This window comes from Pseudomonas akapageensis (assembly GCF_011355085.1).
Lineage (GTDB): Bacteria > Pseudomonadota > Gammaproteobacteria > Pseudomonadales > Pseudomonadaceae > Aquipseudomonas > Aquipseudomonas akapageensis.
Map to the genome: position 1 here is coordinate 1 of NZ_VXCP01000013.1, position 56,573 is coordinate 56,573.

Here is a 56,573-nt window from a genome sequence, read left to right on the forward strand (position 1 = left end):
CCATACAAGCTGGCTTGCCAGCGATGGCCTCACAACAAACCGAACAGGCATAAAAAAAGGCGTCCCGAAGGACGCCTTTTTTGTCGAGTCTGAAGCCATTGTCTTCAGTCTCTGATTTTCTACCCCACATACAGCCAGGGCGAAAATGGTCGGGGTAAGGGGATTCGAACTCCTGACATCCTGCTCCCAAAGCAGGCGCGCTACCGGACTGCGCTATACCCCGGTAAAAAAAAGGCACCAATAAAGGCGCCTTCCGTGGTCAGGCGCTAGTGGCGCCTGTCCTTTTAAGATTCAACTCCGGCGAACCTGAGTCAAAAATGGTGGGTCGTGTGGGACTCGAACCTACGACCAATTGGTTAAAAGCCAACTGCTCTACCAACTGAGCTAACGACCCAAAAATGGTCGGGGTAAGGGGATTCGAACTCCTGACATCCTGCTCCCAAAGCAGGCGCGCTACCGGACTGCGCTATACCCCGGTTTGAAATTTGGCTCCGCGACCAGGACTCGAACCTGGGACCCAATGATTAACAGTCATTTGCTCTACCGACTGAGCTATCGCGGAACTATCAATTTCAATTTACTGCAAGCTTCAAACACTGTATCGCTACCGCGTTGAACTCTTCGACTTCCTGCATCGCTGCGTTCATGTCTCTGAGGCGCGCTATTCTACAATTTTTAAAACCCTTGTCAACACCTAAATCGCTTTCAACTCGCTGAATTTGCAACTTTTTTTCAGATCCCCGTTGAAGCCTGGCGATCTGCGGTGTGACATACAGCGGGGCGCACTTTACAAGCACTCGCAGAAAAATGCAAAGGGAAAAAACCCCTGAAATAAAAAAAAGGCCTCGAAAATCGAGGCCTTAGGTTCAACAGCGGTTTGCTCAGGCAAACACGATCTCGTCGTCCGCCACGTTGGCGGTGATGGTGGTGCCTGGCAGGAAGCGCCCGGACAGGATCAACTGCGCCAACGGGTTTTCGATCCAGCGCTGAATGGCACGTTTGAGTGGCCGCGCACCATAGACCGGGTCGTAACCCACGGCGATCAGTTTTTCCAGCGCCTCGTCGCTCAGCTCCAGGCTCAGGTCACGTTCAGCCAGACGGCTGCGCAGGCGACCCAGCTGGATCTTGGTGATGCCGGCAATCTGGTCGCGTGCCAGCGGTTCGAAAATCACCACTTCATCGATCCGGTTGACGAACTCGGGGCGGAAGTGCGAACCCACGGCATCCATCACCGCAGCCCGTTGCGCCTCACGATCACCCACCAGCTCCTGGATCTGCACCGAGCCCAGGTTGGAGGTCATCACGATCACCGTATTGCGGAAATCCACCGTACGCCCCTGGCTGTCGGTCAGACGGCCGTCTTCAAGCACCTGCAGCAGCACGTTGAACACATCCGGGTGGGCCTTCTCGACTTCATCGAGCAGCACCACCGAGTAAGGCTTGCGCCGTACGGCTTCGGTCAGGTAGCCACCCTCCTCGTAGCCGACATACCCCGGTGGAGCACCAATGAGCCGGGCCACGGAGTGTTTCTCCATGAATTCGGACATGTCGATGCGCACCATGGCTTCTTCGGTGTCGAACAGAAATTCCGCCAGCGCCTTGCACAGCTCGGTCTTGCCGACGCCGGTAGGGCCGAGGAACATGAACGAGCCGCTTGGGCGATTCGGATCCGACAGCCCGGCGCGCGACCGGCGCACGGCGTTGGCCACGGCCACCACGGCCTCTTCCTGGCCAATCACACGCTGGTGCAGCAGGCTTTCCATCTTCAGCAGTTTTTCACGCTCGCCTTCGAGCATTTTCGCCACCGGGATGCCGGTCCATTTCGACACGACTTCGGCAATTTCCTCTTCGGTGACTTTGCTGCGCAGCAACTGGTTTTCGCTCTTGCCATGCTGGTCGACCATCTGCAGGCTGCGCTCCAGATCCGGGATCACCCCGTACTGCAGCTCGGCCATGCGGCTGAGGTCGCCCCGACGACGCGCGGCTTCGAGTTCCTGACGCGCTTGCTCGATCTTTTGCTGGATCTGCGCCGAGCCCTGCACTTCGGCTTTTTCCGAGTTCCAGACCTCTTCCAGGTCGGAATACTCACGCTCCAGCCGGGTGATTTCTTCGGTCAGCTTCTCCAGACGCTTGATCGCGGCTTCGTCGTCTTCTTTCTTCAGGGCCTGGGATTCAACCTTCAGCTGAATCAGGCGCCGTTCCAGGCGGTCGAGGACTTCCGGCTTGGAGTCGATTTCCATGCGAATGCGGCTGGCCGCTTCGTCGATCAGGTCAATGGCCTTGTCCGGCAGCTGCCGATCAGTAATGTAGCGATGGCTGAGCTTGGCCGCGGCAATGATCGCACCATCGGTGATGGCCACCTTGTGGTGGACCTCATAGCGCTCCTTCAGGCCGCGCAGGATGGCAATGGTGTCCTCTTCGCTCGGCTCATCGACCAGCACCTTCTGGAAGCGTCGCTCCAGGGCGGCATCCTTCTCTATATATTGACGGTACTCATTGAGCGTTGTGGCACCGACGCAATGCAGCTCGCCACGGGCCAGGGCCGGCTTGAGCATGTTACCTGCGTCCATGGAGCCCTCGGCCTTGCCGGCGCCGACCATGGTGTGCAGTTCGTCGATGAACAGAATGATCTGCCCTTCCTGCTTGGACAGTTCATTGAGCAACCCCTTGAGCCGCTCTTCGAATTCGCCACGGAACTTGGCACCGGCGATCAGCGCCCCCATGTCCAGGGACAGCAGGCGCTTGCCCTTGAGGCCGTCCGGCACCTCGCCATTGATGATGCGCTGGGCCAGGCCCTCGGCAATGGCGGTCTTGCCCACGCCAGGCTCACCGATCAGCACCGGGTTGTTCTTGGTCCGCCGCTGCAGGACCTGAATGGTGCGACGAATCTCGTCATCACGCCCGATGACCGGGTCGAGCTTGCCCTCTTCGGCGCGCTTGGTCAGGTCGACGGTGTATTTATCCAGGGCCTGGCGCGATTCTTCGGCGTTCGGGTCGTTGACCGCTTCGCCGCCGCGCAGGTTGTTGATGGCATTTTCCAAGGCTTTCTTGCTGACGCCCTGCCCCAGCAGCAGCTTGCTCAGCTTGCTGCTGTCGTCCATGGCGGCGAGCAGCACCAGCTCACTGGAAATGAACTGGTCACCCTTTTGCTGGGCCAGGCGATCGGCCTGGTTGAGCAGGCGCGCCAGATCCTGGGACATGTTCACGTCGCCCGTGGGATTCTGGATTTTCGGGAGTTGGTCGAGTTCTTTGCTCAACGCCTTGCGCAGGCTGTTGAGATCGAAACCCACCTGCATCAGCAGGGGCTTGATCGAACCACCCTGCTGCTCGAGCAGGGCCTGTAACAGATGCACCGGCTCGATGGCCGGGTGATCCATGCCCACCGCCAGGGATTGGGCATCGGATAACGCTAATTGCAGCTTGCTGGTCAAACGGTCTATACGCATGAGTCACCTTCCTTATGGGCAGGCCGGAGCGATGGACACACCTGATGAAGAAAAACCTGCCAGAGATACCACTCTAGATGCGGTCGATTCTGAAAGATTCAAGCTTAGCGGGATTGACGCAGGTCAGCTGGCTCGTGCGTTCAAGCGTTTTCGAGCCAGACCAGCGAGGCGAAACGCCCGGTAGGGTTGTTGCGGCGGTAGGAAAAGAAGCGCGGGTCGCTGACTGTGCACGCGCCACCGCCGTAAACGGCCGTCACGCCATGGGCCGCCAGGCGCAGGCGCGCCAGGGCATAGATATCGGCCATGAAACGTCCGGCATTGACGCTCGGGACGAAGGCCTGAATTGTCTCGGGATGTGTGGCAATAAAGGCTTCGCGCACTTCCGGGCCGACTTCGAAGGCTTGCGGACCGATGGCCGGCCCCAACCAGACCAGAATCTCCGACCCCGGCACACTCAAACTGTCAACGGTGGCCTCGAGCACACCGGCCGCCAACCCGCGCCACCCCGCATGGGCAGCTGCTACACGGGTCCCGGCGCGGTCGCAGAACAGCGCTGGCAGGCAATCGGCCGTCATCACCGTGCAGGCGATGCCGGGCGTTGCCGTCCAGCTGGCGTCGGCCTCGGCGATCTGCGCCGGATCGGCATCCGCCACCACGACTCCGTGCACCTGCTTGAGCCAGGCCGGAGCAATGGAAAATTCTGACGTCAGGCGCTGACGATTCTCGGCAACAGCTGCCGGCTCATCGCCGACATGGTCACCGAGATTGAAGCTGTCGAACGGCACCTTGCTGACGCCGCCCGCGCGAGTGGTCACGCACGCCTTGACCCCGGCTGGCGCGGGCCAGTCGGGAATCAGCAAGTCGCGCATGAGTGCACTCATCCGATAAACGCCTCGCGGTCCTGCTTGAGCAGCGACAGCAACCAGACGAAATCGTCCGGCAGTGGCGATTCCCAGCTCATGCGTTTACCGGTGGTCGGATGGTCCAGCTCCAGGAACCGGGCATGCAAAGCCTGACGCGGGAATGTCTTCAGCGCGTCGACCATGGTGGGGTTGGCTGCCGGCGGAATGCGGAAACGCCCGCCGTAAGCCTGGTCACCGACCAACGGGAAGTTGATATGGGCCATGTGCACACGGATCTGGTGGGTCCGACCGGTTTCCAGCTTGACTCGCACATGGGTGTGCGAACGGAAGCGTTCCAGCACGCGGTAGTGGCTCACCGCCTGCTTGCCGCCTTCCATCACCGCCATGCGCTGGCGCTGCTGGCCATGCCGACCGATCGGGGCATTGATCTTGCCACCGGCCGTCACTACGCCGATCACGATGCATTCATAGATGCGGCTGACCGTGCGGCTCTGCAACTGGGCGACCAGCTGCGTCTGGGCCTGGATAGTCTTGGCCACCACCATCAGACCGGTGGTGTCCTTGTCCAGGCGATGGACGATGCCGGCACGTGGAACATTGACGATGTCCGGCACGTGGTGCAGCAAGGCATTGAGCAGGGTGCCGTCGGCATGGCCGGCAGCCGGATGCACCACCAGGCCCGCAGGCTTGTTGATGACCAGGATGTCGTCGTCTTCGTAGACGATATCCAGCTCGATGTCCTGGGCCACCCACTCGCCCTGGGCTTCCTGCTCGGCGTTGAGGTCAAGTATGGCGCCACCATGAACAATGTCACGCGGGCGCAGGACGCCTCCGTCCACAGTCAGGCGGCCCTCTTTGATCCAGGCGGAAAGGCGCGAGCGTGAGTGCTCGGCGAACAATTGTGCGGCGACTTGATCGAGGCGTTGCCCGCCCAGTTCGGACGGCACCTCTGCGCGAAGTTGTATGATCTCGGACATGCTCGGACTAGGCGGCGGCGTAGCCTTTGGTTTCGGCTGCGCGCTTGTGGTTAAATACGGCGTCTTTTGCCCCGAGGGTTCCACGGGGCGCCCATCATAACAGGACGGCCTCGCCCAAGACAGCGGCCGTCATAGGGACGCAAGCCGCCATGCAAGTGAAACACCTGCTGCTGATCGCCATCCTCGGACTCACTGCTGCCTGTTCGTCGAAGGAAGTCGTCGACGAAAACCTGAGCGAGGCCGAGCTGTACCAGCAGGCGCAGGCCGACCTGGACAACCATAGTTATACCAGCGCCACGACCAAGCTCAAGGCTCTGGAATCGCGCTACCCGTTCGGCCGCTATGCCGACCAGGCGCAACTCGAGCTGATTTACGCCAACTACAAGAATGCCGAGCCAGAGGCTGCCAAGTCCGCTGCCGAGCGCTTCATTCGCCTGCATCCGCAGCACCCGAACGTCGATTACGCCTACTACCTCAAGGGCCTGGCGTCGTTTGAGCAAGACCGGGGCCTGCTGGCGCGTTTCCTGCCGCTGGACATGACCAAGCGTGACCCGGGTGCTGCCCGCGACTCCTACAACGAGTTCGCCCAGCTGACCAGCCGCTTCCCCAACAGCCGTTATGCGCCTGATGCCAAGCAGCGCATGATTTATCTGCGCAACCTGCTGGCGTCCTATGAAATTCACGTAGCCGACTACTACCTGACCCGTCAGGCCTATGTCGCAGCAGCCAACCGCGGTCGTTACGTGGTGGAAAACTTCCAGGAAACACCATCGGTCGGCGACGGCCTGGCGGTGATGACCGAAGCCTATATGCGCCTGCACCTGGATGACCTGGCGGCCACCAGCCTGGAAACCCTGAAACTGAACTACCCGAACCACCCGAGCCTGGTCGATGGCCAGTTCGTGCCTCGCGAAGAAGAAGCCGACAACCGCTCCTGGCTGTCCAAGGCGACCCTGGGCTTTATCGGCACCGAAGCACCGCTGCCACCGGGTGAAACCCGCGCCAACCAGGACGTGATCAGGCAGTACGAAGACGCCAAGGAAGCGATTCCGTCTGAATTGTTGCCTAAAGAAGGCGATGCCGCTCAAGAAGAGAATCACGAAGCTGAAGGCAACAACAGTGATCGCTCGTGGTTCAGCTACATGACGTTCGGTATTTTTGACTGATTGTCAGTGTGGCGGGAAAAAGGGAGGCCTCTGAGCCTCCCTTTTTTATTTGTGGTGTCTTTTCGGGCCTCATCGCTGGCAAGCCAGCGATAGGGCCGGCAGCCGCACCACATTACTCTGTGCTACCGCCACCACCTTGGCTAAACTGCCAGCTCTTCAATGACTAAGCTGGACGCCATGGTTCGCCTACTGTTCTGGATTGCCCTGATCGCCGCCGCCTTCTGGTTCTGGCGCAAGTTCAAATCGCCTGAGGCTCCCCGTCGGGACAATAGCCTCGACAGCCCGCTGAAGATGGTGCGCTGCGCCCAATGCGGCGTACACCTGCCAAAAGACCGGGCGATAACGCGAGGGGGCAACTGGTATTGCAGCCAGGCCCATCTGGAAAAAGGGCCCGACGAGCGGCAGCGCTAAGCCTCGATCAACCCCAGGCGCCCGCTGGGTGCGTAAGGTTTCGGGTCGATGATCGGTGCGCGCTCAAGCAGCAGGTCGGCGAACAGTTGGCACGATGCCGGCGCCAGTACCAGGCCGTTGCGATAGTGCCCGCAGTTAAGCCACAGCCCATCAAGCCCTGGCACCTGGCCGATATAAGGAATGCCCTCCGGTGAGCCCGGGCGCAAGCCTGCCCAGTGGGCAACCGGGGTGGCCTCGGCCAGGGCCGGCAGCAACTCGACGGCCGACGCCTTGAGACTTTCCAGGGCAACCTCGGTCGGCGTCTTGTCGAAACCGGCATGTTCCAGGGTACTGCCGATCAGGATGTGACCATCACGGCGCGGGATCGCATAACGGCCCTTGGCCAGGACCATGCTGGGCAAAAAGTCTTCGGCACACTTGTACAGAATCATCTGACCCTTGACCGGCTCAACCGGAAGGTCCAGCCCCAACGGACGCAGCAATTCTCCACTCCAGGCACCGGCGGTCAGCACGACACGGTCGCCCGGCACATCGCCGGTTGCAGTCTGGACACCACAGATCCGCTGGCCTTCGCGAATGAATCCGGTAACCTCGCAATGCTCCTTGAGCACGACGTTGGGCATGGCCTGCAGCGCCGCCTTGAGGGACTTCACCAGCCGCGGGTTACGCACGTTGGCAACGTCCGCCATGTAGATCGCCCGATTGAATCCAGGCCCCAGCACCGGTACCGCATCGTAGGTCGCCGACATATCCACCGCCCTCAGCGGCCGCCCCTCGCGTGCCGCCCAGGCCAGAGCCTCCTGCTCGTCTTCCAGGTCGAGCCAGTAGAGACCGGTGGTATGCACTTCGGGATCGACCCCGGTGGCGCCGAACAGACGCTCGCCCAGCTGTGGATAAAAGTCCTGGGACCAATGGGCCAGGGCGGTGACTGCCGCGCTGTAGCGCCAGGGATAGAGCGGGGAAACAATTCCGCCCCCAGCCCAGGAGGATTCCTGCCCCAGGGCACCGCGATCGAGCACGACGACGCTCTGGACGTGCGCCGCCAGGTTGAACGCAGTCAGAAGGCCAATCACGCCGCCGCCGACAATCACTACTTGCTTTGTCATCTGATGATCCAACGCCAAAAAGTAAACCGATGGCGCCAGGCGCCATGAAAAAATGCGGTCAACGCCCCCAGCAGCTTTGGACAGTGACGTCGGTGCTGATGTCAGGGTTGCTGCGCGCTCCGGTATGGGTGAGCACAAAGTCGCCACATTTATCGCCGGCCATCAACGCGCCAGTCTTGCGCACCGCGGTCAGGGTGAAGTCCTGCTCATCGCGCGTGGCGCTCAGGCTGTAATAGTCATTGCCGGCAGGCACGGGGGTGACAACCGTCTGCGTATCACTGTACTGGCCACTGCGCGAGTAATGCCGTTCCAGCTTTTGCGCGGTCTCGGCCAACAGGCCGACAATTTCCGTGCGTTGCGCTTTTTTAATGTGCTCTGTGTAACCGGGGTAAGCAATGCTGGCCAGAATGCCGATGACGGCCACGACAATCAACAACTCGATCAACGTGAAGCCCTTGTTTCTCACGGGTAGAAATAGTCGCATGAATAACCCTGTCTACATGATTTGCCGCCACATGATTCGTCGCGAACCCGTGGTTTCATTGGTGTCCTCTGAGCGGACGTCATTCTCGAGCCCGGAAGCCCCGGTATCGCCAGGTGCATCGGGAACGCCCTTTTCAATTTCGTTGGCGCCGTCGCCAGGCCTGTCGGGAACGGGTTTGTCCGGGGTTTTTCCCACCTGCGTTGCGCCGGAATTCGAGCACGAATCAATGGCCAGGTTCCCGCCTTGCACCGGCACGTTCAGGCAATGGGGCGGTTCATCGGGCGCAACTTCCTCGGCCGAGATCGCCACAGACAGCCCGAACAGCACTGCGAAGGCCAGACAATCAATATTTCGCATACACACTCTCCAGCACCGACCTTGAAGCGCCTTGCAGGCCTATGGCGGTTACCCGATACAAGGTGGCGGTTTCCCCTTGCGGCACATTGACCGCGAAGGCCGTTTTACCCAGGTTCTGGATCATGTAGAAGCCATCGCCCGCCTTCACCCAGGCCACGCCCGAGCTTGGCCCGCTACCGGCGTAGACTCCGGCTGCAGTGACCCGGGTCGACTCCGGCGGCGGCAGACAAAACCTGCAGGGGGCCAAATTGAAATGAGCGTCTTGCACAAGGTTTTCTCCGGTGCGCAGGGCTGTCTCGGCCAGCTGGAAAGACGCGTTGCGCAACTTGACGCTGCCCGCCATTTTTTCCTGCAGCGTGGCATTTTGCATGGCGGTGATGCCGATCAGGGTCAGCAGCAACAGGAAGATCAGGCTCACCACCAGGGCCATGCCCTTCTGGGCATTTTGCGTACCTTTCATGACTTCCCCTACTCAAGCCGATTGCGCAGTGACGCGACAACGTTGTAGGTCTGGTCCCTGACCCGCCCGGCGGGATCACTCAGTGTCAGGCTCAACCTGACACTGCGGATGGTCGCAGGGTCGCTCGGCGAGTCGCTGTAACGGGCCACAGCAGTGTCGGAGGGTTGATTGGCAACGCCAAAGGAGATCTTCAGGGCCGCGACGTTGTCGGTCATGACAGCCGGGCTGCCACCGGCTTGCAGCTTCAGTTGATGGTTCTCCACGGAATAGACCAGCTTGTGCACCGGTAGGGCGAACTGCCCGCTACCTGCGGCTTTGGCATCCCGATACGCATGGGCCGAAGTCCGGCAGTCGGTGACGATCGTCCAGGTCGGCCTTCCTCCCGCCAGACCCGTTCCGGCACTGATCAGGGTCAGCGTCTGCGCACTGCCATCGGCATTGCGGACAAAGGTGATGGGGTTGGCAAACTCGCGGGCGATGGAGGCATCGGCATAGGTCATGGCGTCGGTCGCCAGGCAACCGAACATGCCCACCATGCGGATTTCCTGGATCATCTTGCTCAGGGCAAAACGGGCGTCTTCCTGCAATTGCGCCGAAGCCGTCTGCGCCAGGTACGTATCCTTCGCCGCGATGAATATCCGGGTAATACCCAGGACCACGACCAGACCCAGCGCCAGCGCGACCATCATTTCCAGCAAACTGAAACCGCCCGAGCCTCGCTTCATTGCGGCACGCCTGGCGGACTGACGGCTACCCGGCTGGTCAGGCTGAAGGTCTGTAGGCCGCCGCCGGCCCGGGCGTCGTCCCAATCGATGCTGATGGTCACCTGCTGCCTGACCACTCGAATACGCCCCTCTGCCGTGCTGCCTGCGAACTGCTGGATATTGGTCTTGAAGTCATGGAGGTCCTGCAGCCTGGCGTCGTTGCCAGTAACACCCGATGGCACATCGGCAAGGGCATTGAGGTTGTAATCGGCCATGGGATTGGCGCGAATCCGGTCCATCATGTCATAGGCAATGAAACTGGCCTGGCTGCTCATCAGCGCACTGTCGGTGTATTTCAAGGCATTGAGCTGCAGCGCTGCGGCGCCCAGCAAACCAACGGCGAGGATAAACAGCGAGACCAGCACCTCGATAAGTGTCACCCCCTGCTGACGCCTTGAGTTGCTCATCAGCACGTGCTGCCCTGTACGATGCGGCCGTTGACGCATACCCCGAGCGTTCGCGTGACCGAACCCTGCACATAAGTCATGGCAACGACATTGCCCGGTTCGGCCAGCCCACCGAGGCTGTTGAAGACGATCGCCGTGACACCAGGAACAACGACCTGCGCGCCGCGAGTCATTGGCGGCACCACGCGCAGCAGGGTGCCATCGGCCAGCGTCGACACCTTCAATTCACCGGCCCACCCCTCCCCGGCAACACTTGGCATCACTCGCAGGCCCTGGCCTCGGTCCAGCGCCTCCAGGTGGGCGAAGTTCAGTGCTCGCATCAGGTTGTTCATGTCCGTATCGGCCTTGCTGCGTTGAATCATTCCATTGAATGCCGGAGTAACCAGAGCCGTCAGGATCGCAATCAACCCTACGGTTGCCAACAATTCGATCAAGGAAAAAGCGTTACAACGTTGGTGCATCAGGACTCGCTTTCGAGAAAGTTCGACTATACCCAGTCATCGGGACCGGGCTTTGCACCCAAGGGATGTGAGGTGATTGGCCGGGATGAACGCGCACGCTTCCAGGGAGGAAGCCCACATGCGACAACAAGGAATGACACTGATTCAACTTTTGGCGGTGATGGCGCTCGTCACAGTGCTCGTGCAACTGGCCACGCCGACATTTGCCGACATGACAGCCCGCCAGCACCGGCAGCTGGCCGCCGAACAACTGGCCATTGGCCTACGGACGGCACGCAGCGAAGCGATCCTGCGTCATCAGCCGGTGGTCATTCATGCGGTGGAGCAGGACTGGAGCAAGGGCTGGCGAATCACTGCCGACGCCAGCGGCCAAGGCCATGACGACAGCGACAATCCCCTGTTGATCGAGCGCCGGGAAAGCGGCCGGGTCACAGTTGTCGGCAATCAGCCCGTGAGAAACTTCGTGCGGTTCAGCGAACTGGGGGCACCACTGCATGCCAGTGGCGCGTTTCAGGCGGGCACGCTGCACATCTGCCAGGGTAACGATCCGAAGAGCCACTATCAGGTCGTGCTGGCCAAGTCCGGCAGAGTCAGCTTGCGCCAGGGCCTGGATGAACAGGCCCTGTGCGAGCGGCAGGGCCTGGATGAACAGGCCCTGTGCGAGCGGCAGGGCTCATAGCAGCGAGCGGACGCGGAGCTCCTTGGGCATGGAGAAGGTCACGTTTTCCTCGCGACCGGCCAGCTCATCGGCGCCGGTTGCGCCCCACGCCTGCAGTTGCTGGATCACGCCGCGCACCAGCACTTCCGGAGCCGAGGCGCCGGCGGTGATGCCGATACGCTCGACACCGTCGAACCAGCTGCGCTGCAGGTCTTCGGCACCGTCGATGAGGTAGGCCGGAGTCGCCATGCGCTCGGCCAGTTCACGCAGACGGTTGGAGTTGGAGCTGTTCGGGCTGCCGACCACCAGTACCACATCGCACTCGTCGGCCAGTTGCTTGACGGCGTCCTGGCGGTTCTGGGTGGCGTAGCAGATGTCGTCCTTGCGTGGCCCGCCAATGTTCGGGAAGCGCGACCGCAGGGCATCGATTACCCGGCTGGTGTCGTCCATGGACAGCGTGGTCTGGGTGACGAATGCCAGCGCGTCAGGATTCTTCACCTGCAGGTTGGCCACATCCTTTTCGTCTTCGACCAGGTAGATGGCGCCGCCATTGCTGGCGTCGTACTGGCCCATGGTGCCTTCGACTTCAGGATGGCCGGCATGGCCGATGAGGATGCATTCGCGGCCGTCGCGGCTGTAGCGCGCCACTTCGATATGCACCTTGGTGACCAGCGGGCAGGTTGCATCGAACACTTTCAGGCCGCGACCGGCAGCTTCCTGACGCACGGCCTGGGAAACCCCGTGGGCACTGAAGATGACGATGACGTCGTCCGGCACCTGATCCAGCTCTTCGACGAAGATCGCGCCACGTGCGCGCAGGTCTTCGACGACGAATTTGTTGTGCACCACTTCATGCCGCACGTAGATCGGCGGGCCGAAGACTTCCAGCGCACGGTTGACGATTTCGATCGCCCGGTCCACACCAGCGCAGAAGCCACGGGGGTTGGCGAGTTTGATTTGCATGCTGTGCCTCGTGTCTTGCGGGCAAGGAAATAATCGTTGCAACCGCTGTGCGGTTGCTCGCGATAGGGTTACAGCGCCTTGACGTCGATGATCTCGACATCGAAGGTCAGCGTCTTGCCAGCCAACGGATGGTTGAAGTCGATGGTCACTTGCGCGTCATCGAATGCCTTGACCACACCCGGCAGCTCAGTATTGGCCGCGTCGTTGAAAATCACCAGCAGCCCGTGGGAAAGCTCCATGTCCTGGAACTGACTGCGCGGGATGATCTGCACGTTTTGCGGGTTGGGCTGACCAAAGGCGTTTTCCGGCAGGATCTGCAGGTTGCGCTTGTCGCCGGCCTTGAAGCCGAACAGCGCCGCTTCGAAACCTGGCAGCAGGTTGCCATCGCCCACCTTGAACGTCGCCGGCGCCTTGTCGAAGGTGCTGTCGACAGTGTCGCCGTTCTCCAGGCGCAAAGCGAAATGCAGGGTGACTTCCGTGTTCTGGCCAATGCGTGTTTCGGCCAACAACTGATCAGTCATGAACGGCTTCTCCGGTCTTCTTGCTTTTGAACATATCCAGCGCCAGCATCACCGCACCTACCGAAATCGCACTATCGGCGATATTGAACGCCGGGAAGTACCAGCGGTTTTGCCAGTGCACCAGAATAAAATCGATCACATGACCCAACACGATGCGGTCGTACAGATTGCCCAGCGCACCACCCAGGACCAGCGCCAGCGCAACAGCCAGCCAGGTCTCGTTGCGGCCCAGGCGCTTGAGCCAGACCACCAGCACGGCACTGACCACCAGGGCGATCAGGGCAAATAACCAGCGCTGCCAGCCCGAGCTTTCGGCCAGGAAGCTGAAGGCCGCGCCGGTGTTGTAGGCCAGGGTCCAGCTGAAGTAGTCGGGAATGACCACGATCTGCTGGTACAGGCTCAGCGAACTCTCGAAATAGAACTTGCTGGCCTGGTCGATGACCAGGACCAGCATGCTCAACCAGAGCCAGCTCAGGCGCCCGAAGCGCCCGGCAGTGGCATTAGGCATAGTGACGCACCTCACCGGCACCGCTGATGTTGTCGACGCAACGACCGCAGATTTCCGGATGCTCGGGGTTCACCCCGACGTCCTCGCGGCAATGCCAGCAGCGGGCGCACTTGGCGTGGGACGACTTGACCACCTTGAGCTTGAGCCCGGCGACTTCGGTTTCCACGGCATCGGCCGGCGCCTGCACCAACGGCGCCAGGCTGGCAGTGGACGTGATCAGCACGAAACGCAGTTCGTTGCTGAGCTTGCCCAGGTCGGCGGTCAGCGCGTCATCGGCAAACAGCGTCACTTCGGCCTGCAGGTTACCGCCGATGGCCTTGGCCGCCCGCTGGTTCTCCAGTTCCTTGTTGACCGCTACCTTGACCGCCATGAGCCGCTCCCAATAGGCGCGGTCCAGCTCGAAGCCTTCCGGCAGCTCGCTCAGGCCTTCGTACCAGGTGTTGAGCATCACCGATTCGTTGCGCTCGCCCGGCAGGTACTGCCACAGCTCGTCGGCGGTGAACGCCAGGATCGGTGCGATCCAGCGAACCAGCGCTTCGGAGATGTGGAACAGCGCGGTCTGGCAGGAGCGCCGCGCGGTGCTGTTGGCACCGGTGGTGTACTGACGGTCCTTGATGATGTCCAGGTAGAAACCGCCCAGCTCCTGCACGCAGAAGTTGTGCACCTTGGAGTAGACGTTCCAGAAGCGGTATTCACCGTAGTGTTCCTGCAACTCGCGCTGCAGCAACAGGGTACGGTCCACGGCCCAACGGTCCAGCGCCAGCATTTCTTCGGCCGGGAGGATGTCGGTGGCCGGGTTGAAGCCGGTCAGGTTCGACAGCAGGAAGCGCGCGGTATTGCGGATACGTCGGTAGGCATCGGCGCTGCGCTGCAGGATCTGCTCGGAAACGGCCATTTCACCCGAATAGTCGGTAGCCGAAACCCACAGACGCATGATGTCGGCGCCCAGGGTGTCATTGACCTTTTGCGGAGCGATCACGTTGCCCAGCGACTTGGACATCTTGCGGCCGTTCTCGTCCACGGTGAAACCGTGGGTCAGCAGCTCGCGATACGGCGCGTGGTTGTCGATGGCGCAGCCGGTCAGCAAGGACGAGTGGAACCAGCCGCGGTGCTGGTCGGAACCTTCCAGGTACAAGTCGGCCCGCGGACCGGTCTCGTGGCCCATCGGGTGCGAGCCGCGCAGTACGTGCCAATGGGTGGTACCGGAGTCGAACCAGACGTCGAGGGTGTCGCTGATCTTGTCATAGTGCGCGGCGTCTTCACCGAGCAGCTCGGTAGCGTCCAGCTTGAACCAGGCTTCGATGCCTTCGACTTCGACGCGCTTGGCGACTTCTTCCATCAGCTCGACGGTGCGCGGGTGCAATTCACCGCTCTGCTTGTGCAGGAAGAACGGGATCGGCACGCCCCAGTTGCGCTGACGGGAGATGCACCAGTCAGGACGGTTGGCGATCATCGAGTGCAGGCGCGCCTGACCCCAGCCCGGGATGAAGGCGGTGTCTTCAATGGCCTTGATCGCACGCTGACGCAGGGTATCGCCGCTGGTCGGCTGCTTGTCCATGCCGACGAACCACTGCGCGGTGGCGCGATAGATCAGCGGAGTCTTGTGGCGCCAGCAGTGCATGTAGCTGTGGCTGATGGTTTCGGTGTACATCAGCGCGCCGACTTCGACCAGCTTGTCGACGATGTTCGGGTTGGCTTTCCAGATGAACTGGCCGCCGAAGAACTCCAGCGTATCGACATACACACCGTTGCTCTGCACCGGGGTCAGGATGTCGTCGTTGACCATGCCGTAGCGTTTGCAGGTGATGAAGTCGTCTTCACCGTAGGCCGGGGCCGAGTGCACCACGCCGGTACCGGCGCCCAGTTCGACGTAGTCAGCCAGGTAGACAGGCGACAGACGGTCGTAGAGCGGGTGACGGAAGTTGATCAGCTCCAGCGCCTTGCCCGGCACGGTCGCCAGTACCGAACCCTGCAGGTTGTAGCGGGTCAGGCAGGCTTCGACCAGCTCTTCGGCCAGCACCAGCAGCTTGTCGCCGACATCGACCAGGGCGTAGTTGAAGTCCGGGTGGACGTTCAGTGCCTGGTTGGCCGGGATGGTCCACGGGGTGGTGGTCCAGATCACGATCGAGGCTGGCTTGCCCAGGGCAGCCAGGCCGAAAGCAGCGGCCAGCTTGGCGTCATCGGCGACCTGGAAGGCCACGTCGATGGAAGTGGACTTCTTGTCGGCGTACTCGACCTCGGCTTCGGCCAGGGCCGAACCGCAATCGAAGCACCAGTTCACGGGCTTGAGGCCCTTGAACACGAAACCGTTCTTGACCATTTCGGCCAGGGCACGGATTTCACCGGCCTCGTTGGTGAAACTCATGGTCTTGTAGGGGTTGGACCAGTCGCCCAGCACGCCCAGACGGATGAACTCGGCCTTTTGCCCTTCGATCTGCTCGCTGGCGTAGGCACGGCAAAGCTCGCGGGTCTTGTCGGCGCCCAGGTTCTTGCCGTGGGTCACTTCGACCTTGTGCTCGATCGGCAGGCCGTGGCAGTCCCAACCCGGTACATACGGGGCATCGAAGCCCGACAGGGTCTTGGAACGGACAATCATGTCCTTGAGAATCTTGTTGACCGCATGACCGATGTGAATATTGCCGTTGGCGTACGGAGGACCATCGTGCAGGACGAATTTTGGACGATCCTTACCCATCTCGCGCAGCTTCTGGTACAGGCCAATGCTGTCCCAGCGCTGCAGAGTTTGCGGCTCGCGCTGGGGCAGGCCGGCCTTCATCGGGAAGGCGGTGTCCGGAAGATTCAGAGTGGCTTTGTAGTCGGTCATTTCAGGCTCTTGGGTTAGCGGTTGGCCGCTGCTCGGAATTAAGGGCATGGGCACGGGCGGCGGCGACATCCGCATCGATCGCCGTCTTCAGCGCCTCCAGGGAGGCGAAACGCTGCTCATCACGCAGCTTGTGGTGGAACGCCACCGTCAAACGCCGGCCATACAAATCACCGGCAAAATCCAGAAGGTGTATTTCCAGGTGGGCACTGCCATCACCTGAAACGGTCGGTCGCACGCCAATATTGGCGACGCCCGGCCACGGCTTGCCGTCGATTTCAGCACTGACCAGATAGACCCCGGTCAATGGCACGCGACGCCGCTTGAGCTGGATATTGGCCGTCGGCCAACCCAGCTGACGGGCCAGCTTCTGGCCATGCAACACCCGCCCGGCAATCCGGTACGGGCGACCCAGCAGCCGCTCGGCCAGGGCAAAGTCGGCAGCGGCCAGGGCCTTGCGGACCTCGGTACTGCTGACGCGAATGCCGTCCAGCTCGACGGTTTGCGCCGCCTCGACGGTGAAGCCCTGGACGATGCCGGCTTGCTGCAGGAAATCGAAATCGCCCAGGCGATCACAGCCAAAACGGAAATCGTCGCCGACTTCCAGGTGCTGGATACCCAGCCCGTCGACCAGGATAGTGTCGACGAACTCCGCCGCACTGAGCTTGCTCAGGCGTTGGTTGAACGCCAGGCACAGCACCCGGTCAACGCCCTCCTCGGCCAGCAGCGCGATCTTGTCGCGCAAGCGCGCCAGGCGCGCAGGCGCTGTCTCGGGAGCGAAGTATTCACGCGGTTGTGGCTCGAAAATCACCACGCAGCTGGGCACGCCCAACTCCACCGCACGCTCGCGCAGCCGCGCCAGGATAGCCTGGTGGCCACGGTGAACACCGTCAAAGTTGCCAATAGTGGCGACACAGCCCCGATGCTGGGGCCGCAGGTTGTGGAGGCCTCGAACCAGCTGCATAACGCGCTTCTTGCTCATAAAGTGGTCGATTATAACCACACACGGGCGTCGACGACAGGCAACACCGTCACCCAGTGGCACCGAAATCGGAAAACCGACGTCTGGCCCGCCTGCCGTCAGGCCTCAGTGCAGCGTTTTTCGGGCAAAATCGCGCAGGCGAAAGCCCAAAACCAGCAATGTCCCAAAATAAGCTATCACGCCGGCAACGATCACCACGCCCAGGCGCAGGAAGCGCTCAAGCATCGCTCCATGCTCCCAGGCCGGCATCAGCTGCATGACGCCTACCAGCACGGCCGACATCACCAGCACGGCCACCACCAGTTTGACCAGGAACATCGGCCAACCCGGTTGAGGCTGGAACAAATCCTGTTGGCGCAACTTCCAGTAAAGAAGCCCGGCATTGAGGCAGGCACCGACACTGATGGCCAGGGCCAGACCGGCATGCTTCAGATGACCAATGAATGCCAGATTGAGCAATTGCGTGGCAACCAGGGTGAAAATCGCGATTTTCACCGGCGTGCGGATGTTTTGCTGGGCGTAAAAACCAGGCGCCAGCACCTTGATCATGATAATGCCGAGCAGCCCCACCGAGTAGGCGATCAAGGCCCGCTGGGTCATGGCCGCATCGAAGGCGCTGAACTTGCCGTACTGGAACAGCGCGACCGTCAGCGGCTCGGAGAGAATTCCCAGTGCCAGTGAGCATGGCAACACCAGCACGAAGCACAGGCGCAGCCCCCAGTCGAGGATCCGCGAATATTCATGACGATCCTTGTTGGCATAGGTCTTGGCCAGGGTTGGCAGCAGGATGGTGCCCAGCGCCACACCGAGCACGCCCGACGGCAATTCCATGAGGCGGTCGGCGTAGTACATCCAGGAAACGGAACCGGCGACCAGGAACGAGGCAAAGATGGTGTTGATGATCAGGGAAATCTGACTCACCGACACCCCGAGTATGGCCGGCAGCATCTGCTTGAGTACGCGCCAGACCCCGGTGTCGTGCAAATTCAGGCGCGGCATCACCAGCATGCCGATCTTCTTCAGGTGCGGCAGTTGATACAACAGTTGCAGCAAACCGCCGGCCAACACCGCCCAGCCCAGCACCATGACCGGTGGATTGAAGTACGGCGTAAGAAATACGGCAAAGAAAATCATCGCGACGTTGAGCAACGTCGGCACGAAAGCCGGTACTGAAAAGCGGTTCCAGGTATTGAGGATCGCGCCGGCCAGGGATGACAGCGAAATCAGCAGGATATAAGGGAACGTTACCCGCAGCAGGTCAGTGGTCAGTTGGAATTTTTCCGGGCTGTCGACAAATCCTGGAGCGGTTACCCAGATCACCCAGGGCGCCGCCAACATCCCGATTGCCGTGACCAGCGCCAACGCCAGCGTGAGCAGACCGGCGATATAAGCCACGAAGGTGCGCGTCGCCTCCTCGCCTTGCTGGTGCTTGTACTCGGCCAGAATCGGCACGAACGCCTGGGAAAACGCCCCTTCAGCAAAGATGCGCCGTAAAAGGTTCGGCAGCTTGAAGGCGATGAAGAAGGCGTCCGTCGCCATTCCAGCACCGAAAATGCGCGCAATGATGGTGTCGCGCACAAACCCCAGAACCCGCGAAATCATGGTGATGGAGCTGACCGCGGCCAAAGACTTGAGAAGGTTCATCGAAAGAATTTTGCGCCTGTAGATAAAGAGCAGACCCGGAAGGCGCCCATGTGTGCGATACTCCGCGCCGCAACTGCAGACAGAGCCAAAACTCGCGAGTTTACAGGTCATGCGTCAGAAGGGAATCACTTCCCGGGTGAGATTGACCACTCAGCGGAACGTCTCAACCGCCCTTGACAACAGATCAACTCATCGGCATGATTCGCGGCCTATTTTGTTTGCTATTTACCAAGTCTTTCGAGGAGCTCGACGGTGGCCAACTCACCTTCCGCCAAAAAACGTGCAAAACAGGCTGAGAAGCGTCGCAGCCACAACGCCAGCCTGCGTTCCATGGTCCGTACCTACATCAAAAACGTAGTTAAGGCCATCGACGCAAAAGACGCCGCAAAAGCGCAAGCTGCTTACGTCCTGGCTGTTCCTGTTATCGACCGTATGGCCGATAAAGGCATCATCCACAAGAACAAAGCCGCTCGCCATAAAGGCCGTCTGAATGGCCACATCAAGGCTCTGAACCTTGCTGCTGCAGCCTAAGCGATACGCTTTGATGAAAAACCGACCCTAGGGTCGGTTTTTTATTGCCTGTGATTTGCGCCGTGCAGAGACACCGCGTCGCATTCATCGCTGGCAAGCCAGCTCCCACAGGATTAGATGTCGTTCACAAAATTGTGAATCAACGGAGATCCACTGTGGGAGCCGGCTTGCCAGCGATTAGGCCGCAAATACTACTACTTCGCCCAAGGCAAAATCGGGATCGCCGTCACCGCATTCTGCGGACTGCCCTCGATCACCCGATCGCTATACACCAGGTACACCAGCGTATTGCGCTTCTTGTCGAAGAAACGCACCACCTGCATGGTCTTGAATACCAGCGAGGTGCGCTCCTTGAAGACCTCCTCACCATCCTTGAGGTTATCGGCAAAGCGGATCGGACCGACCTGGCGACAGGCGATGGAGGCCTCGGCGCGGTCCTCGGCCAGGCCCAGGCCGCCTTTCACGCCGCCGGTCTTGGCCCGCGACAGGTAACAGGTCACACCCTCGACCTTGGGGTCATCGAACGCCTCGACCACGATCCGGTCGTTCGGGCCGACGAACTTGAACACCGTCGAGACCTGGCCGATTTCCTCTGCCGATGCCAGCAGTGGCAACGCCAATAATGCGCCCAGCATTCCCTTGATCATTCGCACTGCACACTCCTTTCGGCGCCAGGCGCCTTAGACCAGAATCAGATTGTCACGGTGAACCAGTTCCGGTTCAGCCATGTAACCGAGCAAGCCTTCGATCGCCTCGGAGGATTGACCGATGATCTTTTGCGCCTCAAGCGCACTGTAGTTGGCCAGGCCACGGGCAATTTCGCGACCATCCGGCGCCACGCAGACCACCATCTCGCCGCGACGGAAGCTGCCCTGTACGACCTTCACGCCAACCGGCAGCAAGCTCTTGCGTCCATCCTGCAAAGCAGTCACTGCGCCCGCATCAAGCACCAGGGTGCCACGGGTCTGCAGATGCCCGGCCAGCCATTGCTTGCGCGCCGCCAGCATGCCGCGCTCGGGCGACAGCAAGGTGCCCAGGCGCTCGCCCGCCTTGAGCCGATCAAGCACGCGCTCGATACGCCCGCCGACGATGATGGTGTGCGCTCCGGAACGCGCCGCCAACCGTGCCGCACGCAGTTTGGTCTGCATGCCGCCACGCCCCAGCGCACCACCGGTACCACCGGCGACTGCATCCAGGGAAGGATCATCGGCACGGGCTTCGTAAATCAGATTGGCATCGGGATTGTTGCGCGGATCGGCGTCGAACATGCCGTCACGATCAGTCAGGATCACCAGCAGATCCGCCTCGACCAGGTTGGCCACCAGGGCTGCCAGGGTATCGTTGTCGCCAAAACGGATTTCGTCGGTCACCACGGTATCGTTCTCGTTGATCACCGGGATCACACCGAGCTCAACCAAAGTGCGCAAGGTACTGCGTGCATTGAGGTAGCGCTTGCGGTCGGACAGGTCGTCATGGGTCAGAAGAATCTGCGCCGTGTGCCGGCCATGCTCGGCAAAGCTCGATTCCCAGGCCTGCACCAGGCCCATTTGACCGATGGCGGCTGCCGCCTGCAACTCGTGCATGCCACTGGGTCGCTTGGCCCAACCCAGACGACTCATCCCGGCCGCCACGGCACCAGACGATACCAGCACCAGTTCGACCCCCGCCTCATGCAGGGCCACCATCTGCTCGACCCAGACGCCCATTGCGGCGCGATCCAGACCCTTGCCATCAGCTGTCAGCAGGGCGCTGCCGATTTTAACGACCCAGCGCTGCGCACCCGTCACCTTGCTCCGCATCATGTTCCAACCTATGCCGATCTGTAGATACCCTGTGGATCTGGGGCCTGACCGCAAATACATCGACACGACACCCACACGGATACGAGTCGCCTGCATCGCTGGCAAGCCAGCTCCCACAAGAAAGCACAATTCTCAAATAGCAAAACGCCGCTTGAAAAAGCGGCGTTCAGTTTACTGCAATGAATCAGTCGCGGACGTAAATGATTTCCGGACCGTCTTCATCTTCAACGTCTTCTTCATCCCAATCGAAGTCATCGCCGATGTCATGCACGCTCTTCACGCCGCTGCGGCGCAAGGCACGCTGATCGTCCAGCGCCTGCAACTGGGCACGCGCCTCGTCTTCGATGCGCTGATCAAGATCGGACAGCGCCTCAGCGTAGGCGGGATCGCTGGCCAGGCGGTCGGCACGATCTTCCAGGTAGCGCATGATGTCGCGACTCAGGCGTTCGGTCCCTTCCTTGGCGATGGCCGAGATCACGTAGACCGGGCCCTCCCACTCAAGGCGATCAACCACTTCCTTGACGCGCGCCTCGTGCTCTTCTTCAAGCAGGGTGTCGCACTTGTTCAGCACCAGCCAGCGATCACGCTCGGCCAGCGACGGGCTGAACTTGGCCAGCTCGTTGACGATCACTTCCGCCGCATCGGCAGCGCTGCTTTCGTCGATCGGCGCCATATCCACGAGGTGCAGCAGCAGACGGGTACGCGCCAGGTGCTTGAGGAAGCGAATCCCCAGACCCGCGCCGTCCGAAGCACCTTCGATCAGGCCTGGAATGTCAGCAACGACGAAGCTTTTCCAGCGGTCAACGCTGACCACACCCAGATTCGGCACCAGCGTGGTGAACGGGTAGTCGGCCACTTTCGGCTTGGCTGCGGAAACCGAACGAATGAAGGTACTTTTACCAGCGTTCGGCAGACCCAGCAGACCAACGTCGGCCAGCACTTTCATTTCCAGCTTCAGGTCGCGCTGCTCACCCGGTTTGCCTGGCGTCGTCTGACGCGGCGCACGGTTGGTACTGGACTTGAAGCGGGTGTTGCCCAGACCGTGCCAGCCACCATGGGCTACCAGCAGGCGCTGCCCGGCCTTGACCAGGTCACCAATGACTTCCTGGGTACTCGAGTCGATCACCGTGGTGCCGACTGGCACCCGCAGAAACAGATCCTCACCCTTCTTGCCGGTGCAGTCGGTGCTACCACCGTTGGAGCCGCGCTCGGCATCGAAGTGACGGGTATAGCGGTAGTCGACCAGGGTGTTGAGGTTTTCGTCGGCGACCATATAGATCGAGCCGCCATCACCACCGTCACCGCCGTTCGGACCACCATTTTCAATGAATTTTTCCCGGCGAAAGCTCATGCAGCCATTGCCGCCGTCGCCTGCTTTTACCCGGATCGAAACTTCATCTACAAACTTCATAAAAAACGCCTCTCGCCACACGGACGAGCTGAAAAAACACCAAGACATAAGGCTCTTGCAAAAATGAGCGCGGCGGCCCCAATCAACGACCGTAGAATCCAGCGCCGGCAGCCCATACAAACAGCTTTGCAAGAGACTCACCCCACAAACGAAAAAGCCCCGTCGCAAGACAGGGCTTCTCCAGCGTTCTCGCGATTAAGCCGCGACTACGCTCACGTAACGACGACCGAAAGCGCCTTTTACTTCAAACTTGATCACGCCTTCGATTTTGGCGAAGAGAGTGTGATCTTTACCCATGCCAACGCCGTAGCCAGCGTGGAATTGGGTGCCGCGCTGACGCACGATGATGTTGCCGGCCTTGATGACCTGGCCGCCATACATCTTCACGCCAAGGCGTTTGGCTTCTGAGTCGCGACCGTTACGGGTACTACCACCAGCTTTTTTGTGTGCCATGAGTTCAATTCTCCTAGTGAGGAATTAGGCTGAAATTAAGCCTGAATACCGGTGATTTTGATCTCGGTGTACCACTGGCGGTGGCCCATACGCTTCATGTGGTGCTTACGGCGACGGAACTTGATGATGCGGACTTTATCGTGACGACCTTGGGAGATCACTTCAGCCACAACGGTAGCGCCAGCAACGACTGGAGCACCGATATTCACGTCGTCACCGTTGGCGACCAACAGAACGCGATCAAAGGTAACGGATTCGCCAGTGGCGACTTCCAGTTTTTCGATCTTCAGGTATTCACCCGGGGCGACCTTGTATTGCTTGCCGCCAGTAACGATTACTGCATAAGACATGGTATTTCTCCGATAATCCTGCTCACCCAGCGCTTTAGAAGAAGAGGTATTGGCTGGCATGGCTGCATGGGGTGGAACGACCCAAATGCAATTGCGTAAGGCAGGTGCTGCCCAGGAAGTTCAGGGTGCGCGATTGTACGCAAGCTCAGCAAAGCTTGCAAGGTCCCGAAACAGCTGCCGGGGATATCGCCTTGACAGGGTCTGGCCTGAGACCTAGCATGCCGCGCAACCCTTCTGGAGCACCTGTCGCTGATGCAACCCCAAGCTTTCTACCGCGCGGTGGCGGACGATTTTAGTGCCGTTGACGTCATCATCAAGAAACAGCTGACTTCGCGCGTGCCGTTGGTCTCGAAAATCGGCGACTATATTACCTCGGCCGGAGGCAAACGTCTGCGCCCGCTGCTGGTGCTGCTCTGCGGCAAGGCGCTGGGCCGCGAAGGCGATGACCTGCGCCTGCTCGCCGCCACCATTGAATTCCTGCACACCGCGACCCTGCTGCATGACGACGTCGTCGACATGTCGGGCATGCGCCGTGGCCGTTCGACCGCCAACGCCATGTGGGGCAACGCCCCGAGCGTGCTGGTCGGCGACTTCCTGTACTCGCGCTCCTTCGAGATGATGGTCGAACTGGGCTCGATGTCGGTCATGAAGATTCTTTCCCAGGCCACGCGCATCATTGCCGAAGGCGAAGTGCTGCAGCTGTCCAAGGTGCGTGACGCCAGCACCACCGAAGAAACCTACATGGAAGTCATTCGCGGCAAGACCGCGATGCTTTTCGAGGCCTCGACCCACAGTGCCGCGGCCCTGGCCGGCGCCTCCGAACAGCAGAGCGAAGCCCTGCGCACCTTCGGTGACTACCTGGGCACGGCGTTCCAGCTGGTCGACGACCTGCTCGATTATCGCGGCGACGCCGAAACCCTGGGCAAGAACGTCGGCGACGACCTGGCCGAAGGCAAGCCGACCCTGCCTCTGATCTACACCATGCGTGAAGGCACGGCCGAGCAGGCCGCACTGGTGCGCAAGGCGATTCAGAAAGGCGGTATCGAAGACCTGGAAAGCATCCGCGCCGCCGTCGAAGCCGCCGGCGCCCTGGACTACACCGCAAAACTGGCCCGCGACTACGTCGCCCGCGCCATCGCCTGCCTGGACGTGCTGCCGGCCAGCGAATACCGCGACGCCCTGATCGAGTTGAGCGAGTTCGCGGTCGCCCGCACTCACTGACAGCCGATCCCCCCAGCCCATCGCTCGATGGGCCGGGCCTCCCCTCTCCCCGACAAAACCCTATACAATGTAGGATTTAAGCACTCGCGCCCAGAGGAACCTTAGTGAGCACTTTGCCTCCCTGCCCCAAATGCAATTCCGAATACACCTATGAAGACGGCACCCAGCTGATCTGCCCTGAATGCAGCCACGAATGGTCTGCAGCAGGCGAAACCGATACCGCTGAAGGCGATACCGTCAAAAAGGATTCGGTGGGCAATGTGCTGCAGGACGGTGACACCATCACCGTGATCAAGGACCTCAAAGTCAAAGGCACGTCGCTGGTGGTCAAGGTCGGCACCAAGGTCAAGAACATCCGCCTGTGCGACGGCGACCACGACATCGACTGCAAGATCGATGGCATTGGCCCAATGAAGCTGAAGTCCGAGTTCGTCCGCAAGGTCTGATCAACACGGCGCTTGCTATTTCAGAAATAAGAATTATTCTCATTGAAGATCTTTCAAGGAGAATGACCATGACTTATCTGATCGACGCCTGGCTGGATCGGCCACACCCTTACTTGCGCATCCTGCACCGTGAAACCGGCGAGGTCTGTGCCGTGCTGGAAGAAGAAGCGCTGGCTGAGCTGCGCGAACAGGGAGAGCTGGATTTCAATGGATTGAATTCGAGCGAGCCGCTTGTGCTCAAGGAATTGGTGCGGAGTCTGTTTCTGTTTTGCTATGCCCGGGCGTTGCGGCCGGCTGGGGAGTTGCGTTGAAGGTGTTGCGACCGCTTTGCGGTCGATCGCTGGCAAGCCAGCTCCCACAGGATAATGTGTACCACCTGACCCTGTGGGAGCGGGCTTGCCCGCGATAAGGGCCGAAGGACCTTCCCTCAGCCCTGACACGACTTACAAGACGTCCAGCAGCTCGACGTCAAACACCAGAACGCTGTGCGGCGGGATGCTGCCCACGCCTTGCGCGCCGTAGGCCAGCTCGCTCGGCACGTACAGACGCCATTTGCTGCCGGCGTTCATCAGTTGCAGGGCTTCGGTCCAGCCAGCGATCACGCCGCCGACCGGGAACTCAGCCGGCTGGCCACGCTCGTAGGAGCTGTCGAACACGGTGCCGTCGATCAGGGTGCCGTGGTAATGAGTGCGAACGGTGTCCTCACGCGATGGCTTGGCGCCCTCGCCTGCGGTCAGCACTTCGTATTGCAGGCCCGATGCCAGGGTGATGATGCCTTCACGCTTGGCGTTTTCAGCCAGGAATGCCAGGCCGGCACCAGCAGCGGCTTCAGCCTTGGCTGCGGCTTCGGCTTGCATGATTTCGCGGATAACCTTGAAGCTGGCAGACAGGTCTTCCTGGCTCACACGGCTTGCCTGGCCATTGAAGGCGTCGGTCAGGCCAGCGAGGATCGCGTCCAGGCTGACGCCTGGTGGCGGGTTGTCACGCAGCTGGTCGCCCAGCTGACGGCCAATGCCGTAGCTGACGCGGGTTTCGTCGGTGGACAGATTTACTTCGGACATGGGACTGCTCCGCTGTAGGGCCGCTCTTGAAATATCCATGACGGAATAACAAGTCCAAGAGCGCCCTGAACCAAAAGGGCAAGCAGCCTAGCACACTGAAACAGGCCTTATCAGCCCACTCGACCAGCTCGATTCGAACGGACCGCCAGGGGAATGCGCAGATCTTCCTCGGGAATGCCCTTCATCCCACACATTTCATCCTGGACGGACCAATGCACCAGATTCATTTCCATGTTCGGCAAGGTGTGCAGCATTTGCCTGGCGTGCTCCACCGAGCGGAACGGCAGGGCTTGCCCACGGGCATCGTGCAAGGGATGGGCGGCGCCGTGCATGCGGGCCTCCAGCAGGTATATGCCACCTTCGAGCGAAATCAGGTTCAGCTCGTCGATACGTCCGGCCTTGGCATGACTGGTCAACTCGTGGAAGTTCATTGAACACCTCACTTGTACAAGGATTGACCCCCTCTTTCTTTGTCGTACAACCCAGCCCAAAGCACAAGGCAAAAACACAGCCGCCCGTCCGTTTCGCAACGGCCGGGCGGCAGGTGTAGCAGCGTTGATACGGAACGATCAGTGCTTGGTCAGCTTGTCCAGGTAACCCATGGCGAAGGCCGATATCACGAAGGTCATGTGGATGATCACGTACCACATCAGATATTGCGGCTCGATGTTGCGTGCATCCATGAACACCCGCAGCAAGTGAATCGAGGAAATCGCCACGATGGAAGCCGCCACCTTCATTTTCAGCGAGGTGGAGTCCATCTTGCCCAGCCAGCTGAGTTTTTCCTGGCCTTCGTCGATGTCCAGTTGCGATACGAAGTTCTCGTAGCCGGAGATCATCACCATGACCAGCAGGCCACCGACCAGCGCCATATCGATCAGCGACAGCAGCACCAGAATCAGATCGGCTTCAGCGAGCGAGAAGATATTGGGGAGGACGTGAAAGATTTCCTGGAAAAACTTCAACGCCAGGGCCAGCAGCCCCAAAGACAAACCAAAATAGATGGGCGCGAGCATCCAGCGCGAGGCGTACATCGCATTTTCGATAAAGCGTTCCATTAAAACTCACTAGGTGGCCGGAAAAAACGAGCGCGAGTATACCAGCCACCCATGACAGAAAAATCCCATCTATCAACAACATCGGACGGACTATTCGGGATTGGACTGAAAATCACCAACCCTGTGCGTGCGTTCGCCGTTGATACGGCGCAATTGCGCCTGCAGGTGCAGACACCAGATCTGCGGGCCTTCGCTGACCTGATAGCCATGCAGGGTCAAGCTGTCGACGATGGCACTGAGGACCGATTCGGCCACGAAAGGCCCATGAAAAGGACCCTGAGCCTTGATCGCCGAAGGTTGCTCACCGGCCATACCGGCGGCGAACAACAGTGTCCACATGCCATTGTCACCGGCAAGGGGGCGAATACTGCATTCGATGCGGGTGACCAGACCCAGGCATTGGCGAGTGAGACAGAGGCTGCGCGGCATGGCGTCGATCCTCGTTGGAACCGTTTTCAGCCTTCTGGAGAAGGCCGTTTCCTTCCCATGATCTTTGTAGATCCTGGGGCGTGTCATGACGGATGACACGCCCTAGTGCTCAGAATAGAAGAAAACTGGCCGAGACAGTTTTTTTTCCGCCTGAACGGGCGCCGAATGGTCATCTCACCAACGACACCCGTGTTTCGCCTCAGGAAGGCTTGACCTGGGCCAGCGCCTCCTCCGCATGCTCTTTTTCCGCTTCCTTGAGCTCTTCCTCACTGACCATCTCGGCAATGACCCGCAAGCGCTCGACAACCCGTGCGTTGACGCTGCCCTCGGGGAACTGGCCTTCTGCATCCGGCTCACCGGCAGGCTCGCCGACCAGCAGGCTCAAGGCTTCATCGGCCTGACGCACGGCGTAGACATGGAACTGCCCGGCACGCACGGCCTGCAGGACACGCTCGTCGAGCATCAGGGTGGCGACGTTGGCATGGGGAATGATCGCGCCCTGCTCTCCAGTCAGGCCGCGCGCTTCACAAAGCCGGAAGAAGCCTTCGATTTTCTCGTTGACCCCGCCCACCGCCTGAACTTCACCGAATTGGTTGATGGAGCCGGTGATGGCGAAGCACTGCTTGAGCGGCGTTTTCGACAGGGCCGAAATCAAGGTGCAGGCCTCGCCGAGCGAAGCGCTGTCACCGTCTACGTAGCCGTAGGACTGCTCCAGGGCGATGCTCGCCGAAATCGCCAGCGGGAATTCCTGGGCATAACGGCTGCCCAGATACCCGGTGAGGATCATCACCCCCTTGGAGTGGATCGGCTGGCCGAGGTTGACCTCACGCTCGATGTCGACGATGCCGCTCCCGCCCGGATAGACAGTGGCCGAGATCCGCGCCGGAATACCAAAGGCCGAATCGCCGACTTCCAGTACCGTCAGGCCGTTGCACTTGCCCACCGCCGCGCCGTCGGTATCGATCAGGATGATGCCCGCCAGCATGTCGTCGAGAATCCGCGCCGAGACCCGCCCGGTGCGGGTGGCCTTGGCCTTGAGGGCGCGCTCGATATGGCCGGCGTCGGTCATTTCGTCGTTGGCCAGGTGGCGAATGAAGTCTGCCTCGCTGACCAGCTGGAACAGATCGCCGATCCGCGCCGAAAGCCGCCCCTGGTGCTCGGCCAGGCGCGCGCTGTAGGTCGCCAGCCGCGCCACGGCATCGGCCGTCAAAGGCGCCATGCCCTCTTCGGAAGTGCGCGTGGTGAGCAACTGTGCGAACTGCTCGAGGCTTTCGTCGACCATCGGGATGTCTTCATCGAAGTCCACCAGCACCCGGAACATCTCCTGGAAGTCCGGATCGTGGTCTTGCAGGGCGTAGTACAACTGGCGCGCACCGATAATGACCACCTTGACCTGCAGCGGGATCATCTGCGGCGTCAGGGTCACGGTCGCCAGGCGGCCGAACTCGCCCAGCGGCGACTCCATTTTCAACTTGCGCGATTGCAGGGCACGCTTGAGCGCATCCCAGACAAACGGCTCGCTGAGCATCTTTTCGGCTTCCAGGATCAGGAAACCGCCATTGGCCCGGTGGAAAGCGCCTGGGCGCAGCTGCCGGTAGGTGGTGTAGAGCGCCCCCTGATCGGTGCTGTATTCGATGCGGCCGAACAGGTTGTCATAGGTCGGGTGCGGCTCGAACACCACCGGTGCGCCGCCGCTGGCATGATGGCCGACCACCAGGCTCGGGGCGTACTGCTCTTCGAGCAACTTGCGCGCCTGGGCGTCGCTCTTGGCATCGTCGACGAACTGCTCGACCACGGTCCTGAGCAGATTCACCTGCATGGCTTGCAGGTAGGCGCAGACGGCCGCGTTCTCGGCGTATTTTTCCGAAAGCGGGGCCAACAACGGTTGCAAGGCCAGGGTGATGGTTTCTTCATTGAGCTGGCGCAGCTGGTTGCTCGACTCGCGCTTCCACTGTGGCAGGCTGGCCAATTCTTCGTTGAGCCGCTCTTCGAGCTCGGAAATATCGTTATGGAAACGCTCGCGCTCAGCTTCAGGCAGTTGCGCAAACTCGGCTTCATCCAGCGCTTTGCCGTCACTCATGGGGGTAAAGGCGATATTGCTGCTGTCACGGTACAGGGCAACGTCCTTTTCCAGCGACAGCCGCTCGATCACATCCAGGGCACGGTCATAGCGCTGGTTGAAAGCGCGATCGATCGCGCTTTTCTTTTGCTGGTAGGACGGGTGCTCGAACACTGCCGGAAAGGTTGCCAGCAGGTTGTCGATGAGGCCGCCGATATCGCTGATGAATGCTCCGGCGCTGCCCGGTGGCAGCTCCAGTGCACGCGGCTCGCGAGGTTCGTCGTAGTTGTTGACGTAAACCCAGTCCGAAGGGGTCTGCAGGCGTTTGCCTTCAGCCTTGAGGTAGCGTTTGACGAAGGAGAAGCGGCCCGTGCCGGGCTCGCCCATGACGAATACGTTATAGCCGGGACGTGGCATGGCGACGCCGAACTGCAAGGCTTCGACGGCACGTTCCTGGCCAAGCACACCGCGAAAAGGCTCCAGATCATTGGTGGTGGTAAAAGCGAACTGTTCAGCAGAAAACGGACGGGTCAGCGCTTCAGGCGCAAGACGCAGGCTGGCAGCGACAGGATCGGGCATCGGGCATCCTTACTTCAGGCGGGGCAGATGCAAGCATTCTGGCGCCGCGAACGCCCCACTTGCAAGGCGCAATACGCCAATGCAGCAACAAGTCGGGTAATGCGTATAAGCCGATAACTTCAAGCAATCTTTCGCAATTAATAACGCATCCGGCCGATCGTGCCTAAACTCCAGACTGCGCGGCTGGATAAATAGCCGACCCGCTCTGGCGTGGACCTTTGCAGGGTGCGCCAATCAACCCTGACCCCTTTGGCTTGTACATTCAAAAGAGAGCAAAGTTATGAAACGGATTCTTCTGGGTACTCTGTTCACCGCGGTTTCGATCAATGCCATGGCGCAGGCGCCCGGCGGGCCGGACTGCGGTTGGGGCAACATGCTGTTCGAAGGCCAGCGTGGCACCCCGGCTCACTTCCTTGCATCCACAACCAACGGCACCTCCGGCAACGCCACGTTCGGCATGACCTCCGGCACCAATGGCTGCGCCACCAATGCCGCGCTGACCTATGGTGGCAAATCCTGGTTCGCCATGAATGGCATGATGAACGAACTGTCCGAGGACATGGCCAAGGGCCAGGGCGAAGCGCTGACCACCTATGCCGTCGTGCTCGGCGTGGCACCGGAAGATCGTGCCCATTTCGCTGCGGTCACCCATGAACACTTCCAGGAAATCTTCAAAACCGCCGATGTGACCGCTGACGATGTACACAGCAACACAATGGCAGTCCTGAAAAACGACCCGCGCCTGGCGAAATATGCGACCCAGGCTTAATCTCGGGCTGCCCGCCCCTACCGGGGCGGGACTTTCCCGACAGCAGCACCTGTATTTGCTTGCCATTTCCTGGACCTAGTTGCCGAACATGCTCAAACGCCTTGCCTACCTGGCGCTCAGTGCCTGCGCCTCGCTTCATGCTGCACCCCATGTCGACAACGCACGTTTGCAGCAACTGGCCGACTCGCCGTACTGGATCTCGCTGGGCCACTACGAAACCGGCAAGCTCGGCGGCTGGCGCAGCTATGTCAGCGACCCGAAGTTCTTTCTGGCGGCCGATGGCGCCCAGCATCCCGACCAGGAGCTGAGCGCCACCCTGCAGGCGCTCTATGCCCCGGTGAGCCTCGGCGATCAACACGCCCAATGCGTCTATCCAGCACGCACCCGCTGGCTACGGGAACAACTGCAGCTCAATGACCTGCCGGTGGTGGACTGCAAGGAATTCAAACAGTGGTACAAGGACGTCTCGCCCCACAGTGCTGTCATGATTTTCCCGGCGGCCTACCTGAACAGTCCCTCATCGATGTTCGGCCATACCCTGTTGCGTATCGATCAGGCAGAGGTACAGCGCGACAACACCGCCCTGCTCAGTTATGCGGTCAACTTCGGCGCTTTCATCGAAGGCAACGACAACAGCATTCTCTATGCCTGGAAAGGGCTGATGGGCGGCTACCCGGGCCTGTTCGCCCTGGTCCCCTATCAGGAAAAGCTTTCGGAATACCGCAGCCTGGAAAACCGCGACCTGTGGGAATACCGCCTCAATCTCACGCCGGAAGAAACCGGGCGGATGGTCGAGCATATCTGGGAGCTCAAGCAGATCCGCTTCGACTACTTTTTCTTCGATGAAAACTGCTCCTACCGCCTGCTCGAATTGCTCCAGGTCGCCCGCCCGGGCCTGGACCTGACCTCGCAATTCCAGCTCACGGCCATCCCCACCGACACCGTCAAGGCCGTAAAACAAGCGGGCCTGGTGGAGAAGATCGATTACCGTCCTTCCCGCGAGCGCGAATTGCTCAGCCGGGCCGAGCCCCTGAGCGATGACGAACAGCACTGGGTACTGAAACTCAGTGCCGACACCGGGCTGCTGCAATCACCCGAGTTCATCGCGCTGCCCGCCGAGCGGCGCGCCTTGATCCAGGATGCCGCCTATCGCCTGGAGCGCTACCGTGCCAACGGCCAGGAGCGTGACCCGGCACGCACTCAGCGCAGCTTCGAACTGCTGCGCGCGATCAACAAGAACCCACCGCCAGCGTTGCAGATAACCCCGCCCGGCCTGCCCGAAGATGGCCATGATTCGCGCACCTGGCAACTGGGCGTCGGCAGCCGGGATGATCGCACCTTTGCAGAATATGGGCTGCGCATGGCCTATCATGATCTCAACGACAACGCCTACGGTTTCCCCCTGGGCGCGCAGATCGAGATCCTCCAGCTCAAGCTGCGCCAGTATGAAGGCAATGACTGGCAGGTCCAGCAACTGGACCTGGCAACCATTCGTTCGCTGACGCCGCGCAACGATCTGCTGCAACCCTGGTCGTGGCAGGTGGCTGGCGGGCTGGAACGGGTTCTGGGCAAACACGGTGACGAAAATCTGGTCTCCCATGTCAATGGCGGCGCCGGTGGCACCTGGAAGCTCGACGATGAGTTGCTGGGCTTTGCCCTCGGCACCGTGCGAGTCGAACACAATAACGACTTCGCCGCCTTCATCGCCCCGGCCGCCGGCTTCAATACCGGCCTGCTCTGGCGCAATACCTTGGGTAACCTGAGTCTGGAGGCCAAAGGCGATTACTTCACCAACGGTGAAATACGCCGCAGCCTGAGCTTGAATCAGCAGTGGGAGTTGTCCAGGAATCTTGGCCTGCGCCTGAGCGCCGCGCGTGAGTTCAGCCAGCTGACCTCACCGATTAATGAGGTAATGCTCGAGCTCAAGTGGTATCACTATTAAATGGTCGTAATCAGGTATCCAGTGAAACTTAATGCCTGTCAGCATGGCCAAAACCTCCATCAACGGATGAATTGCCATGAGCCGAGCTTTCGTCAATGAAGAACAGGCTGCCGCCCTGGCCGACCTACCGGTGGAGCGGCACGTCAGCGATCAGCCCAATTACGTCACTGCAGCGGGCCTGGCCCAGTTGCACGCGCGTTTCGCGCAACTGCGTGCACAACACGACGAACAGGTCGCCCGCGGCGAACAGGCTGACAAGCAGCGCCTGGCCGACATAGATCGAGACCTGCGCTACTTTAGCCAGCGCTTGCAGAGCGCACAGGTGGTCGCCCCGGCGACCTCCACCGAACGGATCCAGATAGGCAGCTGGGTGACCTATGCCGATGCCGACAGCACCGAGCACAAGGTACAGTTGGTCGGGGAAGACCAGGCCGACACCCACGGCGGCCTGATCAACTGGGCCTCGCCACTGGGCCGTGCGCTCTTGGGTGCCGGCCCTGGCGATGAAGTGCTGTGGAAGCGCCCTGCCGGCGATCAACTGATCGAAGTGATCGCCGTCGAGCCCGAGTGACTTAAACCACGCCCTGGGCCAGCATGGCATCGGCGACTTTGACGAAGCCGGCGATGTTGGCGCCCTTGACGTAGTTGATACGGCCGTTTTCTTCGCCGTAATGAACGCAGGCGTGGTGGATCGACTGCATGATGTTGTGCAGCTTGCTGTCCACTTCGCCAGCAGTCCACAGCAGGCGCATGGCGTTCTGCGACATTTCCAGCCCGCTGACCGCCACGCCACCGGCATTGGAAGCCTTGCCCGGGGCAAACAGGATGCCGGCCTCGATAAAGATATCCACAGCCTCCAGAGTGGTCGGCATGTTGGCGCCTTCGGCGACGCACAGGCAGCCATTGCGCAGCAGGACCTTGGCGTCTTCGGCGTCCAGTTCGTTCTGGGTCGCGCATGGCAGAGCGATATCGCAGGCCAGGCTCCATGGTCGCTCACCGGCACGGAACTCCAGGCCGAAGCGCTCGGCCAACTCGCTGATACGTCCACGCTTGACGTTCTTGAGTTCCATCAACGCTTGCCACTGGGCCTCGTCCAACCCGGCTTCGCAGTACAGGGTACCTTCGGAGTCGGACAGGGAAATCACCTTGCCGCCCAGGTCCATGACCTTGCGCGCGGCATACTGGGCCACGTTGCCGGAACCGGAGATCGCTACGCGCTTGCCTTCGACCCGATCACCGCTGCGCTTGAGCATTTCTTCGGCGAAATACACGCAGCCAAAGCCCGTGGCCTCAGGACGAATCAGACTCCCGCCATAGTTCATGCCCTTGCCGGTAAGCACCGAGGTGAAATGGTTGGCCAGGCGCTTGTACTGGCCGAACATGAAGCCGATTTCGCGCGCGCCGACACCGATATCACCGGCCGGTACGTCAACGTCGGCACCGATGTGCCGGTACAACTCGCTCATGAACGCCTGGCAGAAGCGCATGACCTCGGCATCGCTCTTGCCCTTTGGATCGAAGTCCGAACCGCCCTTGCCACCGCCCATGGGCAGCGAGGTCAGGGAGTTCTTGAAGACCTGTTCGAAGGCGAGGAATTTCAGCACACCCATGTTGACCGAAGGATGGAAGCGCAAGCCGCCCTTGTACGGACCGATGGCGCTGTTCATCTGGATGCGGAAACCGCGATTGACCTGGACCTTGCCCTGATCGTCGACCCACGAAACCCGGAACACCACCGCGCGCTCCGGCTCGACCATACGCTCGAGAATGCCTGATTGCAGGTAGTGGGGGTTGGCCTCCAGGAAGGGCCAGAGGCTGCGCAGTACTTCTTCGACAGCCTGGTGGAATTCTGGCTGGTCTGGGTCGCGTTTTTTCAGGCGAGCGAGGAAGTCTTCGACGGATTCGATCATGGGAAGGTCTCGGCGATAAAATTGTTTGTAGGAATTTTTGCCGGGACTTTATCAATTCGAATCGCACTGCAACAGTGCAAAATGTCGTTTTTATGAAATTAAATGGTGCATTTATGTAAATGTATACATTCTGGTCACCGGCCCCTTGTAGCCGCTGCCGCAGGCTGCGCTCGCCTGCGAAGCGGGCGCAGACCGGCTAAAACAGGAGGTCCTGCGGACCTCAGCGCAGCCTGCGGCAGCGGCTACAGGTGATCCAAGCTCCAAAAAGAAACGGGACCCGAAGGCCCCGTTTCAGTGCAAAAACCCGAAGATTTATGCCAGTTTCTTGTGCCGCACACGGTGCGGCTGCGATGCTGCATCGCCAAGACGCTTCTTGCGATCGGCTTCGTACTCGGTGTAGTTGCCTTCGAAGAACACCGCCTGCGAATCGTCTTCGTAAGCCAGGATGTGCGTTGCCACGCGGTCCAGGAACCAGCGATCGTGAGAGATCACAATGGCGGCGCCCGGGAAGTCGAGCAAGGCTTCTTCCAGCGAACGAAGGGTTTCGACGTCGAGGTCGTTGGACGGTTCGTCGAGGAGCAGGACGTTGCCGCCTTCTTTCAGGGTCAGGGCCAGGTGCAGGCGGCCACGCTCACCACCGGACAGGTCCTTGACGAACTTCTGCTGGTCGCCGCCCTTGAAGTTGAAACGGCCAACGTAGGTACGCGACGGGATCTCGTAGTTACCGATGCGGATCTGGTCGGAACCGTCGGAAATCTGCTGGAACACCGTCTTGCTGCCGTCCAGGTCGTCACGGCTCTGGTCGACGCAGGCCAGTTGCACGGTTTCACCGATTTCGATCGAACCCGAATCCGGTGTTTCCTTGCCCATCAGCATGCGGAACAGGGTCGACTTACCGGCACCGTTACCACCGATCACGCCGACGATGGCGCCTTTGGGCATGGCGAACGACAGGTTGTCGATCAGCACGCGATCGCCATAACCCTTGGAGACGTTCTTGAACTCGATGACCTTGTCACCCAGGCGTGGACCGGCCGGGATGTAGATCTCGTTGGTTTCGCTGCGCTTCTGGAATTCCTGCGATTGCATTTCTTCGAAGCGCTGCAGACGTGCCTTGGACTTGGACTGACGAGCCTTGGCACCTTTGCGCACCCACTCCAGTTCGTCCTTCATGGCTTTTTCATGAGCGGTCTGCTGCTTGGATTCCTGGGCCAGACGATCGGACTTGGCTTCAAGCCAACCCGAATAGTTGCCCTCGTAAGGAATACCCGCGCCGCGGTCGAGTTCCAGAATCCAGCCAGCGACGTTGTCCAGGAAGTAACGGTCGTGGGTGATCGCTACCACGGTGCCCGGGAAGTCATGGAGGAAGTGCTCCAGCCAGGCCACCGAGTCGGCGTCCAGGTGGTTGGTCGGTTCGTCGAGCAGCAGCATGTCCGGAGCCGACAGCAGCAGGCGGCACAGGGCGACCCGGCGCTTCTCGCCACCGGACAGGTGTTCGACCCGGGCATCCCAGGCTGGCAGGCGCAGCGCATCGGCGGCGACTTCCAGTTGGCGCTCCAGGTTGTGACCGTCGCTGGCCTGCAGGATGGCCTCGAGTTTGGCCTGTTCGGCAGCCAGCTTGTCGAAGTCGGCATCAGGGTCGGCGTAGGCCGCATAGACTTCGTCCAGGCGTGCCTGAGCGTCCTTGATGACGCTGACCGCTTCCTCTACGACTTCACGGACCGTCTTGTTCGGGTCCAGTACCGGCTCTTGCGGCAGGTAGCCGACATTGAGCTCGGGCATCGGCCGGGCTTCGCCGTCGAATTCCTTATCGACGCCCGCCATGATTTTCAACAGGGTGGATTTACCCGAGCCGTTCAGGCCGAGCACGCCGATCTTGGCGCCTGGAAAGAACGACAAGGAGATGTTTTTCAAAATTTCCCGCTTCGGCGGAACAACTTTGCTCAGCCGATGCATGGTGAATACGTATTGAGCCATGGAAAACCTAGCGTCAGTGACAGATGAAGAATGCGCGAGACAGGTCCTGGGAGCTGGAGCTCCCGCGTGGAGGCCAAAGCTACCGGAATGCGCGGGACAGGGCAAACGGCCGACGAACAGCGCTGGCACTTTGCCACACTTCAAGGCATGCTAGCCGCCCTTCGGGCGTCCAGCTTATAGTGCGCCATTGCACTCAGCCGACCGAACCTCGCCCGGCATGAACACGCTCCATTCTACCTGCCACAGCCCGTCATTCCGCAGGATCACAGTTTGACCGAACTCACTCAGCCGTCATCCCTGCGCACCTCAAGCAACGCGTCAGGCTCGCCGTTGCGCGGCTCATTGAAAGGCGCGCTGGCCGTCCTGGTGTTGCTGCTGCTCGCATTGCTGTTGTGGCAGGTGATCGACCAGTTCCGGCATACCCAGACCCACCAGCGCCAACAACGCATCGATCACACGATCGAACTTGCCGAGCACATCAGCCTGAACATGGCCCTGAATGCCCAGATCGGCATGAGCCAGATCCTCGCAGCAGTGCAACCGGTATCGATCGACGCCCTGCACCCGGTATTGCCCGAACTGCGCAGCCTGGCCTGGATAGACAGCAGTGGCCGGATTATCCGCGACAGCCTGCCCGGCAGTCCCGACAATATGGCCATAGGCGCCTTGCTCCAGCGCAGTGCCGGTCAGCCTTATTACTACGGCAATGCCGAAGATGGCTCGCTCGTCTATCTGTTGCTGCGCCACCCCATTGATGCGACGAACGGTTACTGGTTGTTGCGTTTGGCACCGAGCTTTTACACCCGCCTGAGCCGCGAGCTCGACCGCAGCAGCAAACTCCAGTGGCAGCTGGAAAGCCGTCAGACCCAAGGGGTTATCAGCCGCAGCAATGAAGGTCAGCCGAGCCCCTCTTCATTGGCAGGCGATGAGCAGGCCCAGAGCATTCTGGTCTCGACCTTGATCAACAGCGACTGGCAATTGCGCGGCCTGTTCGATGCCAACCGCGCCCAACTGAAACTGCTGCCTGCCCTGATCGGCAAATGCCTGTTGGGTCTGCTTTGCGCACTGCTGCCGCTGCTGGCACTACTGGGCATGCGCAAGCGCCATCGGGCCTTGCAGGAAGGGCGCAGACGTTATCAGGATATCTTCGAAGGAACCGGTGTCGCCCTTTGCGTGCTTGATCTCTCCAGCCTGCTGGATTTTCTCGAGGTCAATCATCTGCAAACGAGCCAGGACCTCGACCTTTGGCTGCAGCACAACCCCGGTCAGCGCAAGAGCCTGCTGCGCGCAGTGAAAATCACCGAGGTCAATCAGGTCGCCTTGCAATTGCTGGCGGTGGATTCCTGCGAAGGCGCATGGAAGTCGCTGATCGAAGGCTGCCCGATGGATGTCGGTGGTATCGGTTACCGGTTGATCGAAACCCTCCTCGCGCGTCAGGGCCAGCTGGAGCTTGAGATCAAGCTGCAAGACGCCAACGGCCATGATCAGCATCTTTGGCTGATGGTCCGCTTCCCCGAAGATCGCTGCGATTACCGGGCGATCATCCTCAGCATCAGTGACATTACCAGCCGCAAGCGGGTCGAGTTGTCACTGCTCGAGCGGGAAGGCTTCTGGTCGGATGTGGTACGCACCGTACCCGATCACCTGTATGTGCAGGATGTCCTCAGCCAGCGCATGATCTTCAGCAACCACCATCTGGGGCAGACGCTGGGCTACAAGCGCGAAGAACTGCAACGGATGGGCGAGTACTTCTGGGAAATCCTGCTGCACCCCGAAGACGCCGAGCATTATCACCGGAGCCGCCAACAGCAGCGCCTCAGTGGTCATGCACAGCTGCTGCAATGCCAACTGCGCTTTCGCCACAGCGACAGGAGCTGGCGGCGCTTCGATGTCCGCGAACAGGCCCTGGCCCGCGACAGCAATGGCCAGGCAATCCGTATCATTGGCGTGGCCAAGGATGTCACCGACCAGATCGAAGCCAGTGAATCGTTACGCGACAGCGAACAGCGTTACCGCATGCTCGCCGAGAGCATCAGCGATGTGATCTTCTCCACCGACAATGCGTTGAAGCTCAATTACGTCAGCCCCTCGGTACAGACCGTACTCGGCTATGAGGCAGACTGGATATTCGACAACGGCTGGCAGAGCACCATCGCCAACCCGGCCCAACTGACCGGTATCCGTGACCTGATCGAACGGGTCAGCCGTACGCTGGGCAAACCCGAGCAACTGGCTGCGCTGCGCCAGCAGATACCGACCCAGCTGTTCGTGTTCGACTGCCTGCGCGCCGATGGCCGCAAAATCCCGATCGAACTGCGCCTGGTACTGGTCTGGGACGAGCATGGCGCCTTCGAAGGTATCCTCGGCGTTGGCCGCGACATCAGCCAGCAACGCCGCGCGGAAAAAGACCTGCGCATGGCCGCAACGGTATTCGAGCACTCGACCTCGGCCATCCTGATCACCGACCCCGCCGGCTACATCGTCCAGGCCAACGAAGCGTTCAGCCGGGTCAGCGGGTACGCTGTCAGCCAGGTACTCGACCAGTTGCCGAACATGCTGACCGTCGATGAGCATCAGGAATCCCATCTGCGCTACGTCCTCAAGCAGCTACATCAACGCGGCAGCTGGGAGGGCGAAGTCTGGCTCAAACGACGCAGCGGCGAGCACTATCCGGCCTGGGTCGGCATCACCGCCGTGTTCGACGACGAAGGCGACCTGGCCAGCTATGTGTGTTTCTTCAGCGACATCAGCGAACGCAAGGCCAGTGAACAACGCATTCACCGCCTGGCTTATTACGATGCCCTGACCCACCTGCCCAACCGCACGCTGTTCCAGGACCGCCTGCATACCGCGCTGCAGCACGCCGAGCGGCAGAAGTCCTGGGTGGTGCTGATGTTCCTGGACCTGGACCGTTTCAAGCCGATCAACGACTCCCTCGGCCACGCCGCCGGCGACCGCATGCTCAAGGACATGGCCACGCGCCTGCTGGGCTGCGTGCACGACGACGACACCGTGGCGCGCATGGGCGGCGACGAATTCACCCTGTTGCTGCAACCGCGCGCAACCCGGGAAATGGCCCTCAACCGGGCGATCAATGTCGCCGAGCAGATCCTCGCCAGCCTGGTCAGACCCTTCGTGCTGGAGAACCGCGAATTCTTTGTCACCGCCAGTATCGGCATCGCCCTCAGCCCGCAGGATGGCAACGAGCTGAGCCAGTTGATGAAGAACGCCGACACCGCGATGTACCACGCCAAGGAGCGTGGCAAGAACAACTTCCAGTTCTACCAGGCCGACATGAACGCCAGTGCCCTGGAACGCCTGGAGCTGGAAAGCGACCTGCGCCATGCCCTTGAGCAGAAAGAGTTCATTCTCTATTACCAGCCGCAGTTCAGCGGCGACGGCAAGCGCCTGACCGGCGCCGAGGCCCTGCTGCGCTGGCGTCATCCGCGTCGCGGGCTGGTCCCGCCGGGAGACTTCATCCCGGTACTCGAAGAGCTTGGCCTGGTGGTCGATGTCGGCGACTGGGTGCTCAGCGAAGCCTGCCGCCAGCTCAATGCCTGGCGCCTGGCCAATGTGAAGGTGCCGAAGGTCTCGGTGAACATTTCCGCCCGGCAGTTTTCGGACGGGCAACTGGGTACGCGCATCGCCACCATTCTCAAGGATACCGGCCTGCCGCCGGAGTGCCTGGAGCTGGAGCTGACCGAAAGTATCCTGATGCGCGAGGTCCACGAGGCCATGCAGATTCTCGACAGCCTTAAGGTCCTGGGCTTGAGCATTGCGGTCGATGACTTCGGTACCGGCTACTCCTCGCTCAACTACCTCAAGCAATTCCCGATCGATGTGCTGAAGATCGACCGCACCTTCGTCGACGGCCTGCCCGAAGGCGAGCAGGATGCGCAGATCGCCCGCGCCATCATTGCCATGGCCCACAGCCTGAACCTGGCCGTGATCGCCGAAGGCGTGGAAACCCAGGACCAGCTCGACTTCCTGCGCGAACACGATTGCGATGAGGTGCAAGGGTACCTGTTCGGGCGGCCGATGACGGCCAGGCGGTTCGAGGCGCAGTTCAGTAATGAAGCGTTGTTCATGCTCGAATAACGTGGCGCCTGCATCGCTGGCAAGCCAGCAGAGGTCTGTATTGAAAACCCTGTGGGAGCTGGCTTGCCAGCGATGAGGCCGGAACAGATGCGTGAAGCCCGTTTATCTGCCACATGACGTCCTTTCATATGCCAGATAAAACCCGATGGGTTAGAATGCCCCCCTTTTCTGCCCGATCCTTGAGGACCGCCATGTTCAGCCGTGATTTGACACTCGCCAAGTACGACGCCGATCTCTTTGCCGCTATGGAGCAAGAAGCTCAGCGCCAGGAAGAGCACATCGAGCTGATCGCCTCGGAAAACTACACCAGCCCAGCCGTCATGGAAGCCCAGGGCTCCGTGCTGACCAACAAGTACGCCGAAGGCTACCCAGGCAAGCGCTACTACGGCGGTTGCGAATACGTCGACGTGATTGAGCAGCTGGCTATCGACCGCGCCAAGGAACTGTTCGGCGCCGACTACGCCAACGTCCAGCCACACGCAGGTTCGCAAGCCAACAGCGCCGTTTACCTGGCCCTGCTGCAAGCCGGCGACACCATCCTGGGAATGAGCCTGGCCCACGGCGGTCACCTGACTCACGGCGCCAGCGTTTCCTCCTCGGGCAAGCTGTACCACGCTGTCCAGTACGGCATCGACAGCAACGGCCTGATCGACTACGACGAAGTCGAGCGCCTGGCGGTCGAGCACAAGCCGAAAATGATCGTGGCCGGTTTCTCCGCCTACTCGCAGGTGCTGGACTTCCCACGCTTCCGCGCTATCGCCGACAAGGTCGGTGCCTACCTGTTCGTTGACATGGCTCACGTAGCCGGTCTGGTCGCCGCTGGCGTCTACCCGAACCCGGTGCCATTCGCCGACGTGGTCACCACCACCACCCACAAGACCCTGCGCGGTCCACGTGGCGGCCTGATCCTGGCTCGCGCCAACGCCGACATCGAGAAGAAGCTGAACTCCGCCGTATTCCCGGGTGCCCAGGGCGGCCCGCTGGAACACGTGATCGCGGCCAAGGCCGTGTGCTTCAAGGAAGCGCTGCAGCCTGAGTTCAAGGCTTACCAGCAACAAGTAGTGAAAAACGCCCAGGCCATGGCCGGCGTATTCATCGAGCGCGGTTTCGACGTGGTTTCCGGCGGTACCCAGAACCACCTGTTCCTGCTCTCTCTGATCAAGCAGGAAATCTCCGGTAAAGACGCCGACGCCGCCCTGGGTCGCGCCTTCATCACCGTGAACAAGAACTCCGTGCCAAACGACCCACGTTCCCCGTTCGTGACCTCCGGCCTGCGTTTCGGCACCCCAGCGGTCACCACTCGTGGCTTCAAGGAAGCAGAGTGCAAGGAACTGGCTGGCTGGATCTGCGACATCCTGGCCGACCTGAACAACGAAGCGGTGATCGACGCCGTTCGCGAGAAGGTCAAGGCCATCTGCGCCAAGCTGCCGGTATACGGCGCTTGATAGCGGTTGCTTGAAATGAAGAAGCCCGGCTCTTGCGCCGGGCTTTTTTTTGCTGCTGTTTACCCGCTCAACAACTACAGCACGTTGCTCGGTTTAACACCCACAAGAAGCTTTACAGATAGCGTGCAATGATGCCCCCTTGCAACTCAGGGTGTTTATATCCGCTCCCCACTACCAACTTGTCAGATTGGTAAAACATACCGCGGACGCCGTGATTCTTCGTGTCGATTATGTAGCCTTGACCGCCATATAACGTATCCAATTCACCGGTTGGTTTGAAACGGAAACGTGCGGAACCATAAGACTCTCCGACATAACCTACACCGCCGGCCATAATCAAATGGTCAAGGCCAACCTCTACGTGAGTGAGCTCACAATCAAAATCTCCTCGTACTTCCAGCGGTGTTCCGTTGTTGAAAGTCAGCGGAATCTTTCCCTTACGGTCAAGTTTAATAACCCACCCATACAAGCGGTAGAAACCTTCGCGGTGAAACTCTCCCCCTACAGCGACGATCTCGTCTGCCGGCGTTATAGTCAGGGCCCGCAGTATTGTTTGATGCTCGGATCCTTTCAGCTGATAGTACCCCTGCGTGGCAAAATCAGCATCCAGCTTACCGTTTTGATCAAAGCTACCGACGTACGAAGTATTATTCCTGGCAGCGATCGCGACAATGATCCTGTACCCGGGCTCGTTATTGGGTGCGCGGAGCACTGCGATACCCTGAACAAAGGATTCACTCGTATCTGGCTGCACCGTCAGAAAGCCGTTTGATGCAAAGGATTTATCCAGCTCTCCGGATGCAGTCACCCGGATGATTTTATTGCCTGCATGCATCAAAAAACGCCCATCCGGTGTGAATGCAGAAGACAGACCACCGCCTGAAGACATTATCGATTCATCGGTCTGATCACTCGCAGTATCAACTTGAATGGTGAATTTACCCTCGATACCGAAACTGAGATCAGGCGAGCCATCTTCCAGATATCTCGCAAGATCAATCCGAGGACCCCAGTCGTCGGCCAGCATAAATTTACCCTCAGGCAATGCAAGCAGTGTTGGATTAATCAAGCGGGGTTTGCCTGCAAAAGAATCGCTCTTCATTCCGAAAGCTTCGTCACGCGTGCCATCGGCATTCAGTCGAGCGATCCAGAATTTTTGCAAACTACGGTCGGTAGCCGTCACGATGGTCTTGCCGCCCGGTGCAGGGCAAATGGCCTGAACCCAGTCACTTTCGGTAAAAACCTGAAATGAACCAGAATTGAAGCCCGGATCAAAATCACCTGCCGCCTTGGTTGAGTTGTCCTTGCTGCTCATATGTATCTCCCTCGTTTTCAATTTAAAGGTGCCGTATCGCACGGACTCACTAAACCAAAAACGCGGAGAAGACATCACTAGCAGATCTGATAGTTGACCCCTTTAACCGATCATGCCGTTGAACCCCGCCCGTATTTTTTCTTCAGGCAACTCATCGGCAATAAATACCATCACGCTTTCCCGCGCTTCGCCCTCGGCCCATTCGGTATCCCAGTCAAAGCCATAAAGCTTCAAGACCCCCTGAAACACCAGCCGCCGGGGTTCACCAGCAATGTTCAACACGCCCTTGTAACGCAGCAGTTGCTTGCCATGCGCTTCGAGCAACTCTTTCATGAACTCGCTGAGCTTGTCGATATCCAGCGGCTGGTCCGTGCGCAACACCAGGCTGGAAATCCGGTCCAGCGAAGGCGCCTTGCTTACCGGCCGCAGTGACAGGCCGCCGCCCAGGTCATCATTGAGGTTGAAGCCGCGTACATCGAGCAGTTCGGCCAGGTCGATCCTGCCATGATCCACGACGCGAATCGGCGCGCGCCGGTTGATGCGGGTCAGGCGTTCGCTCAAGGCGTCGAAGGTGGTCGTGTCGACCAGATCGGTCTTGCTCACCAGCAAGCGGTCGGCAAAACCGACCTGGGCCTGGGCGATGGTCTGGCTCAGGTGGGTGTCAGCGTGGGCGGCATCGACGAGGGTGATGATGCCGTCGAGGATGTAGCGCTCGCGCAGTTCTTCATCGATGAAGAAAGTCTGCGCCACGGGGGCAGGGTCCGCGAGGCCCGTACATTCGATCACCAGGCGGTCGAAGGCAATCGCTCCACTGTCCAGGCGCTCCAGCAACAAGTACAGCGCCTTGGTCAGGTCGGTGTGAATGGTGCAGCAGACGCAGCCATTGGCCAGGGTCATGACTTGCACGGGCTCATCGCCCAACAGCTGCGTGTCGATGCCGGCATCGCTGAATTCGTTCTCGATCACGGCGATTTTCAGGCCGTGCTCGGCCTTGAGCAGATAACGCAGCAGCGTGGTTTTCCCGGCACCGAGGAAACCGCTGAGAATGGTGACAGGGATAGGGTTCAGCGCACTCATGGACACTCCAAAAAGCAACGCGCCACGACAAGCGTGGCGCGAGGTTCATCGTTTCAACCAATCAACAGCAGCGAGGTGAACCCTTGCCGCCGCCATACCGTGCTTCCTGACGCTCGCGAAAAAACTCCTCGTACGTCATCACCGGCTTGTCCGGATGCTTGGTTTGCATATGCTCGACGTAGTTGTCGTAGTCGGGCATACCGACCATCAGGCGCGCGGCCTGACCGAGGTATTTGCCGAGGCGACTCAGGTCATTGAACATGGTTGCAATCCTCTGATATTACGCATCTGGAACCGCCTGGAACGGTGTTTCCTTGTCGGTGCGTTCCTTGCTGCCCCAGGACGAAACACCGACCTTCAGGGCATAGAACAGAATACTGAACACCACGAACAGGAACAGCCCGGTCAGGGTCGCGTTGGTGTACGCGTTGAAGATCACGTGCTGCATCTGCGTGATGTCTTTGGCCGGTGCCAGCACCTGCCCTGCCTGCAAAGCTACGCTGTACTTGTCTGCCAGCGCAAGGAAGCCGACCGCCGGGTTAGGATCGAACAGCTTGATGAAGCCTGCAGTGGTGGTGCAGATCAACAACCAGACCGCCGGCAGCAAGGTCACCCAGATGTAGCGTTGGCGCTTCATCTTGATCAGCACGACGGTACCAAGCATCAGCGCGATACCGGCCAACATCTGGTTGGAGATGCCGAACAGCGGCCACAGGGTGTTGATACCACCCAGTGGATCAATCACGCCCTGGTACAGCAAATAGCCCCACATCGCCACACAGCCTGCGGTGGCGATCAGGTTGGCTGTCCACGACTCGGTGCGTTTGAGCGCCGGCACGAACGAGCCCAGCAAGTCCTGCAGCATGAAGCGCCCGGCACGGGTACCGGCGTCCACCGCCGTCAGGATGAACAGCGCCTCGAACAGGATTGCGAAGTGGTACCAGAACGCCATGGTGTTCTCGCCCGGCAATACATGGTGAAGGATCTGTGCGATCCCCACCGCCAGGGTCGGTGCACCACCAGCACGCGCCAGGACGGTGGTTTCACCAATGTCCTTGGCCACGGCCTGCAGAGCCTCGGGGGTAATGGCAAAGCCCCAGCTGCTGACCGTCTGGGCCACCGCAGCCACATCGCCACCGACAATGGCAGCCGGGCTGTTCATCGCAAAGTAGACGCCAGGCTCGATCACCGAAGCCGCAACCATGGCCATGATGGCCACGAACGACTCCATCAGCATGCCGCCGTATCCGATATAACGGGCGTTGGTTTCGTTATCCAGCAGCTTCGGCGTGGTCCCGGAGGAGATCAGCGCGTGGAAGCCGGACACCGCACCACAGGCAATGGTGATGAACAGGAACGGGAACAGGCCACCCTTCCAGACCGGGCCGGTACCGTCGGTGAATTGCGTCAGGGCCGGCATTTTCAGGTCGGGCATGGTGATCAGGATGCCGATCGCCAAGGCGACGATGGTACCGATCTTGAGGAAGGTCGAGAGGTAGTCACGCGGCGCCAGCACCAGCCAGACCGGCAGCACCGCCGCGACGAAACCATAGCCGACCAGCATCCAGGTGATCTGGATCCCGGTGAAGCTGAAGGCCTTGGACCACTCGGGGTCGGCAGCGATCTGGCCCCCCAGCCAGATCGAGCCCAGCAGCAGGAGCACCCCGACAATCGAGATCTCGCCGATGCGGCCGGGGCGAATGTAGCGCATGTACAGGCCCATGAACATCGCGATCGGGATGGTCGCCATCACCGTGAAGATCCCCCACGGGCTTTCCGCCAGGGCCTTGACCACGATCAGCGCCAGTACCGCGAGGATGATGATCATGATCAGGAAGCAGCCGAACAGGGCAATGGTGCCCGGTATCCGGCCCATCTCTTCACGGACCATGTCACCCAGCGAGCGACCGTTGCGGCGGGTCGACAGGAACAGGACCATGAAGTCCTGCACCGCACCGGCCAGCACCACCCCGGCAATCAGCCAAAGCGTACCTGGCAGGTAGCCCATTTGCGCGGCCAGGACTGGCCCGACCAGGGGTCCGGCACCGGCAATCGCAGCGAAATGGTGACCAAAGAGGATGTGTTTGTTGGTCGGCACATAGTCCAGACCATCGTTGTTGCGCACCGCAGGCGTTGCCCGACGCGGGTCGAGTTCCATCACGCGAGTGGCTATGAACAGACTGTAATAACGGTATGCGACCAGGTAGATGGCAATCGCCGCTACCACGATCCACAGGGCGTTGATCGCCTCGCCTCGACGCAGGGCCACCACACCCAGAGCGCACGCCCCTATGACTGCCAACACCAGCCAGGGTATATGGCGTAGCGGGCTATTATTATTTTTCATTTTTTGATTCCAGCCATGTGGATAGAAAGACAGCCCTTCGAGTCTAGCGAGACTGGCGAGAATGGCCACCCCCACCTTGGTCTAGAGCCTTGCACCCCTCTTTTATCCGCTCTTGAATGCAGCTTGGCAAGTGACAAGGCAGACGTCTGCGCTATAGTCAGCTTTCAAGGAGAAGGGGCAACTGCCATGACCGAATTCCATGCCGACAGGCGTCAATACAAGCGTATAGCCTTCGATGCCCGAGCCGAACTGAGCCAGGACGCAAACGTGTGGCCTGTGCGCCTGGTCGATTTGTCGCTCAAGGGGCTGCTGATCGAACGGCCCTTGCCCTGGTCGGGCGATCCTGAACAACCTTTTGTCATCAACATTCACCTGAGCGAACAGGTTGATGTGCTGATGGAGGTCCAGTTGCGCCACGACAACAATGGGCAATTGGGGTTTGAATGCATGCACATTGACCTCGAATCGATCAGTTACCTTCGGCGGCTGATCGAATTGAATCTGGGCGATCAGCCCGAACTTGAACGAGAACTCGGCTCGCTGATCCACACTTAAACGCCCCTCGGGACGTTATCCCCTCAAGGCACATTCATAGTGCCATCCCTGCCCATGGCTCACCGCCATGGCGCACGTGCTGCCCTGCCCTTTTCCAGCCCTCATCTCTGAAGCCATGCCAAAGCCGTCGCCTTCAGTGGCTTGGTTACAAATTGCATCCAATTCCGCATACACGGACCGATTCTTGCTTTTCAAAAGCTCCGAGTCTGTCGCACGAAAAACCTTGCCTATCCAGACAAATTTTTTCGAAGAAAGCCGCGTGCTAGAGGCTTACTCCAAAGAGTTATAAAATCTTGTATACAATTTAGTAGCCAATCATCTTGGTTGTTGTCTACAGTACTCCCACAACAATAAATCGAGATGCCATCTCCATGAAAACGTCCACCGCTACCACGTCGACGGAGCAACGCCCGGAAGACGAAAACCTCGGTATTGGCGCCAATATGGCTTACGGCCTGCAACACGTTCTGACCATGTATGGCGGGATTGTCGCGGTACCGCTCATCCTCGGTCAGGCTGCAGGCCTGGCACCGGCCGACATCGGTCTGTTAATCGCTGCATCCTTGTTCGCCGGGGGTCTGGCGACCCTGCTGCAAACCATCGGTCTACCGTTTTTCGGCTGTCAGTTGCCGCTGGTCCAGGGCGTTTCGTTTGCCGGCGTGGCAACCATGGGCGCGATCCTCTCCAGCGGCGGGGGCATGCCGGCGGTGCTGGGTTCGGTCATGGCGGCATCGTTGATCGGCTTGTTGATCACACCGATATTTTCTCGCGTGACACGTTTTTTCCCGCCGTTGGTCACGGGCATCGTGATTACCACCATCGGCTTGACCCTGATGCCGGTGGCGGCGCGCTGGGTCATGGGGGGCAACAGCCATTCTCCCGACTTTGGCAGCATGGCCAACATCGGCCTGGCCGCGCTGACCTTCGTGATCGTTCTAGTGCTGAGCAAACTGGGCAGCGCTTCCATTTCGCGCCTGTCGATTCTGCTGGCAATGATCATCGGCACCTTGATCGCCGTGGCCCTGGGCATGGCGGACTTCTCCAGGATCGGTGACGGCCCGCTGCTGGCGATGCCTTCGCCCTTCCATTTCGGCATGCCGACCTTCCAGATCGCCGCCATCATCTCGATGTGCATCGTGATCATGGTGACTCTGGTGGAAACCTCTGCCGACATCCTGGCCGTGGGTGAGATCATCGATACCAAAGTGGACTCCAAGCGCCTGGGCAATGGCTTGCGCGCCGACATGCTGTCGAGCATGATCGCACCGGTGTTCGGCTCCTTCACCCAGAGTGCCTTTGCCCAAAACGTCGGCCTGGTTGCCGTGACAGGCGTGAAAAGCCGCTTCGTGGTTGCCACTGGCGGGGTGTTCCTGGTGGTCCTCGGCCTGCTGCCGATCATGGGCCGGATCATTGCCGCCGTACCGACCTCGGTACTCGGCGGTGCAGGTATCGTGTTGTTCGGCACCGTGGCGGCCAGCGGCATTCGCACCCTGTCGAAAGTCGACTACCGCAACAACATGAACCTGATCATCGTGGCAGCTTCCCTGGGCTTCGGCATGATCCCGATCGCCGCCCCGAACTTCTACGACCACTTCCCGACCTGGTTCGCCACCATCTTCCACTCGGGCATCAGCTCGGCGGCAATCATGGCGATCCTGCTGAACCTGGCGTTCAACCACTTCACCGCCGGCAACTCGGACCAGCAGTCGGTATTTGTCGCAGCCTCGGAGCGAACCCTGCGTGTACAAGACATCGCAGCACTGCATGACGGTGACTATTTCCAGGACGGCAAGCTGTATGACGCCCAGGGCAAGGAAATTCCAGTAACTGGCGATACCTCCCACGCGACGCCACCGGGCAAGCGCCCACTTGTAGCGGCCGGGGCGTCGGATCACTAGTGACAACCTGCACCACACAGGGCCGGCGCCACCAGGGTGCCGGCCTTGTTCATTACAGATCAACTAGTCGAACAGGGCATCCAATGCCTGTTCCAGGCGCGTAACCGCAATCACCTGCAGCCCGGCAGGCGCCTCCTTCGGCGCATTGCCCTTGGGCACGATGGCGCGCTTGAAGCCGTGCTTGGCAGCTTCTTTCAGGCGCTCCTGACCACTGGGCACCGGTCGCACTTCGCCGGACAGGCCCACCTCACCGAACACCAGCAAGCCATGGGCCAATGGCCGGTTGCGCAAGCTGGACATGATCGCTGCCATCAAGGCCAGGTCCGAAGCCGTTTCCAGCACCTTGACCCCGCCTACGACGTTGAGAAACACATCCTGGTCATGGGTTGGAATCCCGCCGTGCCGATGCAGCACGGCCAGCAGCATGGCAAGCCGATTCGGGTCCAGCCCCAGGGTGACTCGCCGCGGATTGGACAAGTGACTGTCGTCGACCAATGCCTGAACTTCGACCAGCATGGGCCGCGTGCCCTCCCAGGTGGCCATGACCACGCTGCCGGGTACTTCTTCCTGGGCCCGATTGAGAAATATCGCCGAGGGGTTGGAAACTTCCTTGAGCCCCCGGTCCGTCATGCCGAACACGCCCAATTCGTTGACCGCACCAAAACGGTTCTTGACCGCGCGCAGCAGACGCAGGCGACCGTCTGACTCTCCCTCGAAATACAGCACGGTATCGACCATGTGCTCCAACACTCGTGGCCCTGCCAGAGACCCTTCCTTGGTCACGTGGCCGACCAGGAAAATCGCCGTGCCGCTTTGCTTGGCATAGCGCACCAGCAGCGCCGCGCTCTCGCGCACCTGGGAAACACCACCAGGCGCGGACTGCAGCTGTTCAGTGAAGATCGTCTGGATAGAGTCGATCACCATCACCTTGGGCTGCTCGACCTTGGCTGTGGCGATGATGCTTTCTATGCAGGTCTCGGTCATGACCCGCAACTGGTCCTGGGGCAGGCCCAACCGACGCGCGCGCATGGCAACCTGCTGCTGCGACTCTTCCCCGGTGACGTACAACGCCGGCATGCGCGTGGCGATATTGCACAAGGTTTGCAGGAGGATGGTCGACTTGCCGATGCCGGGGTCGCCGCCGATGAGCACCACCGAACCGTCGACCAGACCGCCGCCCAATACACGATCGAGTTCGGCACTGGCTGTGGAGAAACGCGGAATTTCCTCGACGCTGACCTCAGCCAGGGTCTTGATCTGCGCCTGCTGCCCCGCCCAACCGGTACGACCACTGGGCGGCGCCGCCGAGCCGCTTTCTATCACCGTCTCGACAAGGGTGTTCCAGGCACCGCATTCGCCACACTGGCCTGCCCATTTGGGAAAGGTCGCGCCGCACTCGGTGCAGCCGTACATGCGCTTGGCCTTGGCCATTTCGATTCCTGCCCACAAAAGCGCCCATCATAGCCGATGGCAGTCGCATGCAGGAGCTCGGGTATTCCGAACCGGGCTCCCATGGGCGGCAAGAAATACGTCAAAACTATTCGGTATAAGTTGACCAAGTTGCAGCGGCTTAGAGCATGAAGCGCATAGCTGAATTACACTGCGTTGACCAACCTCATCTGTTACAAGGTATAAACCATGGGCGTGCTAAGTGAGTTCAAGGCCTTTGCGGTCAAAGGCAATGTGGTCGATATGGCCGTCGGTATCATCATCGGCGCAGCCTTCGGCAAGATTGTTACATCCTTTGTTGGCGATTTGATCATGCCGCCCCTGGGCATACTGATCGGTGGTGTCGATTTCAGTGACCTGGCCATAACACTTAAAGCCGCCGAGGGCGATGTACCGGCAGTTGTGATTGCCTATGGCAAGTTCATCCAGACCATCATCGACTTTGTCATTGTTGCCTTCGCCATCTTCATGGGTGTGAAAGCCATCAACAAACTCAAGCGCGAAGAAGCCGTGGCGCCCAACTTGCCACCAGTCCCCAGCAAGGAAGAAGAACTGCTGGGTGAGATTCGTGATTTGCTCAAGGCGCAGAACAATCGACCCTGAGTTATTCGAGTTCGCGGCAACGGCGCTTTTGCTGCGCCGCTTTGCTGTGGCTCACCAGTAGTTTTCGACAGCCACCTGGCCTGGACGACGGCTCAGGCTTAGTTGCATGCCCCGCTGCTTGAGCAACTGCCGCGTGTCATCGATCATTTGCGGGTTTCCGCAAAGCAAGACGCGGGAATGCTCGGGGGTCAGCTCCAGACCTGCGGCTTTTTCAAGGTCGCCATTGTCGATCAGCTGCGTAATGCGCCCGTGCAAGGCACCTGGATGCTTTTCGCGTGTCACCGTGGGAATGAACTGTAACTTGCCCGCGTAGTCGCTGAAGTGCTCACGTTCGGTCAAACCGGCAATCAAATCCTGGTATGCCAATTCTCTGGCCTCGCGGACGGAATAAACCAGTTTGATGCACTGGAATTTTTCCCACACTTCGAAATCCTGCAGGATCGACAGGAACGGCGCGATGCCAGTGCCGGTAGCGAGCAACCATAGATCGCGTCCGTCGCTAAAGCGGTCAAGGGTCAGGTAGCCGAATGCCTGTCGATCCACCAACAAGCTGTCACCTTCGCGAAGGCGGCTCAACTCACTGGTGAATTCGCCGCCCGGAACGACGATCGAAAAAAACTCCAGATGCTCGTCAAACGGCGAAGACACCATCGAATAGGCGCGCCACACCACACTGCCATCAGCCTTGGTTACGCCCAGGCGGGCAAACTGCCCGGCACGGAAGCGAAAACCGGGATCGCGCGTCGTCCGCAGGGTAAACAGGCCGGGAGTCAGAGACTTGACCTCGAGAATGGTCTGGCGGGTGTACTTCAGGGCACTGGCTGTCATGGCAGGCTCCATCGAATAGGCAGGAACAGTGTCGCCCAACCTGACCGTGATAAACACCGATGGTTTGTAATGACATGGCCGGTTCAGTCGGCCTCGTTACGAAAGAAAATGAAAGTGAACATCAACCGAACTAAAATGAACTCACTGCACCACTGCGAACAACATCGTTAACTAACTGTTTAACTTGGCCAAAACCCACCAAACACTATGACCAGATATTATTGTCAGACAATTTTCTGCCTGACAATTCCCTGACATTTCCCTGACAACCGTCGACAAAAACAAATTTATTAGTTATATCCAATCGAGAGTTGTCACCTTCTTGATCCAAATCAAAAAAACCTTCTCCGATCTGTAGAAATTTCCTACACTGCACCCACTGGCACTATTCTCTGCGTTGATGGCACATTGATGTCATTCTTCAGCACTGATCGCGCCATACATCCTGGAGGCGTTGGAAATGGAGTTGTGGAAGGAAGAACAACTTGATCAGTTGATGAATGAGGACGACGAAGGGAAAATTCTACTCACCGCCATCACCATGGCGCAGCAACTTGACTTCGAATTTTTATCTTTCGGCATGCGAACTCCGGTGGCAACCATGCAACCGAAGATCATTATGCTCAGCAACTACCCAAATGAATGGTCGCAGCGTTACATAAATGAAAACTATGTAACCGTTGACCCTACGGTCATGCATTGTCTTTCATCGATGCTGCCGGTTTTGTGGAGCGATAAAGTATTCGAGGAGACTCCCCAATTCTGGGAAGAAGCCCGGTCTCATGGCCTTCGCTACGGCTGGGGTCTTTCGGCACATGATCACCGTGGCCGGGCCAGCATGCTCAGTGTCAGCAGAAGCCAGGGCGAAGTGAGCATCGGTGAGCTCTACGAAAAAGCCGGACAAACCTACTGGCTATGCAACCTGCTGCATACTGTCATTGGCGACAAACCCGTTGAGCCCGAGGAAAAGGCGCGGCAATTGAGCGATCGGGAAATCGAAGTGCTGAAATGGTCGGCCGAAGGCAGAAAAGCCCACGAGATCGCCGACATTCTCAACGTCTCCGAACGCACCGTGAACTTCCACGTCAAAAGTGCAATGGTCAAGCTGAACGCCCCCAACCGGACGAGCGCCGTCATTCAGGCAGCAATAAACGGCCTGTTCTGACGCAACGTTCAGCAAAAAAACGTAGAATCGTTCAGTACCTGCAGCAGCCCACAGCGGCTGCTGCCCCCTCATACGTTATCGTCTGTTCTGCGAGTTCCATCCCTGAGAGACTTGCGTAAAAAAGAGCCGATCAGCCAGAGCCCTCGCACCATGCCCCTGCTAACCAGTCCGTTCGCCGAACTCGATCTCATCCGCCAGCCTGAACAAGCCAACGAACCGCTGCAGGCCTTCGATGCCGCCGACGAGTACTTGCTCAAGTGCATCGCCGAACAGCATCTGCCGGCCAGCAGCCGGATCCTGATTCTCAACGACAGCTTTGGCGCCCTGGCGATCAGCCTGAGTCGACACGTGACCGTGATCAGCAGCAGTGACTCCTACCTGGGCACCCTGGCGCTCGAGAAAAACCTGGTACGCAACGGACAAGCCTTCGATGCGGTTACCGTGGTACCTGCCAGCGCGCAATGGCAAGGGCTCTTCGACCGAGTGCTGATCCGGGTGCCCAAGACCCTGGCGTTGCTGGAAGAGCAACTGATCCGCCTGCAAGGTCACCTGGCTGCCGACGCCCAGGTCATTGCCGGAGCGATGATCAAGCATTTGCCACGCGCCGCCGGCGATTTGCTGGAGAAGTACGTAGGTCCGGTACAGGCTTCCCTGGCCGAGAAAAAGGCCCGTTTGCTGACCGCACGGGTCGAGCCCAGAGCTCTGGCCGTATCGCCCTACCCCACGCGCTATCGCCTCGATGCGCCTGCCATCGAACTGCTCAACCATGCCAACGTGTTCTGCCGCGAAGGTCTGGATATCGGCACCCGCGCCTTCCTCCCGCATTTGCCGCGCAACCTGGGCAATGCCCGGGTCGCCGACCTTGGCTGCGGCAATGGCGTGCTGGCCATTGCCAGCGCACTGCAGAATCCCCAGGCGCACTACACACTTGTCGATGAGTCGTACATGGCCGTGCAGTCAGCGAGCGAGAACTGGCGCGCGGCTCTGGGTGAGCGTGAAGTGACCATCCGTGCCGGCGACGGTCTGGCCGGCCAGCCAGCGCAGTCGCTGGACGTCGTGCTGTGCAACCCGCCCTTCCACCAGCAGCAAGTGGTGGGCGACTTCCTCGCCTGGCGTATGTTTCAGCAGGCCCGCGAGGCCCTGGTGGTCGGTGGTGCGTTGTACATCGTCGGCAACCGCCACCTGGGCTACCACAGCAAGCTGGCGCGCCTGTTCCGCGGTGTCGAACAAGTGGCGGCCACACCCAAGTTCGTGATCCTCAAGGCGCGCAAATAAAAAGGCCCTCCGAAGAGGGCTATGAAACCGCCGCCAGGCAGCGGGATGGGATTGGGCAGGCAGGGCTTAGTGGGTACTGAGCCCTGCCGCATTCATGAACATGCGCATCAGCCCGGCGACGATCGCCAGGGCCGCGACACTTCCGCACCAGATCAGCACCAGCCAGCCCAGGCGTTGCCATAGTGGCTTCTTTTCTTCCTGGGAATGTGGCTCGAAACCTTGCTTGCCTGTCATTTCCGGAATCTCCTGCGTTCTGCTAGTGATAACCGTCTTCATGGGTCACCTTGCCGCGGAACACGTAGTAGCTCCAGAACGTGTAACCCAGGATGAATGGAATGATGAACAAGGTGCCCACCAGCATGAAACCCTGGCTTTGCGGCGGTGCCGCTGCATCCCAGATCGAGATCGAGGGTGGCACGATATTCGGCCACAGGCTGATGCCCAGACCGCTGTAGCCCAGGAAGATCAGCACCAGCGTCAGCAGGAATGGCGTGTAGTGGGCATTGCGGGCCACGGCGCGCAACAGGCCATAAAGCGTCACCAACACCAGGATCGGCACGGGCAGGAACCAGAACAGGTTCGGCAGGCTGAACCAGCGCTCGGCGATTTCAGGATGGGCCAGCGGCGTCCAGAGGCTGACGATACCGGTAACCGCCAACAGCACCAGTGCCAGCGGGCGGGCCAGGTCGTGCATCTGCCGTTGCAGCTTGCCTTCGGTTTTCATGATCAGCCAGGTGCAGCCGAGCAGCGCATAGGCGACAATCAACGCGGCGCCACAGAACAGGCTGAACGGTGTCAGCCAATCCATCGAACCGCCGGCATAGGTACGGTTGACCACCGGCAGGCCGTCGATGAAGGCACCCAGCGCCACCCCCTGGAAGAAGGTCGCGGTCAGCGAGCCGCCAATGAATGCCTTGTCCCAGATGTGCCGTTTGTTTTCTCGGGCCTTGAAGCGAAACTCGAAGGCCACACCACGGAAAATAAGCCCGATCAACATCAGGATCAGCGGCAGGTACAACGCCGACAGCACCACCGAGTAGGCTAGCGGGAACGCGCCGAACAACGCTGCGCCCCCCAGCACCAGCCAGGTCTCGTTGCCGTCCCAGACCGGCGCGACGGTGTTCATCATGACGTCGCGGTCGCTGTCACCCTTGATGAAGGGGAAGAGAATGCCAATCCCCAGGTCAAAACCATCCATGACCACGTACATCATGATCCCGAAAATAATGATGATGGCCCAGATCAGCGGAAGATCGATACCCATGACTCAGTTCCCCTTGCTCAAGCTTTCGCTGTGGCCGTTTCCGTTGTCCTCATCGGCAGCCGAAAGCGGACGTGCTGGCGTACGTTGCTTGCCAGGGCCTCCCGGGTTGGTCTCCTTGCCTTCGTTAGTTTTCGGCCCCTTGCGCACCAGGCGCATCATATAGCCGAGGCCAACACCGAACAGCGAGAAATAGACCACCACGAACAACGCGAGGGTCAGGCTCATCTGCGCAAAACTGTGCCCGGACGACGCCTCGG

The 56,573-nt window shown here is 59.9% G+C and carries 54 protein-coding genes and 4 tRNA genes (1 of these 58 running past the window's edge); 17 read left to right on the forward strand and 41 right to left on the reverse strand.

The window, feature by feature from the left end:
- Nucleotides 1–146 precede the first annotated feature (146 nt).
- The 7 genes from F2S13_RS10080 to rluD form a co-directional block, all read right to left on the reverse strand.
- A tRNA-Pro gene (locus F2S13_RS10080) sits at nt 147–223 on the reverse strand.
- Between the two features lie 95 nt (nt 224–318).
- Nucleotides 319–394, reverse strand: a tRNA-Lys gene (locus F2S13_RS10085).
- Between the two features lie 5 nt (nt 395–399).
- Nucleotides 400–476 (reverse strand) — tRNA-Pro (locus F2S13_RS10090).
- 10 nt (nt 477–486) lie between these two features.
- Nucleotides 487–562 (reverse strand) — tRNA-Asn (locus F2S13_RS10095).
- A gap of 319 nt (nt 563–881) precedes the next feature.
- Nucleotides 882–3,446 (reverse strand): ATP-dependent chaperone ClpB, encoded by a 2,565-nt coding sequence (clpB, locus tag F2S13_RS10100; RefSeq protein WP_166360337.1) that lies wholly within the window; start codon nt 3,444–3,446, stop codon nt 882–884.
- A 140-nt stretch (nt 3,447–3,586) separates the two neighbouring features.
- Nucleotides 3,587–4,315: a peptidoglycan editing factor PgeF gene (gene pgeF, locus F2S13_RS10105; protein WP_166360514.1), complete on the reverse strand. Its 729-nt coding sequence runs from the start codon at nt 4,313–4,315 to the stop codon at nt 3,587–3,589.
- An 8-nt stretch (nt 4,316–4,323) separates the two neighbouring features.
- The gene (rluD, locus tag F2S13_RS10110; protein ID WP_166360338.1) at nt 4,324–5,286 is read right to left on the reverse strand and encodes a 23S rRNA pseudouridine(1911/1915/1917) synthase RluD; all 963 of its coding nucleotides are present in this window, start codon (nt 5,284–5,286) and stop codon (nt 4,324–4,326) included.
- Nucleotides 5,287–5,435: 149 nt separating this feature from the next.
- Here rluD and F2S13_RS10115 point away from each other — a divergent pair, with 149 nt between their 5' ends.
- Complete coding sequence (locus tag F2S13_RS10115) at nt 5,436–6,452, forward strand: outer membrane protein assembly factor BamD (protein WP_166360339.1); 1,017 nt, start codon at nt 5,436–5,438, stop codon at nt 6,450–6,452.
- 177 nt (nt 6,453–6,629) lie between these two features.
- Complete coding sequence (locus tag F2S13_RS10120) at nt 6,630–6,863, forward strand: PP0621 family protein (protein WP_166360340.1); 234 nt, start codon at nt 6,630–6,632, stop codon at nt 6,861–6,863.
- On the opposite strand, the gene thiO is transcribed toward F2S13_RS10120, so the two are convergent.
- Genes thiO through F2S13_RS10155 form a run of 7 tightly spaced genes read right to left on the reverse strand, consistent with a single transcriptional unit; the run spans nt 6,860 to nt 10,902 of the window.
- Nucleotides 6,860–7,969: a glycine oxidase ThiO gene (thiO, locus tag F2S13_RS10125; RefSeq protein WP_166360341.1), complete on the reverse strand. Its 1,110-nt coding sequence runs from the start codon at nt 7,967–7,969 to the stop codon at nt 6,860–6,862. The two genes, F2S13_RS10120 and thiO, sit on opposite strands and share 4 nt — an antisense overlap.
- Nucleotides 7,970–8,027: 58 nt before the next feature.
- Nucleotides 8,028–8,453, reverse strand: coding sequence for a type IV pilin protein (locus F2S13_RS10130; RefSeq protein WP_166360342.1), 426 nt, complete (start codon nt 8,451–8,453; stop codon nt 8,028–8,030).
- A 12-nt stretch (nt 8,454–8,465) separates the two neighbouring features.
- A complete protein-coding gene (locus tag F2S13_RS10135) occupies nt 8,466–8,810 on the reverse strand; it encodes a hypothetical protein (protein ID WP_166360343.1) in 345 nt (114 codons plus the stop codon).
- The gene (locus F2S13_RS10140; RefSeq protein ID WP_246237858.1) at nt 8,797–9,270 is read right to left on the reverse strand and encodes a pilus assembly PilX family protein; all 474 of its coding nucleotides are present in this window, start codon (nt 9,268–9,270) and stop codon (nt 8,797–8,799) included. The genes F2S13_RS10135 and F2S13_RS10140 overlap by 14 nt, the downstream gene beginning before the upstream one ends.
- 8 nt (nt 9,271–9,278) lie before the next feature.
- Nucleotides 9,279–9,995 carry a PilW family protein gene (locus F2S13_RS10145; RefSeq protein WP_166360344.1) on the reverse strand — a complete coding sequence of 239 codons (717 nt, stop codon included), beginning with the start codon at nt 9,993–9,995 and terminating at the stop codon, nt 9,279–9,281.
- Nucleotides 9,992–10,441, reverse strand: coding sequence for a type IV pilus modification protein PilV (gene pilV, locus F2S13_RS10150; RefSeq protein ID WP_166360345.1), 450 nt, complete (start codon nt 10,439–10,441; stop codon nt 9,992–9,994). Before pilV ends, F2S13_RS10145 begins: the two co-directional genes overlap by 4 nt.
- Nucleotides 10,441–10,902, reverse strand: coding sequence for a GspH/FimT family pseudopilin (locus tag F2S13_RS10155; protein ID WP_166360346.1), 462 nt, complete (start codon nt 10,900–10,902; stop codon nt 10,441–10,443). Before F2S13_RS10155 ends, pilV begins: the two co-directional genes overlap by 1 nt.
- 118 nt (nt 10,903–11,020) lie before the next feature.
- On the opposite strand from F2S13_RS10155, the gene F2S13_RS10160 reads away from it, so the two are divergent.
- Nucleotides 11,021–11,581: a GspH/FimT family pseudopilin gene (locus F2S13_RS10160; RefSeq protein ID WP_166360347.1), complete on the forward strand. Its 561-nt coding sequence runs from the start codon at nt 11,021–11,023 to the stop codon at nt 11,579–11,581.
- Here F2S13_RS10160 and ispH read toward each other — a convergent pair.
- The 6 genes from ispH to murJ all read right to left on the reverse strand — a co-directional run bounded on the left by ispH (nt 11,576) and on the right by murJ (nt 18,999).
- The gene (ispH, locus tag F2S13_RS10165; protein WP_166360348.1) at nt 11,576–12,523 is read right to left on the reverse strand and encodes a 4-hydroxy-3-methylbut-2-enyl diphosphate reductase; all 948 of its coding nucleotides are present in this window, start codon (nt 12,521–12,523) and stop codon (nt 11,576–11,578) included. The genes F2S13_RS10160 and ispH overlap by 6 nt on opposite strands.
- A gap of 68 nt (nt 12,524–12,591) precedes the next feature.
- A complete protein-coding gene (locus F2S13_RS10170) occupies nt 12,592–13,032 on the reverse strand; it encodes an FKBP-type peptidyl-prolyl cis-trans isomerase (RefSeq protein WP_178119002.1) in 441 nt (146 codons plus the stop codon).
- 4 nt (nt 13,033–13,036) lie between these two features.
- Nucleotides 13,037–13,552: a signal peptidase II gene (lspA, locus tag F2S13_RS10175; RefSeq protein WP_166360350.1), complete on the reverse strand. Its 516-nt coding sequence runs from the start codon at nt 13,550–13,552 to the stop codon at nt 13,037–13,039.
- Nucleotides 13,545–16,376: an isoleucine--tRNA ligase gene (ileS, locus tag F2S13_RS10180; protein WP_166360351.1), complete on the reverse strand. Its 2,832-nt coding sequence runs from the start codon at nt 16,374–16,376 to the stop codon at nt 13,545–13,547. Before ileS ends, lspA begins: the two co-directional genes overlap by 8 nt.
- Before the next feature lies 1 nt (nt 16,377).
- Nucleotides 16,378–17,337 (reverse strand): bifunctional riboflavin kinase/FAD synthetase, encoded by a 960-nt coding sequence (gene ribF, locus F2S13_RS10185; RefSeq protein ID WP_166360352.1) that lies wholly within the window; start codon nt 17,335–17,337, stop codon nt 16,378–16,380.
- Between the two features lie 123 nt (nt 17,338–17,460).
- Nucleotides 17,461–18,999, reverse strand: a complete 1,539-nt coding sequence (murJ, locus tag F2S13_RS10190) for a murein biosynthesis integral membrane protein MurJ (RefSeq protein ID WP_166360353.1) — start codon at nt 18,997–18,999, stop codon at nt 17,461–17,463.
- Between the two features lie 252 nt (nt 19,000–19,251).
- Between murJ and rpsT the strand changes: the two genes are divergently transcribed.
- Nucleotides 19,252–19,530: a 30S ribosomal protein S20 gene (rpsT, locus tag F2S13_RS10195; protein ID WP_017123459.1), complete on the forward strand. Its 279-nt coding sequence runs from the start codon at nt 19,252–19,254 to the stop codon at nt 19,528–19,530.
- A 194-nt stretch (nt 19,531–19,724) separates the two neighbouring features.
- On the opposite strand, the gene F2S13_RS10200 is transcribed toward rpsT, so the two are convergent.
- The 5 genes from F2S13_RS10200 to rplU form a co-directional block, all read right to left on the reverse strand.
- Complete coding sequence (locus F2S13_RS10200; RefSeq protein ID WP_218583882.1) at nt 19,725–20,177, reverse strand: CreA family protein; 453 nt, start codon at nt 20,175–20,177, stop codon at nt 19,725–19,727.
- A 33-nt stretch (nt 20,178–20,210) separates the two neighbouring features.
- Nucleotides 20,211–21,329: a glutamate 5-kinase gene (gene proB, locus F2S13_RS10205; RefSeq protein WP_166360518.1), complete on the reverse strand. Its 1,119-nt coding sequence runs from the start codon at nt 21,327–21,329 to the stop codon at nt 20,211–20,213.
- Nucleotides 21,330–21,516: 187 nt separating this feature from the next.
- Nucleotides 21,517–22,743: an Obg family GTPase CgtA gene (gene cgtA, locus F2S13_RS10210; RefSeq protein WP_166360355.1), complete on the reverse strand. Its 1,227-nt coding sequence runs from the start codon at nt 22,741–22,743 to the stop codon at nt 21,517–21,519.
- Nucleotides 22,744–22,938: 195 nt separating this feature from the next.
- Nucleotides 22,939–23,196: a 50S ribosomal protein L27 gene (rpmA, locus tag F2S13_RS10215; protein ID WP_003228360.1), complete on the reverse strand. Its 258-nt coding sequence runs from the start codon at nt 23,194–23,196 to the stop codon at nt 22,939–22,941.
- Nucleotides 23,197–23,231: 35 nt separating this feature from the next.
- Nucleotides 23,232–23,546, reverse strand: a complete 315-nt coding sequence (gene rplU / locus F2S13_RS10220) for a 50S ribosomal protein L21 (RefSeq protein WP_007950961.1) — start codon at nt 23,544–23,546, stop codon at nt 23,232–23,234.
- A 252-nt stretch (nt 23,547–23,798) separates the two neighbouring features.
- On the opposite strand from rplU, the gene F2S13_RS10225 reads away from it, so the two are divergent.
- The 3 genes from F2S13_RS10225 (at nt 23,799) to F2S13_RS10235 (ending at nt 25,524) form a co-directional block, all read left to right on the forward strand.
- Nucleotides 23,799–24,767 (forward strand): polyprenyl synthetase family protein, encoded by a 969-nt coding sequence (locus F2S13_RS10225; protein ID WP_166360356.1) that lies wholly within the window; start codon nt 23,799–23,801, stop codon nt 24,765–24,767.
- A 104-nt stretch (nt 24,768–24,871) separates the two neighbouring features.
- Nucleotides 24,872–25,213 carry a zinc ribbon domain-containing protein YjdM gene (locus F2S13_RS10230; RefSeq protein WP_166360357.1) on the forward strand — a complete coding sequence of 114 codons (342 nt, stop codon included), beginning with the start codon at nt 24,872–24,874 and terminating at the stop codon, nt 25,211–25,213.
- 68 nt (nt 25,214–25,281) lie between these two features.
- Entirely contained in the window at nt 25,282–25,524 is a 243-nt protein-coding gene (locus F2S13_RS10235) for a PA4570 family protein (RefSeq protein WP_166360358.1), read from the forward strand.
- A gap of 132 nt (nt 25,525–25,656) precedes the next feature.
- On the opposite strand, the gene bamJ is transcribed toward F2S13_RS10235, so the two are convergent.
- The 5 genes from bamJ to F2S13_RS10260 form a co-directional block, all read right to left on the reverse strand.
- Entirely contained in the window at nt 25,657–26,274 is a 618-nt protein-coding gene (bamJ, locus tag F2S13_RS10240) for a BamJ family beta-barrel-assembly machinery protein (protein WP_166360359.1), read from the reverse strand.
- 110 nt (nt 26,275–26,384) lie between these two features.
- The gene (locus F2S13_RS10245; RefSeq protein ID WP_166360360.1) at nt 26,385–26,705 is read right to left on the reverse strand and encodes a DUF6482 family protein; all 321 of its coding nucleotides are present in this window, start codon (nt 26,703–26,705) and stop codon (nt 26,385–26,387) included.
- Nucleotides 26,706–26,843: 138 nt separating this feature from the next.
- A complete protein-coding gene (locus F2S13_RS10250; RefSeq protein ID WP_166360361.1) occupies nt 26,844–27,332 on the reverse strand; it encodes a TIGR00645 family protein in 489 nt (162 codons plus the stop codon).
- A gap of 90 nt (nt 27,333–27,422) precedes the next feature.
- A complete protein-coding gene (locus F2S13_RS10255; protein ID WP_166360362.1) occupies nt 27,423–27,761 on the reverse strand; it encodes a PA4575 family protein in 339 nt (112 codons plus the stop codon).
- Between the two features lie 199 nt (nt 27,762–27,960).
- Nucleotides 27,961–30,399 (reverse strand): Lon protease family protein, encoded by a 2,439-nt coding sequence (locus F2S13_RS10260; protein WP_166360363.1) that lies wholly within the window; start codon nt 30,397–30,399, stop codon nt 27,961–27,963.
- Between the two features lie 280 nt (nt 30,400–30,679).
- Here F2S13_RS10260 and F2S13_RS10265 point away from each other — a divergent pair, with 280 nt between their 5' ends.
- The 3 genes from F2S13_RS10265 to F2S13_RS10275 all read left to right on the forward strand — a co-directional run bounded on the left by F2S13_RS10265 (nt 30,680) and on the right by F2S13_RS10275 (nt 33,681).
- Nucleotides 30,680–31,168, forward strand: a complete 489-nt coding sequence (locus F2S13_RS10265; RefSeq protein WP_166360364.1) for a DUF3015 domain-containing protein — start codon at nt 30,680–30,682, stop codon at nt 31,166–31,168.
- Nucleotides 31,169–31,256: 88 nt separating this feature from the next.
- On the forward strand, nt 31,257–33,110 hold the full coding sequence (locus F2S13_RS10270; protein WP_166360365.1) for an Lnb N-terminal periplasmic domain-containing protein: 1,854 nt from the start codon (nt 31,257–31,259) through the stop codon (nt 33,108–33,110).
- A 76-nt stretch (nt 33,111–33,186) separates the two neighbouring features.
- The gene (locus F2S13_RS10275; RefSeq protein WP_166360366.1) at nt 33,187–33,681 is read left to right on the forward strand and encodes a GreA/GreB family elongation factor; all 495 of its coding nucleotides are present in this window, start codon (nt 33,187–33,189) and stop codon (nt 33,679–33,681) included.
- Nucleotide 33,682: 1 nt separating this feature from the next.
- Here F2S13_RS10275 and gdhA read toward each other — a convergent pair whose 3' ends face one another.
- Complete coding sequence (gene gdhA / locus F2S13_RS10280; RefSeq protein ID WP_166360367.1) at nt 33,683–35,020, reverse strand: NADP-specific glutamate dehydrogenase; 1,338 nt, start codon at nt 35,018–35,020, stop codon at nt 33,683–33,685.
- A gap of 312 nt (nt 35,021–35,332) precedes the next feature.
- Nucleotides 35,333–36,997, reverse strand: coding sequence for an energy-dependent translational throttle protein EttA (gene ettA, locus F2S13_RS10285; RefSeq protein WP_166360368.1), 1,665 nt, complete (start codon nt 36,995–36,997; stop codon nt 35,333–35,335).
- Nucleotides 36,998–37,267: 270 nt separating this feature from the next.
- Between ettA and F2S13_RS10290 the strand changes: the two genes are divergently transcribed.
- Together F2S13_RS10290 and glyA are read left to right on the forward strand one after the other, a co-directional pair.
- Nucleotides 37,268–41,095, forward strand: coding sequence for a sensor domain-containing protein (locus F2S13_RS10290; RefSeq protein WP_166360369.1), 3,828 nt, complete (start codon nt 37,268–37,270; stop codon nt 41,093–41,095).
- A gap of 191 nt (nt 41,096–41,286) precedes the next feature.
- The gene (gene glyA, locus F2S13_RS10295; protein WP_166360370.1) at nt 41,287–42,540 is read left to right on the forward strand and encodes a serine hydroxymethyltransferase; all 1,254 of its coding nucleotides are present in this window, start codon (nt 41,287–41,289) and stop codon (nt 42,538–42,540) included.
- A gap of 112 nt (nt 42,541–42,652) precedes the next feature.
- Here the strand turns inward: glyA and F2S13_RS10300 are convergent, their stop codons facing one another.
- The 4 genes from F2S13_RS10300 to F2S13_RS10315 all read right to left on the reverse strand — a co-directional run bounded on the left by F2S13_RS10300 (nt 42,653) and on the right by F2S13_RS10315 (nt 47,279).
- On the reverse strand, nt 42,653–43,855 hold the full coding sequence (locus tag F2S13_RS10300) for a hypothetical protein (RefSeq protein WP_166360371.1): 1,203 nt from the start codon (nt 43,853–43,855) through the stop codon (nt 42,653–42,655).
- A 102-nt stretch (nt 43,856–43,957) separates the two neighbouring features.
- On the reverse strand, nt 43,958–44,932 hold the full coding sequence (yjiA, locus tag F2S13_RS10305) for a GTPase (protein ID WP_166360372.1): 975 nt from the start codon (nt 44,930–44,932) through the stop codon (nt 43,958–43,960).
- A gap of 61 nt (nt 44,933–44,993) precedes the next feature.
- On the reverse strand, nt 44,994–45,194 hold the full coding sequence (locus F2S13_RS10310) for a YbdD/YjiX family protein (protein ID WP_166360373.1): 201 nt from the start codon (nt 45,192–45,194) through the stop codon (nt 44,994–44,996).
- 18 nt (nt 45,195–45,212) lie between these two features.
- Nucleotides 45,213–47,279, reverse strand: coding sequence for a carbon starvation CstA family protein (locus tag F2S13_RS10315; RefSeq protein WP_166360374.1), 2,067 nt, complete (start codon nt 47,277–47,279; stop codon nt 45,213–45,215).
- A gap of 186 nt (nt 47,280–47,465) precedes the next feature.
- Between F2S13_RS10315 and F2S13_RS10320 the strand changes: the two genes are divergently transcribed.
- Nucleotides 47,466–47,834: a PilZ domain-containing protein gene (locus F2S13_RS10320; protein WP_166360375.1), complete on the forward strand. Its 369-nt coding sequence runs from the start codon at nt 47,466–47,468 to the stop codon at nt 47,832–47,834.
- Between the two features lie 371 nt (nt 47,835–48,205).
- Entirely contained in the window at nt 48,206–49,732 is a 1,527-nt protein-coding gene (locus F2S13_RS10325; protein ID WP_166360376.1) for a nucleobase:cation symporter-2 family protein, read from the forward strand.
- A gap of 63 nt (nt 49,733–49,795) precedes the next feature.
- Here F2S13_RS10325 and radA read toward each other — a convergent pair whose 3' ends face one another.
- The gene (gene radA / locus F2S13_RS10330) at nt 49,796–51,163 is read right to left on the reverse strand and encodes a DNA repair protein RadA (protein WP_166360377.1); all 1,368 of its coding nucleotides are present in this window, start codon (nt 51,161–51,163) and stop codon (nt 49,796–49,798) included.
- 207 nt (nt 51,164–51,370) lie between these two features.
- Between radA and mscL the strand changes: the two genes are divergently transcribed.
- Entirely contained in the window at nt 51,371–51,784 is a 414-nt protein-coding gene (gene mscL, locus F2S13_RS10335) for a large-conductance mechanosensitive channel protein MscL (RefSeq protein WP_166360378.1), read from the forward strand.
- 51 nt (nt 51,785–51,835) lie between these two features.
- Here mscL and F2S13_RS10340 read toward each other — a convergent pair whose 3' ends face one another.
- Nucleotides 51,836–52,612, reverse strand: a complete 777-nt coding sequence (locus F2S13_RS10340; protein WP_166360379.1) for a ferredoxin--NADP reductase — start codon at nt 52,610–52,612, stop codon at nt 51,836–51,838.
- A 460-nt stretch (nt 52,613–53,072) separates the two neighbouring features.
- On the opposite strand from F2S13_RS10340, the gene F2S13_RS10345 reads away from it, so the two are divergent.
- On the forward strand, nt 53,073–53,777 hold the full coding sequence (locus F2S13_RS10345; protein ID WP_166360380.1) for an autoinducer binding domain-containing protein: 705 nt from the start codon (nt 53,073–53,075) through the stop codon (nt 53,775–53,777).
- A gap of 150 nt (nt 53,778–53,927) precedes the next feature.
- Nucleotides 53,928–55,052, forward strand: a complete 1,125-nt coding sequence (locus tag F2S13_RS10350; RefSeq protein ID WP_166360381.1) for a methyltransferase — start codon at nt 53,928–53,930, stop codon at nt 55,050–55,052.
- Nucleotides 55,053–55,118: 66 nt separating this feature from the next.
- Here F2S13_RS10350 and F2S13_RS10355 read toward each other — a convergent pair whose 3' ends face one another.
- The 3 genes in view from F2S13_RS10355 to F2S13_RS10365 are tightly spaced (at most 22 nt apart) and all read right to left on the reverse strand, a layout consistent with a single transcriptional unit that may run on beyond the window.
- On the reverse strand, nt 55,119–55,286 hold the full coding sequence (locus F2S13_RS10355; RefSeq protein ID WP_166360382.1) for a DUF2474 domain-containing protein: 168 nt from the start codon (nt 55,284–55,286) through the stop codon (nt 55,119–55,121).
- Nucleotides 55,287–55,308: 22 nt separating this feature from the next.
- The gene (cydB, locus tag F2S13_RS10360) at nt 55,309–56,316 is read right to left on the reverse strand and encodes a cytochrome d ubiquinol oxidase subunit II (protein WP_166360383.1); all 1,008 of its coding nucleotides are present in this window, start codon (nt 56,314–56,316) and stop codon (nt 55,309–55,311) included.
- Between the two features lie 3 nt (nt 56,317–56,319).
- Nucleotides 56,320–56,573, reverse strand: the final stretch of a protein-coding gene (locus tag F2S13_RS10365) for a cytochrome ubiquinol oxidase subunit I (protein WP_166360384.1). Its footprint extends 1,186 nt past the window's final position; 254 of the gene's 1,440 nt are visible here — the last part of the coding sequence; the start codon falls outside the window, past its right edge; it ends in the stop codon at nt 56,320–56,322.

Coding starts and splice junctions, on each gene's coding strand:
- clpB (WP_166360337.1), bottom strand. CDS start 3,446: ATGCGTATAGACCGTTTGACCAGCAAGCTGCAATTAGCGTTATCCGAT.
- pgeF (WP_166360514.1), bottom strand. CDS start 4,315: ATGCGCGACTTGCTGATTCCCGACTGGCCCGCGCCAGCCGGGGTCAAG.
- rluD (WP_166360338.1), bottom strand. CDS start 5,286: ATGTCCGAGATCATACAACTTCGCGCAGAGGTGCCGTCCGAACTGGGC.
- F2S13_RS10115 (WP_166360339.1), top strand. CDS start 5,436: ATGCAAGTGAAACACCTGCTGCTGATCGCCATCCTCGGACTCACTGCT.
- F2S13_RS10120 (WP_166360340.1), top strand. CDS start 6,630: ATGGTTCGCCTACTGTTCTGGATTGCCCTGATCGCCGCCGCCTTCTGG.
- thiO (WP_166360341.1), bottom strand. CDS start 7,969: ATGACAAAGCAAGTAGTGATTGTCGGCGGCGGCGTGATTGGCCTTCTG.
- F2S13_RS10130 (WP_166360342.1), bottom strand. CDS start 8,453: ATGCGACTATTTCTACCCGTGAGAAACAAGGGCTTCACGTTGATCGAG.
- F2S13_RS10135 (WP_166360343.1), bottom strand. CDS start 8,810: ATGCGAAATATTGATTGTCTGGCCTTCGCAGTGCTGTTCGGGCTGTCT.
- F2S13_RS10140 (WP_246237858.1), bottom strand. CDS start 9,270: ATGAAAGGTACGCAAAATGCCCAGAAGGGCATGGCCCTGGTGGTGAGC.
- F2S13_RS10145 (WP_166360344.1), bottom strand. CDS start 9,995: ATGAAGCGAGGCTCGGGCGGTTTCAGTTTGCTGGAAATGATGGTCGCG.
- pilV (WP_166360345.1), bottom strand. CDS start 10,441: ATGAGCAACTCAAGGCGTCAGCAGGGGGTGACACTTATCGAGGTGCTG.
- F2S13_RS10155 (WP_166360346.1), bottom strand. CDS start 10,902: ATGCACCAACGTTGTAACGCTTTTTCCTTGATCGAATTGTTGGCAACC.
- F2S13_RS10160 (WP_166360347.1), top strand. CDS start 11,021: ATGCGACAACAAGGAATGACACTGATTCAACTTTTGGCGGTGATGGCG.
- ispH (WP_166360348.1), bottom strand. CDS start 12,523: ATGCAAATCAAACTCGCCAACCCCCGTGGCTTCTGCGCTGGTGTGGAC.
- lspA (WP_166360350.1), bottom strand. CDS start 13,552: ATGCCTAATGCCACTGCCGGGCGCTTCGGGCGCCTGAGCTGGCTCTGG.
- ileS (WP_166360351.1), bottom strand. CDS start 16,376: ATGACCGACTACAAAGCCACTCTGAATCTTCCGGACACCGCCTTCCCG.
- ribF (WP_166360352.1), bottom strand. CDS start 17,337: ATGCAGCTGGTTCGAGGCCTCCACAACCTGCGGCCCCAGCATCGGGGC.
- murJ (WP_166360353.1), bottom strand. CDS start 18,999: ATGAACCTTCTCAAGTCTTTGGCCGCGGTCAGCTCCATCACCATGATT.
- F2S13_RS10200 (WP_218583882.1), bottom strand. CDS start 20,177: ATGATCAAGGGAATGCTGGGCGCATTATTGGCGTTGCCACTGCTGGCA.
- proB (WP_166360518.1), bottom strand. CDS start 21,329: ATGCGGAGCAAGGTGACGGGTGCGCAGCGCTGGGTCGTTAAAATCGGC.
- cgtA (WP_166360355.1), bottom strand. CDS start 22,743: ATGAAGTTTGTAGATGAAGTTTCGATCCGGGTAAAAGCAGGCGACGGC.
- rpmA (WP_003228360.1), bottom strand. CDS start 23,196: ATGGCACACAAAAAAGCTGGTGGTAGTACCCGTAACGGTCGCGACTCA.
- rplU (WP_007950961.1), bottom strand. CDS start 23,546: ATGTCTTATGCAGTAATCGTTACTGGCGGCAAGCAATACAAGGTCGCC.
- F2S13_RS10225 (WP_166360356.1), top strand. CDS start 23,799: ATGCAACCCCAAGCTTTCTACCGCGCGGTGGCGGACGATTTTAGTGCC.
- F2S13_RS10235 (WP_166360358.1), top strand. CDS start 25,282: ATGACTTATCTGATCGACGCCTGGCTGGATCGGCCACACCCTTACTTG.
- bamJ (WP_166360359.1), bottom strand. CDS start 26,274: ATGTCCGAAGTAAATCTGTCCACCGACGAAACCCGCGTCAGCTACGGC.
- F2S13_RS10245 (WP_166360360.1), bottom strand. CDS start 26,705: ATGAACTTCCACGAGTTGACCAGTCATGCCAAGGCCGGACGTATCGAC.
- F2S13_RS10250 (WP_166360361.1), bottom strand. CDS start 27,332: ATGGAACGCTTTATCGAAAATGCGATGTACGCCTCGCGCTGGATGCTC.
- F2S13_RS10255 (WP_166360362.1), bottom strand. CDS start 27,761: ATGCCGCGCAGCCTCTGTCTCACTCGCCAATGCCTGGGTCTGGTCACC.
- F2S13_RS10260 (WP_166360363.1), bottom strand. CDS start 30,399: ATGCCCGATCCTGTCGCTGCCAGCCTGCGTCTTGCGCCTGAAGCGCTG.
- F2S13_RS10265 (WP_166360364.1), top strand. CDS start 30,680: ATGAAACGGATTCTTCTGGGTACTCTGTTCACCGCGGTTTCGATCAAT.
- F2S13_RS10270 (WP_166360365.1), top strand. CDS start 31,257: ATGCTCAAACGCCTTGCCTACCTGGCGCTCAGTGCCTGCGCCTCGCTT.
- F2S13_RS10275 (WP_166360366.1), top strand. CDS start 33,187: ATGAGCCGAGCTTTCGTCAATGAAGAACAGGCTGCCGCCCTGGCCGAC.
- gdhA (WP_166360367.1), bottom strand. CDS start 35,020: ATGATCGAATCCGTCGAAGACTTCCTCGCTCGCCTGAAAAAACGCGAC.
- ettA (WP_166360368.1), bottom strand. CDS start 36,997: ATGGCTCAATACGTATTCACCATGCATCGGCTGAGCAAAGTTGTTCCG.
- glyA (WP_166360370.1), top strand. CDS start 41,287: ATGTTCAGCCGTGATTTGACACTCGCCAAGTACGACGCCGATCTCTTT.
- F2S13_RS10300 (WP_166360371.1), bottom strand. CDS start 43,855: ATGAGCAGCAAGGACAACTCAACCAAGGCGGCAGGTGATTTTGATCCG.
- yjiA (WP_166360372.1), bottom strand. CDS start 44,932: ATGAGTGCGCTGAACCCTATCCCTGTCACCATTCTCAGCGGTTTCCTC.
- F2S13_RS10310 (WP_166360373.1), bottom strand. CDS start 45,194: ATGTTCAATGACCTGAGTCGCCTCGGCAAATACCTCGGTCAGGCCGCG.
- F2S13_RS10315 (WP_166360374.1), bottom strand. CDS start 47,279: ATGAAAAATAATAATAGCCCGCTACGCCATATACCCTGGCTGGTGTTG.
- F2S13_RS10320 (WP_166360375.1), top strand. CDS start 47,466: ATGACCGAATTCCATGCCGACAGGCGTCAATACAAGCGTATAGCCTTC.
- F2S13_RS10325 (WP_166360376.1), top strand. CDS start 48,206: ATGAAAACGTCCACCGCTACCACGTCGACGGAGCAACGCCCGGAAGAC.
- radA (WP_166360377.1), bottom strand. CDS start 51,163: ATGGCCAAGGCCAAGCGCATGTACGGCTGCACCGAGTGCGGCGCGACC.
- mscL (WP_166360378.1), top strand. CDS start 51,371: ATGGGCGTGCTAAGTGAGTTCAAGGCCTTTGCGGTCAAAGGCAATGTG.
- F2S13_RS10340 (WP_166360379.1), bottom strand. CDS start 52,612: ATGACAGCCAGTGCCCTGAAGTACACCCGCCAGACCATTCTCGAGGTC.
- F2S13_RS10345 (WP_166360380.1), top strand. CDS start 53,073: ATGGAGTTGTGGAAGGAAGAACAACTTGATCAGTTGATGAATGAGGAC.
- F2S13_RS10350 (WP_166360381.1), top strand. CDS start 53,928: ATGCCCCTGCTAACCAGTCCGTTCGCCGAACTCGATCTCATCCGCCAG.
- F2S13_RS10355 (WP_166360382.1), bottom strand. CDS start 55,286: ATGACAGGCAAGCAAGGTTTCGAGCCACATTCCCAGGAAGAAAAGAAG.
- cydB (WP_166360383.1), bottom strand. CDS start 56,316: ATGGGTATCGATCTTCCGCTGATCTGGGCCATCATCATTATTTTCGGG.